The sequence below is a fragment of the Lysobacter sp. cf310 genome (genome assembly GCF_900114355.1).
Taxonomy (GTDB): domain Bacteria; phylum Pseudomonadota; class Gammaproteobacteria; order Xanthomonadales; family Xanthomonadaceae; genus Lysobacter.
This window is the reverse complement of the sequence record NZ_FOSS01000007.1, coordinates 34,316-87,211: the sequence shown is the minus strand read 5'-3', so window position 1 is coordinate 87,211 and position 52,896 is coordinate 34,316. Positions and strand designations below refer to the sequence as shown.

The 52,896-nt window shown below is 69.4% G+C and carries 49 protein-coding genes, 1 tRNA gene and 3 pseudogenes; 27 read left to right on the top strand and 26 right to left on the bottom strand.

What is annotated here, in order from left to right:
* Nucleotides 1–497: 497 nt before the first annotated feature.
* Both BMZ45_RS22215 and BMZ45_RS20180 read right to left on the bottom strand, forming a co-directional pair.
* Nucleotides 498–902 (bottom strand): TfoX/Sxy family protein, encoded by a 405-nt coding sequence (locus tag BMZ45_RS22215; protein WP_056180446.1) that lies wholly within the window; start codon nucleotides 900–902, stop codon nucleotides 498–500.
* Nucleotides 899–1,381: a GAF domain-containing protein gene (locus BMZ45_RS20180; protein WP_056180443.1), complete on the bottom strand. Its 483-nt coding sequence runs from the start codon at nucleotides 1,379–1,381 to the stop codon at nucleotides 899–901. The genes BMZ45_RS22215 and BMZ45_RS20180 overlap by 4 nt, the downstream gene beginning before the upstream one ends.
* Nucleotides 1,382–1,460: 79 nt before the next feature.
* Between BMZ45_RS20180 and BMZ45_RS20175 the strand changes: the two genes are divergently transcribed.
* The 4 genes from BMZ45_RS20175 to BMZ45_RS20160 all read left to right on the top strand — a co-directional run bounded on the left by BMZ45_RS20175 (nucleotide 1,461) and on the right by BMZ45_RS20160 (nucleotide 7,380).
* On the top strand, nucleotides 1,461–2,216 hold the full coding sequence (locus tag BMZ45_RS20175; RefSeq protein WP_175489178.1) for a TMEM175 family protein: 756 nt from the start codon (nucleotides 1,461–1,463) through the stop codon (nucleotides 2,214–2,216).
* Nucleotides 2,213–2,884 carry a dethiobiotin synthase gene (gene bioD, locus BMZ45_RS20170; protein ID WP_091638312.1) on the top strand — a complete coding sequence of 224 codons (672 nt, stop codon included), beginning with the start codon at nucleotides 2,213–2,215 and terminating at the stop codon, nucleotides 2,882–2,884. Before BMZ45_RS20175 ends, bioD begins: the two co-directional genes overlap by 4 nt.
* Nucleotides 2,885–3,010: 126 nt before the next feature.
* Nucleotides 3,011–4,177 carry an efflux RND transporter periplasmic adaptor subunit gene (locus BMZ45_RS20165; RefSeq protein WP_091638311.1) on the top strand — a complete coding sequence of 389 codons (1,167 nt, stop codon included), beginning with the start codon at nucleotides 3,011–3,013 and terminating at the stop codon, nucleotides 4,175–4,177.
* Nucleotides 4,178–4,194: 17 nt separating this feature from the next.
* Entirely contained in the window at nucleotides 4,195–7,380 is a 3,186-nt protein-coding gene (locus BMZ45_RS20160; protein WP_091638310.1) for a multidrug efflux RND transporter permease subunit, read from the top strand.
* 779 nt (nucleotides 7,381–8,159) lie between these two features.
* On the opposite strand, the gene BMZ45_RS20155 is transcribed toward BMZ45_RS20160, so the two are convergent.
* From BMZ45_RS20155 to BMZ45_RS20145, 3 genes are all read right to left on the bottom strand, one after another.
* Nucleotides 8,160–8,561 carry a phasin family protein gene (locus BMZ45_RS20155; protein WP_091638309.1) on the bottom strand — a complete coding sequence of 134 codons (402 nt, stop codon included), beginning with the start codon at nucleotides 8,559–8,561 and terminating at the stop codon, nucleotides 8,160–8,162.
* Between the two features lie 237 nt (nucleotides 8,562–8,798).
* On the bottom strand, nucleotides 8,799–9,152 hold the full coding sequence (queD, locus tag BMZ45_RS20150) for a 6-carboxytetrahydropterin synthase QueD (RefSeq protein ID WP_091638308.1): 354 nt from the start codon (nucleotides 9,150–9,152) through the stop codon (nucleotides 8,799–8,801).
* Nucleotides 9,153–9,278: 126 nt separating this feature from the next.
* A tRNA-Met gene (locus tag BMZ45_RS20145) sits at nucleotides 9,279–9,355 on the bottom strand.
* Nucleotides 9,356–9,470: 115 nt separating this feature from the next.
* Here BMZ45_RS20145 and BMZ45_RS20140 point away from each other — a divergent pair.
* The 3 genes and pseudogenes from BMZ45_RS20140 to bfr all read left to right on the top strand — a co-directional run.
* Nucleotides 9,471–9,950: pseudogene (locus BMZ45_RS20140) on the top strand (RNA pyrophosphohydrolase); the annotation flags it as partial.
* A 211-nt stretch (nucleotides 9,951–10,161) separates the two neighbouring features.
* Nucleotides 10,162–10,365, top strand: coding sequence for a (2Fe-2S)-binding protein (locus BMZ45_RS20135; protein WP_056180423.1), 204 nt, complete (start codon nucleotides 10,162–10,164; stop codon nucleotides 10,363–10,365).
* 143 nt (nucleotides 10,366–10,508) lie between these two features.
* Nucleotides 10,509–10,979 (top strand): bacterioferritin, encoded by a 471-nt coding sequence (gene bfr / locus BMZ45_RS20130; protein ID WP_056180419.1) that lies wholly within the window; start codon nucleotides 10,509–10,511, stop codon nucleotides 10,977–10,979.
* 107 nt (nucleotides 10,980–11,086) lie between these two features.
* Here bfr and BMZ45_RS20125 read toward each other — a convergent pair whose 3' ends face one another.
* On the bottom strand, nucleotides 11,087–11,674 hold the full coding sequence (locus BMZ45_RS20125) for a DUF4126 domain-containing protein (RefSeq protein WP_091638306.1): 588 nt from the start codon (nucleotides 11,672–11,674) through the stop codon (nucleotides 11,087–11,089).
* A gap of 67 nt (nucleotides 11,675–11,741) precedes the next feature.
* Here BMZ45_RS20125 and BMZ45_RS20120 point away from each other — a divergent pair, with 67 nt between their 5' ends.
* From BMZ45_RS20120 to BMZ45_RS20095, 6 genes and pseudogenes are all read left to right on the top strand, one after another.
* Nucleotides 11,742–12,476: a DUF6776 family protein gene (locus tag BMZ45_RS20120; protein ID WP_175489177.1), complete on the top strand. Its 735-nt coding sequence runs from the start codon at nucleotides 11,742–11,744 to the stop codon at nucleotides 12,474–12,476.
* A gap of 2 nt (nucleotides 12,477–12,478) precedes the next feature.
* Nucleotides 12,479–12,850: pseudogene (locus tag BMZ45_RS20115) on the top strand (polymer-forming cytoskeletal protein); the annotation flags it as partial.
* Between the two features lie 93 nt (nucleotides 12,851–12,943).
* Nucleotides 12,944–13,672 carry a DUF6776 family protein gene (locus BMZ45_RS20110; protein WP_254776709.1) on the top strand — a complete coding sequence of 243 codons (729 nt, stop codon included), beginning with the start codon at nucleotides 12,944–12,946 and terminating at the stop codon, nucleotides 13,670–13,672.
* Between the two features lie 316 nt (nucleotides 13,673–13,988).
* On the top strand, nucleotides 13,989–14,366 hold the full coding sequence (erpA, locus tag BMZ45_RS20105) for an iron-sulfur cluster insertion protein ErpA (RefSeq protein ID WP_056180404.1): 378 nt from the start codon (nucleotides 13,989–13,991) through the stop codon (nucleotides 14,364–14,366).
* A gap of 65 nt (nucleotides 14,367–14,431) precedes the next feature.
* Nucleotides 14,432–15,331, top strand: coding sequence for an NAD(+) diphosphatase (gene nudC, locus BMZ45_RS20100; RefSeq protein ID WP_091638342.1), 900 nt, complete (start codon nucleotides 14,432–14,434; stop codon nucleotides 15,329–15,331).
* Nucleotides 15,332–15,437: 106 nt separating this feature from the next.
* Complete coding sequence (locus tag BMZ45_RS20095) at nucleotides 15,438–16,337, top strand: hypothetical protein (protein ID WP_091638304.1); 900 nt, start codon at nucleotides 15,438–15,440, stop codon at nucleotides 16,335–16,337.
* 34 nt (nucleotides 16,338–16,371) lie between these two features.
* On the opposite strand, the gene BMZ45_RS20090 is transcribed toward BMZ45_RS20095, so the two are convergent.
* From BMZ45_RS20090 to BMZ45_RS20075, 4 genes are all read right to left on the bottom strand, one after another.
* Entirely contained in the window at nucleotides 16,372–16,647 is a 276-nt protein-coding gene (locus BMZ45_RS20090) for a CD225/dispanin family protein (protein WP_091638303.1), read from the bottom strand.
* A gap of 61 nt (nucleotides 16,648–16,708) precedes the next feature.
* Nucleotides 16,709–17,131 (bottom strand): DUF2752 domain-containing protein, encoded by a 423-nt coding sequence (locus tag BMZ45_RS20085; RefSeq protein WP_091638302.1) that lies wholly within the window; start codon nucleotides 17,129–17,131, stop codon nucleotides 16,709–16,711.
* Between the two features lies 1 nt (nucleotide 17,132).
* Nucleotides 17,133–17,462 (bottom strand): CD225/dispanin family protein, encoded by a 330-nt coding sequence (locus tag BMZ45_RS20080; RefSeq protein WP_091638301.1) that lies wholly within the window; start codon nucleotides 17,460–17,462, stop codon nucleotides 17,133–17,135.
* Between the two features lie 136 nt (nucleotides 17,463–17,598).
* A complete protein-coding gene (locus BMZ45_RS20075; protein ID WP_091638300.1) occupies nucleotides 17,599–19,482 on the bottom strand; it encodes an MFS transporter in 1,884 nt (627 codons plus the stop codon).
* 288 nt (nucleotides 19,483–19,770) lie between these two features.
* On the opposite strand from BMZ45_RS20075, the gene BMZ45_RS20070 reads away from it, so the two are divergent.
* Nucleotides 19,771–20,640, top strand: coding sequence for a GIY-YIG nuclease family protein (locus BMZ45_RS20070; protein WP_175489176.1), 870 nt, complete (start codon nucleotides 19,771–19,773; stop codon nucleotides 20,638–20,640).
* A gap of 137 nt (nucleotides 20,641–20,777) precedes the next feature.
* Nucleotides 20,778–21,059 (top strand): hypothetical protein, encoded by a 282-nt coding sequence (locus BMZ45_RS20065; protein WP_091638299.1) that lies wholly within the window; start codon nucleotides 20,778–20,780, stop codon nucleotides 21,057–21,059.
* A gap of 126 nt (nucleotides 21,060–21,185) precedes the next feature.
* On the opposite strand, the gene purD is transcribed toward BMZ45_RS20065, so the two are convergent.
* From purD to purH, 3 genes are all read right to left on the bottom strand, one after another.
* Entirely contained in the window at nucleotides 21,186–22,481 is a 1,296-nt protein-coding gene (gene purD / locus BMZ45_RS20060; protein WP_091638298.1) for a phosphoribosylamine--glycine ligase, read from the bottom strand.
* Between the two features lie 87 nt (nucleotides 22,482–22,568).
* Nucleotides 22,569–23,081, bottom strand: coding sequence for a GNAT family N-acetyltransferase (locus BMZ45_RS20055; protein ID WP_091638297.1), 513 nt, complete (start codon nucleotides 23,079–23,081; stop codon nucleotides 22,569–22,571).
* A 2-nt stretch (nucleotides 23,082–23,083) separates the two neighbouring features.
* Nucleotides 23,084–24,658, bottom strand: a complete 1,575-nt coding sequence (gene purH / locus BMZ45_RS20050; protein WP_091638296.1) for a bifunctional phosphoribosylaminoimidazolecarboxamide formyltransferase/IMP cyclohydrolase — start codon at nucleotides 24,656–24,658, stop codon at nucleotides 23,084–23,086.
* A gap of 254 nt (nucleotides 24,659–24,912) precedes the next feature.
* On the opposite strand from purH, the gene BMZ45_RS20045 reads away from it, so the two are divergent.
* The 6 genes from BMZ45_RS20045 to BMZ45_RS20020 are packed head-to-tail and all read left to right on the top strand — an operon-like array spanning nucleotide 24,913 to nucleotide 30,810.
* The gene (locus tag BMZ45_RS20045) at nucleotides 24,913–25,557 is read left to right on the top strand and encodes a CDP-alcohol phosphatidyltransferase family protein (protein WP_091638295.1); all 645 of its coding nucleotides are present in this window, start codon (nucleotides 24,913–24,915) and stop codon (nucleotides 25,555–25,557) included.
* A complete protein-coding gene (locus BMZ45_RS20040) occupies nucleotides 25,554–27,296 on the top strand; it encodes a bifunctional alpha/beta hydrolase/class I SAM-dependent methyltransferase (RefSeq protein WP_091638294.1) in 1,743 nt (580 codons plus the stop codon). Before BMZ45_RS20045 ends, BMZ45_RS20040 begins: the two co-directional genes overlap by 4 nt.
* Nucleotides 27,293–28,636 carry a phosphatase PAP2/dual specificity phosphatase family protein gene (locus BMZ45_RS20035; protein WP_091638293.1) on the top strand — a complete coding sequence of 448 codons (1,344 nt, stop codon included), beginning with the start codon at nucleotides 27,293–27,295 and terminating at the stop codon, nucleotides 28,634–28,636. Before BMZ45_RS20040 ends, BMZ45_RS20035 begins: the two co-directional genes overlap by 4 nt.
* The gene (locus BMZ45_RS20030; RefSeq protein WP_091638292.1) at nucleotides 28,633–29,181 is read left to right on the top strand and encodes a hypothetical protein; all 549 of its coding nucleotides are present in this window, start codon (nucleotides 28,633–28,635) and stop codon (nucleotides 29,179–29,181) included. Before BMZ45_RS20035 ends, BMZ45_RS20030 begins: the two co-directional genes overlap by 4 nt.
* On the top strand, nucleotides 29,174–29,842 hold the full coding sequence (locus tag BMZ45_RS20025) for a lysophospholipid acyltransferase family protein (RefSeq protein ID WP_091638291.1): 669 nt from the start codon (nucleotides 29,174–29,176) through the stop codon (nucleotides 29,840–29,842). The genes BMZ45_RS20030 and BMZ45_RS20025 overlap by 8 nt, the downstream gene beginning before the upstream one ends.
* Complete coding sequence (locus tag BMZ45_RS20020; RefSeq protein WP_175489175.1) at nucleotides 29,839–30,810, top strand: phosphatidate cytidylyltransferase; 972 nt, start codon at nucleotides 29,839–29,841, stop codon at nucleotides 30,808–30,810. The genes BMZ45_RS20025 and BMZ45_RS20020 overlap by 4 nt, the downstream gene beginning before the upstream one ends.
* 921 nt (nucleotides 30,811–31,731) lie before the next feature.
* Here BMZ45_RS20020 and fis read toward each other — a convergent pair.
* The 3 genes from fis to prmA form a co-directional block, all read right to left on the bottom strand.
* A complete protein-coding gene (gene fis / locus BMZ45_RS20015) occupies nucleotides 31,732–32,004 on the bottom strand; it encodes a DNA-binding transcriptional regulator Fis (protein ID WP_055904222.1) in 273 nt (90 codons plus the stop codon).
* A gap of 121 nt (nucleotides 32,005–32,125) precedes the next feature.
* Complete coding sequence (locus BMZ45_RS20010; protein ID WP_091638290.1) at nucleotides 32,126–33,076, bottom strand: DUF3426 domain-containing protein; 951 nt, start codon at nucleotides 33,074–33,076, stop codon at nucleotides 32,126–32,128.
* 46 nt (nucleotides 33,077–33,122) lie between these two features.
* Nucleotides 33,123–34,043 carry a 50S ribosomal protein L11 methyltransferase gene (gene prmA, locus BMZ45_RS20005; protein ID WP_091638289.1) on the bottom strand — a complete coding sequence of 307 codons (921 nt, stop codon included), beginning with the start codon at nucleotides 34,041–34,043 and terminating at the stop codon, nucleotides 33,123–33,125.
* A gap of 339 nt (nucleotides 34,044–34,382) precedes the next feature.
* Between prmA and BMZ45_RS20000 the strand changes: the two genes are divergently transcribed.
* On the top strand, nucleotides 34,383–35,312 hold the full coding sequence (locus BMZ45_RS20000; protein ID WP_254776715.1) for a hypothetical protein: 930 nt from the start codon (nucleotides 34,383–34,385) through the stop codon (nucleotides 35,310–35,312).
* Nucleotides 35,309–35,656: pseudogene (locus BMZ45_RS19995) on the top strand (hypothetical protein); the annotation flags it as partial. The gene BMZ45_RS20000 and the pseudogene BMZ45_RS19995, both read left to right, overlap by 4 nt.
* A 245-nt stretch (nucleotides 35,657–35,901) precedes the next feature.
* Here the strand turns inward: BMZ45_RS19995 and BMZ45_RS19990 are convergent.
* From BMZ45_RS19990 to aroQ, 4 genes are all read right to left on the bottom strand, one after another.
* Nucleotides 35,902–36,600: a hypothetical protein gene (locus BMZ45_RS19990; RefSeq protein WP_091638287.1), complete on the bottom strand. Its 699-nt coding sequence runs from the start codon at nucleotides 36,598–36,600 to the stop codon at nucleotides 35,902–35,904.
* 181 nt (nucleotides 36,601–36,781) lie between these two features.
* A complete protein-coding gene (gene accC, locus BMZ45_RS19985) occupies nucleotides 36,782–38,149 on the bottom strand; it encodes an acetyl-CoA carboxylase biotin carboxylase subunit (protein ID WP_091638286.1) in 1,368 nt (455 codons plus the stop codon).
* A gap of 10 nt (nucleotides 38,150–38,159) precedes the next feature.
* Nucleotides 38,160–38,639: an acetyl-CoA carboxylase biotin carboxyl carrier protein gene (gene accB, locus BMZ45_RS19980; protein WP_091638285.1), complete on the bottom strand. Its 480-nt coding sequence runs from the start codon at nucleotides 38,637–38,639 to the stop codon at nucleotides 38,160–38,162.
* A gap of 41 nt (nucleotides 38,640–38,680) precedes the next feature.
* Nucleotides 38,681–39,127: a type II 3-dehydroquinate dehydratase gene (gene aroQ / locus BMZ45_RS19975; RefSeq protein WP_091638284.1), complete on the bottom strand. Its 447-nt coding sequence runs from the start codon at nucleotides 39,125–39,127 to the stop codon at nucleotides 38,681–38,683.
* 243 nt (nucleotides 39,128–39,370) lie between these two features.
* On the opposite strand from aroQ, the gene BMZ45_RS19970 reads away from it, so the two are divergent.
* Nucleotides 39,371–39,835 carry a hypothetical protein gene (locus tag BMZ45_RS19970; protein ID WP_175489174.1) on the top strand — a complete coding sequence of 155 codons (465 nt, stop codon included), beginning with the start codon at nucleotides 39,371–39,373 and terminating at the stop codon, nucleotides 39,833–39,835.
* Between the two features lie 7 nt (nucleotides 39,836–39,842).
* Here BMZ45_RS19970 and BMZ45_RS19965 read toward each other — a convergent pair whose 3' ends face one another.
* The 4 genes from BMZ45_RS19965 to BMZ45_RS19950 form a co-directional block, all read right to left on the bottom strand.
* The gene (locus BMZ45_RS19965; RefSeq protein ID WP_091638282.1) at nucleotides 39,843–40,445 is read right to left on the bottom strand and encodes a TlpA disulfide reductase family protein; all 603 of its coding nucleotides are present in this window, start codon (nucleotides 40,443–40,445) and stop codon (nucleotides 39,843–39,845) included.
* A gap of 1 nt (nucleotide 40,446) precedes the next feature.
* Nucleotides 40,447–42,900 (bottom strand): protein-disulfide reductase DsbD, encoded by a 2,454-nt coding sequence (dsbD, locus tag BMZ45_RS19960; protein ID WP_175489173.1) that lies wholly within the window; start codon nucleotides 42,898–42,900, stop codon nucleotides 40,447–40,449.
* On the bottom strand, nucleotides 42,893–43,228 hold the full coding sequence (gene cutA / locus BMZ45_RS19955; protein WP_057164145.1) for a divalent-cation tolerance protein CutA: 336 nt from the start codon (nucleotides 43,226–43,228) through the stop codon (nucleotides 42,893–42,895). Before cutA ends, dsbD begins: the two co-directional genes overlap by 8 nt.
* Nucleotides 43,229–43,296: 68 nt before the next feature.
* On the bottom strand, nucleotides 43,297–44,229 hold the full coding sequence (locus BMZ45_RS19950) for a LysR family transcriptional regulator (protein ID WP_091638280.1): 933 nt from the start codon (nucleotides 44,227–44,229) through the stop codon (nucleotides 43,297–43,299).
* Nucleotides 44,230–44,322: 93 nt separating this feature from the next.
* Here BMZ45_RS19950 and BMZ45_RS19945 point away from each other — a divergent pair, with 93 nt between their 5' ends.
* From BMZ45_RS19945 to BMZ45_RS19935, 3 genes are all read left to right on the top strand, one after another.
* Entirely contained in the window at nucleotides 44,323–45,333 is a 1,011-nt protein-coding gene (locus BMZ45_RS19945) for a zinc-dependent alcohol dehydrogenase family protein (protein WP_091638279.1), read from the top strand.
* 891 nt (nucleotides 45,334–46,224) lie between these two features.
* Nucleotides 46,225–47,403 (top strand): hypothetical protein, encoded by a 1,179-nt coding sequence (locus BMZ45_RS19940; RefSeq protein ID WP_139215601.1) that lies wholly within the window; start codon nucleotides 46,225–46,227, stop codon nucleotides 47,401–47,403.
* A complete protein-coding gene (locus tag BMZ45_RS19935; RefSeq protein WP_091638277.1) occupies nucleotides 47,403–49,502 on the top strand; it encodes a WG repeat-containing protein in 2,100 nt (699 codons plus the stop codon). Before BMZ45_RS19940 ends, BMZ45_RS19935 begins: the two co-directional genes overlap by 1 nt.
* 533 nt (nucleotides 49,503–50,035) lie before the next feature.
* Here BMZ45_RS19935 and BMZ45_RS19930 read toward each other — a convergent pair.
* Together BMZ45_RS19930 and BMZ45_RS19925 are read right to left on the bottom strand one after the other, a co-directional pair.
* Entirely contained in the window at nucleotides 50,036–51,814 is a 1,779-nt protein-coding gene (locus BMZ45_RS19930; protein WP_254776708.1) for an endonuclease, read from the bottom strand.
* Nucleotides 51,815–51,899: 85 nt separating this feature from the next.
* Nucleotides 51,900–52,316 carry a helix-turn-helix domain-containing protein gene (locus BMZ45_RS19925; RefSeq protein ID WP_091638275.1) on the bottom strand — a complete coding sequence of 139 codons (417 nt, stop codon included), beginning with the start codon at nucleotides 52,314–52,316 and terminating at the stop codon, nucleotides 51,900–51,902.
* Nucleotides 52,317–52,896 lie beyond the last annotated feature (580 nt).

Below are 52,896 nucleotides of genomic sequence, written 5' to 3'. Positions count from 1 at the left end.
GCGCGCCCTCATCCGCCCTGCGGGCACCTTCTCCCGCAAGCGGGAGAAGGGCAGATCAAGAACCTCTCCCGCAAGCAAGCAGGGGAAGATCAAAAACTAGCGTTGCGAGCCCCTCTCCCGCTCGCGGGAGAGGGCTTGGGGTGAGGGCCCGGCGCGAGCGCGTTGCTTGAACCCCGCCGCGCGCCCTCATCCGCCCTGCGGGCACTTTCTCCGGCAAGCGGGAGAAGGGCAGATCAAGAACCTCACCCGCAAGCGGGCAGGGGAAGATCAAGAACCGGCGTTGTGAGCCCCTCTCCCGCTCGCGGGAGAGGGGTTGGGGTGAGGGCCCGGCGCAGAGCGCGCAGCTCCAACTTCACCCGGCGCTTCATCCGGCCCGCAGCCTGTCCTCAGCCCGCCGAGCGGGGCACCGGCTCCCGCGGTTGGGAGCGGGGAAAGCCAGGTTGGGAGCGTAGCCAAGCGCCGCCAATCCGCGCCGCAAAGGGAAACGCAGGGCCGCCTTACTCCCGCTCTTCGGCCTCGTCGCGGCCTTCGCCCGCGGGCTCGTCGTCGAAGCCGTCGTCGTAGGACGGCGGCATCGCCACCGTGTCCTCGGTCAGCACGGTGGTGCGCACCGGGCCGGCGGCCGGGCGGTTGCGCGGCGCGGGCAGCAGGGCGGTGGCGGCCTCGGCGGCGGCGATCAGTTCGTTGCGGCGCTGGTCGGGGATCTCCTGCCAATGGCAGTCCAGCAGCGCGCCTTCGATCGCGTACAGCAGGTTGAGCGTGGGTTTGAAGCCCGCGCGCTTGACCCGCATGAATGCCTCGACCGTGCCGATCGCGGCGATGTCCTCGTGCGAGCGCAGGCCGACCTGGCGCAGCCAGGCCGCGCTCTTGGGGCCGATGTTGCGCAGCTTGGCCGCGGTCATCGCAGCGACTCCACGAAGGCCTGGGCGATCGCTTCCAGGCCGCGCTGGTCGTCGGCGTCGAAGCGGTCGAGCTTGGGGCTGTCGAGATCGAACACGCCGATCAACTCGCCGTTCAAGGACAAAGGCACCACCAGTTCGGAGTTCGACGCCGAATCGCAGGCGATGTGCCCCGGGAAGCGGTGCACGTCGGCGATGCGCTGCGTCTGGCCGCTGGAGGCCGCCGCGCCGCACACGCCCTTGTCGAGCGGAATGCGGATGCAGGCCGGCAGGCCCTGGAACGGTCCGACCACCAACTCGCGGCCGTCGTAGAAGTAGAAGCCGACCCAGTTGAGGTCCGGCAGGGCGTGATAGACCAGCGCCGACAGGTTGGCGGCGTTGGCGACACGGTCGCGCTCGCCCTCGATCAGGGCGCGTGCCTGGGCCAGGAGCAGGTCGTATTGTTCCGGCTTGCTGCCGGACAGGGGGTTGGCGGCGAACATACCGCGAGTGTAGCAGCGGCACGCCCGGGCATTACCATGGCCGGACCCCGCCCCCCCAAGACCGCCGCCGAGGATGCCGATGACCGAGTCAGGCTCGACCATGCCCGCCTTCCGCGAACGCGGCCACCAGGTGACGCGGCTGGAAAGTTTCGTCGACGCCGCGTTCGCGTTCTCGCTGACGATGCTGGTGATCCTGTTCAACGAACTGCCCGACACCGTCGCCGAACTGCGCGAAGCGCTGCGGCGGGTGCCGACCTTCGTGTTCTGCTTCGTGCTGCTCGCGCTGTTCTGGGGCGCGCACAACCGTTGGAGCCGGCGCTACGGGCTCGACGACGGACGCTCCAACGTGCTCAGCCTGGCGCTGGTGCTGGTGGTGATGATCTACGTCTATCCGCTGCGCATGGTGGTCTCCAGCGCGATGTCGATGTTCACCGGCGGCTGGGTCAAGAGCGAGCTGGGCATCGATCCCGCGCATTGGAACGCCGACCTGCAGACCGCTTTCATGGTCTATGCGGTGGGCTTCGGTCTGCTGTCGTGGATCGTGTGCGAGCTCAACCGGCACGCGCTGCGACGCGCCGACAAGCTGGGTCTGACCGCGGCCGAGCGCTACGAGACCGGCACCGAGATCGGCCTGCACTGGATCCTCACCGGCACCGCGGTGCTGAGCCTGCTGCTGAGCGGCCTGGCACTGGCCTGGCCGGGCGAGAACGCACCGGGCCTGATCGCGGCGCTGCCGGTGTGGGTGTATGCGGGACTGGGCGCGGTCATGCCGGCCTATGCGGTGCGTCGCAATCGGCGCTGGCTGGCCCATCAATCGAAGGCCGCCGCCGCTTGAGCGCGCGCAGCTACTTCGTCACCGGCACCGACACCGGCATTGGCAAGTCGGTGGCCAGCGCCACGCTGCTGCACGCGCTGCGCGCGCAGGGGCTGCGCGCGGTCGGCATGAAGCCGGTCGCCAGCGGCTGCGAGCTCACGCCGCAGGGGCTGCGCAACGAGGACGCGCTGCTGTTGCAGGCCGCCAGTTCGCCCACGCCCGCGTATGCCGACATCAACCCCTATGCCTTGCGCGCTCCGCTGGCGCCGGAACTGGCCGCGGCCGACGACGGCGTCGAGATCGCGCTGCCCACCCTGCTGGCCGCGCACGCGCGCCTGGCCGCGCAGGCCGAGGTGGTGGTGGTCGAAGGCGTGGGCGGCTGGGCGGCGCCGCTGTCGGCGACCCTGGATCAGGCCGAACTGGCGCGCGAACTGGATGCGGCGGTGGTGTTGGTGGTCGGAATGCGGCTAGGCTGCATCAACCATGCGCGCCTGACTGCGCGTGCGATCGAGGCCGACGGCCTGCGTCTGGTCGGCTGGATCGGCAATGAGATGGACCCTCATATGGACCGACGCGATGACAATTTCCGTTTACTGCGTGAGCGCCTGCCGGCGCCCTGCTGGGGCCGCCTGCCGTACGCGCCCGAACCCGACGCCAGCCGTTTCTCGCACTTGCTCAGCGTGGTTTAGCGGCGCTGGCCCCGTGACTTATGGGGGGTGGGGCCAAGTATCAGAATGTTAGACTTTTCAGTATAGGAATTAGAAACAACCACCGAGCGATCGCGCTCAGACAACGATGGAACCGGAGTCTTTCCCATGATCATGATCCCGCGCTGCGCGGCCCTGGCCTTCGCGTTGGCCCTCGCACTTTCCGCTTGCGGAGGTGGAGGCGACGAACAAGCCGGCGGCGCGCCGCCGCCGCCGGAACTGGGCGTGATCAAGGCGCAGCCGGCGAACGTGCCGCTGCAGAAGGATCTGGTCGGCCGCCTGGCCGCCTACCGCAGCGCCGACGTGCGCGCGCGCGTGCCGGGCGTGCTGCAGCGCCGCGTCTACGCCGAGGGCAGCGACGTCAGCGAAGGTCAGGTGCTGTTCCAGATCGATCCCTCGCAGATGCAGGCCGAAGTCGGCCAGGCCCAGGCCTCGCTGGCCTCGGCCGAAGCCAACTACGCCAACGCGCGCGCCGCCGCCGATCGCGCGCGCCGGCTGGCGCCGGAGAAGTTCATTTCGCGCTCCGATCTCGACAACGCGCTGGCCGCCGAACGCAGTGGCTCGGCCGCGGTGAAGCAGGCCGAGGCCGCGCTGGCCAACGCGCGCATCAACCTGGGTTACGCCACCGTGCGCTCGCCGATCAACGGCCGCGCCGGCAAGCAGCAGGTCACCGAGGGCGCGCTGGTCGGGCAGGGCACCGCGACCCTGCTGACCACCGTCGATCAGATCGATCAGCTGTACGTGAACTTCTCGCTCAGCGTGTCCGAGCTCGAGCAGATCCGCCGCGCCCAGGCCGGCCAGACCCAGGGCGAAACCCAGGTCCAGGTGGTGCTGCCCGACGGCACGGTCTACCAGCGTCCCGGCGTGATGGATTTCTCCGGCGACGTGGTCGATCCGGCCACCGGCGCGATCGCGCTGCGCGCGCGCATCCCGAACCCGGACAAGACCCTGCTGCCCGGCACCTACGTGACCCTGAAGGCCACCCTGGGCAACCAGGCCAACGCCTTCCTGGTGCCGCAGGCCGCGCTGCAGCGCGACGCCGGCGGTTCCTATGTGCTGGTGGTGGGCGCCGACGGCAAGGTCGCGCGCAAGGGCGTGACCGCCGACCGCAGCCAGGGCGGCAACTGGGTGATCAGCAGCGGCCTGGCCGCGGGCGATCAGGTCGTGGTCTCCGGCATCCAGCGCGCCGTTCCGGGCGAGGCGGCCAAGGCCACGCCGTGGCAGCCCGAGGGCGCCAAGGGCAAGCCCGAAGCCGCCGCGCCGGCCGCCAAATAAAGGACTGAGCGAACGCCATGTCCAGATTCTTCATCAATCACCCGGTCTTCGCCTGGGTCATCGCGATCCTGATCACGCTGGGCGGCGTGCTCGCGATCTTCAATCTCGGCGTCGAGTCCTATCCCAACATCGCGCCGCCGCAGGTGGGCATCTCGGCCAGCTACCCGGGCGCCAGCGCCGAGACCGCCGAAGGCGCGGTCACCCAGGTGATCGAGCAGCAGCTGACCGGTATCGACAACCTCGATTACTTCAGCTCCTCGTCCAGCGCCTCGGGCGGCTCCTCGATCACCCTGACCTTCGCGCCGGGCACCGATCCCGACATCGCCCAGGTCCAGGTGCAGAACAAGGTCGCCCTGGCGACGCCGCGACTGCCGGAGGAAGTGACCCGGCAGGGCGTGGTGGTGGCCAAGTCGAACTCGAACTTCCTGATGGTGGTCGCGCTGCGCTCGGAAAATCCGGGCGTGGACACCAACGCGCTCAGCGACATGATCGGCTCGCGCGTGCTCGACCAGATCGCGCGCGTGCCCGGCGTGGGCAGCACCCAGCAGTTCGGCAGCGAATACGCCATGAACATCTGGCTCAACCCCGAGCAGCTGCAGGGTTACGGCCTCTCGGCCACCCAGGTGCTGAACTCGGTGCGCGGCCAGAACGTGCAGTTCGCCGCCGGTTCGATCGGCGCCGAGCCCTCGCCGAAGGAACAGGCCTACACCGCCACGGTCTCGGCCGAAGGCCGTTTCAGCACGCCCGAGGAATTCGGCAACATCATCCTGCGCGCCAACGCCGACGGCACCACGGTGCGCCTGAAGGACGTCGCGCGGATCAAGATCGGTGCGCAGTCCTACGGCTTCGAGGCGCGCTGGAACGGCGCCCCGACCGGCGCCTTCGCCGTGCTGCTCAGCCCCGGCGCCAACGCCCTGGGCGTGGCCGAGGCGGTGCGCAAGCGCATGGACGAGCTGCAGACCAGTTTCCCGCAGGGCGTGAAGTGGTTCTCGCCCTACGACACCTCGACCTTCGTGCGGATCTCGGTGGAGGAGGTCGTCAAGACCCTGCTCGAGGCGATCGCGCTGGTGTTCCTGGTGATGCTGATCTTCCTGCAGAACTTCCGCGCCACCCTGATCCCGACCCTGGTGATCCCGATCGCCTTGATGGGCACCTTCCTGGGCATGTACATCCTCGGGTTCACCATCAACCAGCTCAGCCTGTTCGGCATGGTGCTGGCGATCGGCATCGTGGTCGACGACGCGATCGTGGTGATCGAGAACGTCGAACGCATCATGACCGAGGAGGGGCTCAACGCCCGCCAGGCCACGATCAAGGCGATGAGCCAGATCAGCGGCGCGGTCATCGCGATCACGGTGGTGCTGGCGGCGGTGTTCATCCCCAGCGCCTTCCAGGGCGGTTCGGCCGGCGAGATCTACAAGCAGTTCGCCATCACCATCGCCATGGCGATGGGCTTCTCCGCGTTCCTCGCCCTGGGCTTCACCCCGGCGCTGTGCGCGACCATGCTCAAGCCCACCGAACATCACAAATCGAACTTCGTGTTCCGCGGCTTCAACACGGTCTACAACAAGGTCGCCAATACCTACGTCGGTCACATCGGCAGCGCGGTCAAGCACGCGCCGCGCTGGATGGCGGTGTTCGTGGCGCTGGCGGTGCTGTGCGGCTTCCTGTTCACCAAGCTGCCGGGCAGCTTCCTGCCGGAAGAAGACCAGGGCTACGCGCTGGCACTGGTGCAGTTGCCGCCGGGCGCGACCATGCGCCGCACCCAGGCCGTGTTCGACGACATGCGCAAGGCCCTGGAGAAGCAGGAAGGCTACGACGGCATGATGGAAGTGGCCGGCTTCAGCTTCGTCGGCCAGGGCGAGAACATGGGCATGGCCTTCATCCGCCTGAAGCCCTGGGACGAGCGCAAGGTCGACGCAAGCACCTTCATCCAGACCACCTACGGCACCCTGAGCGGCATCCGCGACGCCCAGATCTTCGTGATCAACCTGCCCACCGTCAGCGGCCTGGGTTCGTTCGGCGGTTTCGACATGTACCTGCAGGACCGCGGCGGCAAGGGCCGCGAGGCGCTGACCGAGGCCCGCAACATCCTGCTCGGCAACGCCGGCAAGAACCAGGCGCTGGTCGGCGTGCGTCCGAACACGCAGGAAGATTCGCCGCAGCTCAAGCTCGACGTCGATCGCGTGCAGGCGCAGGCGATGGGCCTGTCGGTGAACGACATCTACAGCTCGATCCAGCTGATGCTGGCGCCGGTGTACGTCAACGACTTCGTCGACAACGGCCGCATCAAGCGCGTGACCATGCAGGCCGATGCGCAGTACCGCACCGGTCCGGAAGCCTTGGCCCGGTTCTACACGCCCAACCCGTCGGCGGCGACCAACGTCGACGGCAGCGCGGCCGACAGCACCACCAACGCGATGATCCCGCTGACCAACGTGGTCCACAGCAAGTGGATCATGGCCTCGCCGTCGCTGACCCGTTACAACGGTTATTCGGCGGTCGAGATCGTGGGTTCGCAGGCGCCGGGGCACAGTTCGGGCGAGGCCATGAACGCGATGCAGGCGATCGTCGACAACGATCTGCCGGAGGGCTTCGGTTACGACTGGACCGGTCAGTCCTATCAGGAAATCCTGTCGGGCAATCAGGCGCCGATGTTGATGGCGCTGTCGATCCTGGTGGTGTTCCTCTGCTTGGCGGCGTTGTACGAGAGCTGGTCGGTGCCGGTGGCGGTGTTGCTGGTGGTGCCGCTGGGCGTGCTCGGTGCGGTGGTGTTCTCGTTGCTGCGCGGTCTGCCCAACGACATCTACTTCAAGATCGGTCTGATCACGGTGATCGGCCTGGCGGCGAAGAACGCGATCCTGATCGTGGAGTTCGCGATCGAGCAGCGTCAGGCCGGAAAGACGCTGCGCGAGGCGACCATCGAGGCCTGCAAGCTGCGTTTCCGCCCGATCCTGATGACGTCCTTCGCTTTCATCATGGGTGTGATCCCGCTGGCGATTTCGTCGGGCGCGGGCGCGAACTCGCGTCACGCGATCGGCACGGGCGTGATCGGCGGCATGATGTTCGCGACCTTCCTGGGCGTGCTGTTGATTCCGGTGTTCTATGTGGTCGTTCGCCGGATTCTTGGCGACAAGCTGGACGAGGCGCCGAAGATCGTGCGTCACGACGATGAGCCGCCGGCGGCCAAGCCCGCGGGCTGATCCGGATCCGCTGTTACCGAAGAGCCCGCCGAACGGCGGGCTTTTCTTTGGGGCGCGCTGCTCTGATCAAACGCTCCCGCCTGCTATGCATATTTTGACTTGTCATCCTCGCGAAGGCGGGGAGCCGCCGTCTTTAGCACTCGCTCGCACGCGCACGCGAGTTTGGCCTTTCGCTCTTAGCTCCCTCCTTTGAAAAAGGAGGGTTGGGGAGGATTTGCTTTTGCTGTTGCTTCGTCGGCTCGGTCCGAAGGTCAAAGGCTTCCGCCTGCTGCGCATGCGGGTCACTTTCTCTTGCTAGCCCAAGAGAAAGTAACCAAAGAGAAGGGCTAGCGGGACCAAACCTCCCCTGCGGGTTCGGTGGTTGCGCCGGGATTTTTCGATAGGACATCCTTGCCCTATCGAAAAACGGCGCGCGTCCTGCGCGCCGCCCTTCGGGTCTACGGTTGTCTGTGTGAGTGCGGTGCTTTTGGACTTCAATGCCGCGGCAACGGCAACGGCAACGGCAACGGCAACGGCAACCGCAACCACGTTATCCCTTTGCTTTCATCCCCGCGAAGGCGGGGATCCGGTGGCTTAAGAGCGCTGCTGGAGCGCTGACGCCGTGGGTCTCGGTCATCGCGTGCGATGAGCCGAAAGCGAACCGCAGCGTCGCGTCTTCGATGCCTTGGATCGCTACTGCTAAACCCGATCCCTAAACCGCGCCCAACAAAAAACCCGGTAGCTGGCGCTACCGGGTTTCGTGTCCGTCGGGGGTACGACGAGGAGAGAGACGTTGCGAATTACTTGGCGGCGACCTTGGTCGCGGCCTTGGCGGCCTTTTCGACGTTGGCCTGGGTGGTCTTGGCGGCCGACTCGATCTGCGACTTGGCCAGCTCGCCGATGGCTTCGTTGGCCTTCAGGGTGCGGCCGAAGACTTCCTGGCCGGTGCTGACGGCGCGCTCGACGTTCTCGCGGGCGACCTGCGCGGCCTTCGGCCACAGGGTCTTGAGGCTGTCGAAGTCGCGGGCTTCGGCGGCTTCGCCGAAGAAAGCGAAGGTGGCGTTGACGCGGTCTTCGATCGCGGCCAGCTGCAGGCCGAACACGGCCTCGGCGTTGTCGAGGGTCAGACGGTTGACCTGAGCGGCCGTGTCAGCGAACTGACGCGTCGCGGCGGCGAACTGCTCGTTGAACTGCTGGTACATGGCGTGCTCCTGAGATTTGGATGGTCCGGGCCGGGGGAATGCCCGGATTGTGCGGTGCAGCATAATCCGGGTTTTGTTGCGTTGCAACATCGAACTGACGAGCGGTTGCGGACCGTTCATGCGGTCTTTGCAATCAAAGGCTTACATCGCCGAAGGCGGTCCGGCGCGGCCCAGAATCGGCCGCCGCGATGACCGGGCGATGACGAAACGGCGGCAGGCGCCGCCGTCCGGACGGGCTCAGCCGCGGTAGCGGCAGCCGGAGGTGCAGGTCTCGTGGACCACGATCTCGCTCAGCAGCGGCAGCGCCGGCTTCAGGCGCTCCCAGATCCAGACCGCCAGGCGTTCGCTGGTCGGGTTGTCCAGGCCGGGGATGTCGTTGAGATAGTGGTGGTCGAGCTGGTCGTACAGCGGCTGGAACGCCTTTTTGACGTCGCCGAAGTCCATCACCCAGCCGCTGTGCTCGCCGAGCTCGCCTTCCAGGTGCACCTCGACCCGGAACGAATGCCCGTGCAGGCGCGCGCACTTATGGCCTTCCGGCACATTCGGCAGCCGATGCGCGGCTTCCAGGGTAAAGACCTTGTAGATGTTCATGGCGTCATTGTGCGGCAAGCCGTCGCGGTCGGCGATCCAGCCTTTGGCGAGGGCGTGGGAGGGCGGCGGATACGAAAAAGCCCGCCGGCGGCGGGCTTGAACTGCGGCGCCAGGCGCCTGAAACGATGGTGGCTATGGGTGGACTCGAACCACCGACCCCAGCATTATGAGTGCTGTGCTCTAACCGGCTGAGCTACATAGCCACGGGGAACCGCGAATTATTCATGCCGGGGCGGGTGCCGTCAATCGTCCCGGGCCGGCTTGTCGTCGGGCGGGGGCCGTGGCAGAGTCGGTCGCAGTGAATTTGGAGTCCGCATCGTGATCGATCCGGACGGCTACAGGCCTAATGTCGGCATCGTGCTGATGCACCCGGACGGCCGCCTGTTCTGGGCCCGACGCGTGCATCGCGACGGCTGGCAGTTCCCGCAAGGCGGGATGAACACCGACGAGACGCCGCTCGAGGCGATGTACCGCGAGCTGCGCGAAGAGACCGGCCTGCTGCCGCAGCACGTCGAAGTGCTGGGCGCGACCCCGGGCTGGCTGCGCTATCGCCTGCCGCAGCGCGCGATCCGGCGCAACGACCGCCTGGTCTGCATCGGCCAGAAACAGGTCTGGTTCCTGCTGCGCCTGACCGGCCAGGAGTCCGACCTGCGCCTGGACCTGACCGACAAGCCCGAGTTCGACCACTGGCGCTGGGTGGACTTCTGGTACCCGGTCGAGCACGTGGTGGTGTTCAAGCGCGGGGTCTATTCCAGCGCCTTGCGCCATCTGGCCCCGTTCGCGCGCAGCATCGCCGGCGCCCAGGCGGTGCCGGCGCCCGGCCCGGACCCGCGCCCGCAGCTAGACCCGCGTGCGGGCGGACCGGGACGCAACCGCCAGCGGCCGCGCGCCCGGCAACCCGGGATGAACGCCCGTGGCGGCCAGGACCCGTCGTCGAATTGACAATCATTCTCATTCCTGGCGAAATGGACCTGCAGCCGATCCGGCTGCCTGCCCGCCCAACACCACCGTGTACGTCTGCATCTGCAACGGAGTCACCGAACGCGACATCCTCCAGGCCGCCGAGGCCGGTTGCCGCAGCGTGCCCGAATTGACCATGCGTACCGGCGCCGGCGCCAATTGCGGCAGCTGCCTGGACATGGCTTCCGAATTGCTCGAGCGCGCCCGCGCGCTGCGCGATCTGCCGCTGCCGGTATTGCAGCAGGCCGCCTGATCGTCTCCCGCGAGCGCGCCGCGCGTTCGCGAACCCCCGATGTTTTGCGCCCTTAGGCGTACGCGAAATGCACTCGATTCGCGTTCCGTCACGCTGCGCGCGAAAGGGCTAGAGTGCCGCCATTGCAAAGTCGGAGCACGGCCATGAAGGGCGACGCCAAGGTCATCGAATTTCTCAACAAGGCGCTCTATAACGAGCTGACCGCGATCAACCAGTACTTCCTGCACGCCAAGATGCTGAAGAACTGGGGCCTGAAGGAACTGGCCGATCACGAGTACCACGAGTCGATCGACGAGATGAAGCATGCCGACAAATTGTCGGAGCGCATCCTGTTCCTCGACGGCCTGCCGAACTTCCAGGCCCTGGGCAAGCTGCGCATCGGCGAGAATCCGCGCGAGCTGCTCAACTGCGATCTCGCGTTGGAACTGGAAGCGCTGCCGGTGCTGCGCGACGGCATCAAGCACGCCGAAGCCGTCGGCGACTACGTCAGCCGCCAGCTGTTCGCCGACATCCTCGACTCCGAGGAAGAACACATCGACTGGATCGAGACCCAGCTCGCGCTGATCGATCGCCTGGGCGAGCAGAACTACCTGCTGACCAAGATCGAAGAGTAAGCCGCCGCGCCTCGCGCGCGGCCACAAGATCCAGCCAGCCATCGAAGCGCGTTACGCGCCTAGTCGCCAGCCAGACATCGAAGCCACCGGTACGCCGGTGGCTTTTTTTATTGCGCGACCGGGGCGACCTTGGGCGCGCGCCGGAAGATCAGGCGCCAGACCCACCACAGCAGCAGGGCGACGACCAGGCTGATCAGGGCGACCAGCGACAGCGCGATCCACGGGTGGGCGAACACCAGGGCCAGGGTGCCGACCACGGCCAGGTCTTCGCCGACCGAGGCGGTCCAGTTGGTCACCGGCTCGGGCGAGGTGTTGAGCAGCACGCGCGAGCCGGCCTTGAGCAGGTGGCTGCTCAGGGCCACGCCGGCGCCGGTGGCTAGGGCGCCGGCGCCGAGCTGGCCGTCCGGGGACAGGGTGGCGGCGGCCAGGAAGGCGCCGACCGGCACCCGCAGCAGGGTGTGCAGCAGGTCCCAGCCCGAGTCCACGCCGGGAATCTTGTCGGCGAAGAATTCGGTGGCGGCGAGCACGCCGGAGACGCCGATTACCCACGGCGACTGGGTCGCCTGCAGGGCCTGCGGCAGGTCCAGCCAGCCCAGGGCACCGGCGATGCCGACCCCGAATACGGTCATGTAGACCCGGACCCCGGCCAGCCAGGCAAGAACTACCCCAATTGCGAACAGGTGCGCATCGGACACGGCGGCAACCCCGCTAGACTTGTCGGCCGAGTATAGAACCACCCGGCGGCCCCCGCCGCTCCGTCGCATGGCCAAGGCACCACCGCCCCGTTTCGTCATCGTCCAGCAGCAACCCGACCGGCGGCCGTTGATCGCGGCCGTGGTGGCGGTGATTTGGCTGGCGTCGCTGGCCGGCGCCTGGGCCTGGGCGACCTGGCGCGCGGCACCGCAACTGCCCAAGGTCAGCGCCGAGCTCGACGCCGTGCGCGCGACCCTGCGCGAGCGCCAGGCCCGTCTGGACCAGCTGGAGCAGCGCGAGGCCACCTTGCAGCGCTCCGATCAGATCAGCCGGGTCGCCAACAAGCAGATCCAGGGCGCGCTGGCTGATCGCGAGGAAGAGATCGCCGATCTGCGCGCCGACGTCGCCTTCTACGAGCGCCTGGTCGGTTCCACCGGCAAGCCGCAGGGCTTGAACGTGCACTCGACCCAGTTCTCGCCCGAGGCCGGCGGCACTTGGCGTTATCTGATCGTCCTGACCCAGAACCTCAACCGCGGCGCGGTCAGCGCCGGCCGGCTGGAGTTCGCGGTCGAGGGCGTGCGCAACGGCAAGCTGACCACGGTCGGCTGGGCCGAGCTGCATCAACGCCCGGCGGCGCCGGCGCAGGACTATTCTTTCCGCTACTTCCAGCAGCTCGACGGCAGCGTGATGCTGCCGGCCGGCTTCACTCCGCAGCGCGTACGCGTGTCGCTGCGAGGCGACGACGCCTCGGTGGAGCAGGCGTTCGACTGGCGCAGCGGCGCTACCGTCACCGGGGAAACCTAAGCATGTTCAAGAACAAACCCACCCAGCTCGCGGCCGGCCAGGTCGACACCATGATCGGCCCGCAGGTGGTGATGCGCGGCGATCTGCAGTTCAGCGGCGGCCTGTACATCGAGGGCCGCATCGTCGGCAAGATCGTGGCCGAACCGGGCCAGCCGGCGGTGCTGACCCTGGCCGAGAACGGCAGCATCGAGGGCGAGGTGCATGCGCCGGTGGTGATCATCAACGGCGAGCTCACCGGCGACGTCTACGCCGCCGAGCGCGTCGAGCTGGCGGCCAAGGCGCGCGTGCTGGGCAACGTCCACTACAAGGTGGTCGAGATGATCGCCGGTTCGATGCTGACCGGCCGCCTGATCCATTCCGACACCGCCGGTGCCCCGCGCGCGGGCGCTGAAGCCCCGGTGACCGCGCACGCCCTGGTCGACTGACGGGAGATTGCGCCGGCCCGCGCCGCGCCCTATTAATGGGGCATGGCCGAATCCGAACCGCGCAGTCCCCAGAACGCGCCCAGGCACTGGCGCTACGCCGCCGGCGTGGCCATGGCCGGCGTGCTCGCGTTCGGCGGCTGGGGCCTGTGGCGGGCCTGGTCGCCCGCTCCGCCGCCGGCTCCGGCCGGCCCCGAAGCGGCCCGCGACGCGCGCGCCCAGCACGCCGAACTCGAGCAGCTGCGCCAGCGCGTGACCACGCTCAGCCGCTCCGACCAGATCAGCCGCGAGGCCAACCGCGACCTCCAGGGCACGCTGTCCGAGCGCGACGAGGAAATCGCCGGCCTGCGCGCCGACGTCGCCTTCTACGAACGCCTGGTCGGTTCCACCGCGCAACGCCGCGGCCTGGCCGTGCACGCGCTGCGGGTGCAGGCCCAGAACGGCGGGGCCTGGCATTTCACCAGCACCCTGACCCAGAACCTCAACCGCGGCGCGGTCAGCGCCGGCCGCCTGACGGTGGCCCTGGAAGGCAGCCGCGGCGGCAAGCTGCAGAAGCTGGCCTGGGACGATCTGCGCCAGCAGCCCAATGCGCCGGGCCTGGCCTATTCGTTCAAGTACTTCCAGCAGATCGAAGGCGACCTGTTCCTGCCCGCGGGCGTGACCCCGGTGCGGGTGATCGTGCGCCTGACCCCGCAGAGCGGCGCGGCGGTGGAGCAGTCCTTCACCTGGGCCGAGGCGACGCGCGAGGGGAGCGGGGCGACGGCGGCGGAGTAGGGGCGGCTACGCGTTTTTTGCGAAATCCCCTCGGACCTCGACGCGGTTGCTCGTCATTCCCGGCCCCGCGGGAATCACCAGCAACAGCGTAGCGCCGTGCGTTCATAGCGGCCCGACTGTCGCTGCATCGCCCCCCGGAGACCCGGCCAACGTCACTGGATGCCCGCTTTCGTGGGCGTGACGGTTTGGAAGGGCGACCGCGGCCGGTGTCGTAAGGCCTCAATCGAAGCCCGCAACGCCGCTACACCCCACCCATCAACCGCAGCGTTCGATCCGCGAGCTTGAATGCGGGCCCTTCGCGCCCCATCCTGACGGGATGGAAACGATCACTGCCCTGCCCACGGCGCCGGACTACCAGTCGCTGGAGCGCCCGCTGGATTTCACCGCCTCGGCGGCGACCAAAGTCCGCGAGTTGATCGCGGAAGAAGGCAATGCCGCGCTCAAGCTGCGCGTCTATATCCAGGGTGGCGGCTGCTCGGGCTTCCAGTACGGCTTCGAGTTCGACGAGCAGCAGGGCGAGGACGACCTCGCCGTGCAGACCGACGGCGTGACCCTGCTGGTGGATCCGTTGAGCCTGCAATACCTGATGGGCGCGGTGGTCGACTACACCGAAAGCCTGCACGGTGCGCAGTTCGTGATCCGCAATCCGAACGCCAAGACCACCTGCGGCTGCGGTTCTTCGTTCGCGGTGTGAGCGATACCGCCGACCAACCCGAGCGCGCGCCCTACGCCTTCGTCGAAGCCGGCAGCGATGCCGCCGTGCGCGCGGCCCTGGACCGCGCCGATCATCTGCGCGACCAGCCCGAGGCGCTGACCGCGCTGTGGCCGCAGGCGCGCGTGATCCTGCTGGACGAATCCGGCCAGGCTCTGGCCGACGACGAAGGCCGCTTGCTCGCGCCCAGTGGCGCCGAACTCAGCGCCGGTCCGGGCGGGGTCGGCGCGGCCGTGTTCCTGGGCCTGGCGCCCGACGGCGGCGGCTGGTTCGCGCTTGAGTCGGCGCTGGCCGCGTTCGAGGCGCCGCGTCGGGTCGATCTGCGCGGCGCCGCCGCGCATTGGCCGGCGCTGCACGCCAGCGTGTTCGCGCAGGCGCGCGCGCTGCAGCATTGGCGCACGCGCAACCGCCACTGCGGCGTCTGCGGCGGCGAAGTCGGGTTCTCGCGCGGCGGCTGGCAAGGCCGCTGCACGCAATGCGGCGCCGAGCACTATCCGCGTACCGATCCGGCGGTGATCGTCGCCGTCAGCGACGGCGAGCGCCTGCTGCTGGGGCGCCAGACCGGCTGGCCGGCGCGCCGTTACTCGGTGCTGGCCGGCTTCGTCGAGCCCGGCGAATCGCTGGAGCAGACGGTCGCGCGCGAAGTGTTCGAAGAGGCCGGCGTGCGCGTGCTGCGCTGCAGCTACCAAGGCTCGCAGCCCTGGCCGTTCCCGGGCGCGCTGATGCTGGGCTTCTTCGCCGAGGCCGGCCCGGACGAGCCGCAGGTCGGCGACGAATTGGAAGAAGCGCGCTGGTTCAGCACGCAGGAAGTCCGCGAGGCCCAGGCCCGCGGCGAGCGCCCGCCGCGCGAAGGCGACGAGGGCCCGCTGCTCTCGCCCAGCATTTCGATCTCGCGCTGGCTGATCGATCGGTGGCTGGCGGCCGCCGAGGCACGTGCGGCGCGTTGAGCCACGGTAGAATCGGGGCCATGGCCGGTTCGGCCATGACGGCGGCAAGCGCCAGGCGCGCCGCCCACGCATTCAACCGATACGCAACGCCGGGAGCCGGGTCGCAATGTCAGAAACGCTGATCGCCGCCGTCGTCGCGCTCGTGCTCGGCCACCTCGCGCAGTCGCTGGCGGCCTCGGTGCGGCATTACGGCTGGTACGCGGACTGGCTGCGCTGGCTGGGCACGCGTTTCCCCGAGGACAGCATCTGGCGCGGCCGCTGGGGCATCGCGCTGGCGCTGCTGCCGCCGCTGCTTGCGGTGGGCCTGTTCCAGCTTGCGCTGGACGAACCGCTGTACGGGCTGGCCGGGCTGGTGTTCGGGATCGCCGTGCTGTTCTACGTGTGGGGCCCGCGCGATCTGGATCTGGACGTGGACGCGATCGTCGCCGCGCCGGACGCGGCCTCGCGCCGCGAAGCCGCGTCGCGGCTGTGGCCGGCGGGCGCGACGCCCTCGCTGGACGGCGGCTCGCTGGTCGAGGCGGTGTTCCGCAATGCGCTGCGGCGCTGGTTCGGCGTGCTGTTCTGGTTCCTGGTGCTGGGCGCGTTCGGCGCGGTGCTGTACCGGCTGACCGAATTGGCGGCCGAGGGCGAAGGTGCGCAGGAGCTGCCCGGCGAAACCGCCGCGGGCGCGCGCACGCTGTTGGCGATCCTGGAGTGGCCGGTGGCGCAGCTGCTGACCCTGGCGATGGCCCTGGTCGGCAATTTCGACACCGTGCTGGGCGCCTGGCGCGAATCCGGCGGCGCCGCGCTGAGCCTGGACAACCGCTTCCTGGGCGCGGTCGCGCGCGCGAGCGTGAAGATCGAGCTGGCCGAAGAGGCCGCCGACTATGCCGAAGACAACGGCGGCGCGAACCTGGTCAGCGCGGAGCTGCCCGAATTGCGCGATGCCATGAGCCTGGTCTGGCGCAGCCTGCTGGTGTGGCTGGCGGTGCTGGCGCTGTTCGTGATCGCCGGCTTCGTCAGCTGATCGCCCGACGGGCGGCCGTCACGCGAGCGTCGGCTCACTGCCCGAGCGCGGCGCCGAGCACGGCGAGTCCGCCGAACAACACGAACCACAGCACGATCGCGACCGGCAGCGCGACCACCGACGCGATCGCCCAATTGACCGCGCTGCGCGAGGCCGCGCGCGCGCCGGCGATGTCGCCCGCGGCGCGTTTGCCGTCGACCTGCGCGGCATACACGATCGAGACCACGCCCAGCGGCAGGCAGCAGAACAGGGTGGACAGGATCGCCCAGACCAGGTGATTGGGGACGTACTCGCCGTGAGGTGCGTTCATGCGGTTCTTCTGTAGATGAGGCGGTGCGCCGCGTTCGCGGCGCCGAGACGGATGATGCGGCTCAGCCCGGAGCGAGCCAGCTGAAGGGCCACCAGGGCAGATTGCGCGCGATCCAGTAGCCGAAGATCAGCGTGAGCCAGAATTTTCCGCTGAGCATCAGATCGATCGCGCGCTTGGGCAGGGGCAGGCGATAGCCCATGCCGTGCGCGATCAGCAACGGCATCGCCGGGATCACCACGAACAGCAGCGGATTCATCGCCAGCGCCTGGCCCAGGTCGCCGTGGACCAGGCCGTGCATGGCGCGGGTGCTGCCGCAGCCCGGGCAGTACAGCCCGGTGAAATGGAAGAACAGACAGCCCGGTAGCGGGCTGTCGGGCGCGTTCGGATCGAAGCGCCGCAACAGCCAGACGCCGGCCCCGGCCGCCGCGAGCGCGGCGGCCGCAGCCGTCGCGTGCCACAGTCGGGGCTGGCGCAACGCGGTCATATCAACGCGCGTTCTGCATCTGCTGCATCATTTCCATGTACTGAGCGGTGCCGCCCATCATGAAGCTGGCGATGTTGAGCAGCAGGCCGACGACGACCAGCGCGGTCGCGACCCAGCACCAGATCTTGGCGTTCTCGGAGGCCTTGCGCGCGCCTTCCAGATCGCCCGCGTTGGACTTGCTGTTGACCTGCGAGCCGTAAACGATGCCGACGATGCCCGGCGCGCAGCCGATGAAGCAGCACAGGCAGAAGCCGAGCACGGTCATGCTGATCGACCAGGCCAGGTAGTTTTGAATCGGCTGCGCAGGCGCGGCCTGAGGCGGCTCGTACATGGGTGTCCCCTATCCTTGTTGTGTTTGTGATCGCCGGCACGCGCCGGCGCCCCCTTGCCCATCCTAGCAGCGGGCTGCGACGGCTGTCAGTCCTGAATGGGCTTTCGCGGCCGTTCCGCCATCCAGGCCGGCGGCCTCACGCGGCGTCGCCGCGCAACGCGCGCACCTGCGCTTCCAGGCTTTCGGCGCTGGCCGCGGCGCCGTCCACCGGCGCGGCGGCGACCACCTCGACCTGGGCGCGGAAACGCCGCGGCACGCGCATGCGCGCCATGCGCGAGTCGCGATGGCTCCACATGCTGGTCCACATGCCGCGCAGCGCCATCGGGATCACCGGCACCGGCTGCTTTTCCAGGATGTGCTCGACGCCGGACTTGAACTTGGCGATCTCGCCGTCCTTGGTCAGGGCGCCCTCGGGGAAGATGCCGACGATCTGGCCGTCGGCGAGCGCGGCCTCGATCTCCTCGAACGCGCGCCGCATGATCTCCGGGTTCTCGCGCGCGCCGGCGATCGGAATCGCCTTGGCGGTGCGGAAGATCCAGCTCATCACCGGAATGTTGAAGATCTTGTAGTACATGACGAAACGCACCGGGCGCGGAATGCTGGCGCTCAGGATCAGGGCGTCCATGTAGCTGACGTGGTTGCACACCACCAGCGCCGCGCCCTCGTCGGGGATCCGCTCGACGCCCTGCACGCGCAGCCGGTAGAGCGCGCGCACGAGCACCCAGCTCATGAAGCGCATCAGGAACTCGGGCACCAGGGTGAAGATCCAGATCGCGACCAGGGCGTTGGCCACGGCCAGGCCCAGGAACACCTGCGGAATGGTCCAGTGCAAGTAGCGCTGTACGACCACGCCCAGCACCGCCGCCGACACGATGAAGGCGGCGTTCTGGATGTTCATGCCGGCGATCACGCGCGACAGCTCGTTCTTGGGCGAGCGGCTCTGGATCAGCGCGAACAGCGGCACCACGAAGAAGCCGGCGAACACGCCGATGCCGACCAGGTCCACCATCACCCGCCAGGCGCCGGGCTGGCCGACGAAGCCGGCCACGTCCAGGCCGGCGACGGTGGCCGCGCCGGTGCGGGCGAAATACAGATCGACCATGAAGGCGGTCATGCCGAACGCGCCCAGCGGCACCAGGCCGATCTCGACCGTGCGCGCCGACAGCCGTTCGCACAGCATCGAGCCCACGCCGGTGCCGATCGAGAACAGCGCCAGCGCGAAGATGTACAGCGTGGGCCCGCCGCCGAGGTTGTCCTCCGCATAGCCCGGCAGCTGCGAGGTCAGCACGGTGCCCACGAACCAGAACCACGACACGCCCAGCACCGCGTTGCGCACCGCCGGCTGGCGCCGGGTCATGCGCATGATCTTCACCGACTCGGGGACGGGGTTCCAATTGATCGCCAGGTCCGGTTCGCCGGCGTCGGCGCGCGGGATCATGCGGCTGACGAGGTTGCCGGTGATCGCCAGCAGCACGATCGCGGTGGCCGCGACCACCGGCCCGTGGGTGCCGGCGAGAGTGAAGATCAGGCCGCCGAAGATCATGCCGGCCAGGATCGAGATCGAGGTGCCCATCTCGACCAGGCCGTTGCCGCCGGTGAGCTCCTCGGGCTTGAGCACCGAGGGCAGGATCGAATACTTGACCGGCCCGAACAGGGTCGATTGCAGGCCGGTGCCGAACAGCGCGACCAGCAGCACCGGCAGGCTCTGGGTCAGGAAGCCGACCGCGGCCAGCGACATGATCGCGATTTCCATCGCGGTCGTGATCCGGATCAGCTTGTGCTTCTCCAGCTTCTCGGCGATCTGGCCGGCGGTGGCCGAGAACAGGAAGTAGGGCAGGATGAACAGCGCCGGCGCCAGGTTGGTGTAGAGGGTGCGCTGCTCGTCGCTGACCCCCAGATAGAACAGCAGGCCGATGATGGCCTGGCGATAGACGTTGTCGTTGAACGCACCGAATGCCTGGGTCAGGAAGAACGGCAGGAAACGTCGCTGCTTGAGCAGCTCGAGCTGGTTGTGCGCCATGCGGCCTGCGGGTCCGGTCAGGTCCGCACGTCGATGTGCGGCTCGCGCGAAGGATTCGCCGGTGGAGCCTAGCAAACCGCCCTGACGGGGTGTAGCGGCTCGCGCGGGGTAGCGGAAAACTAGCCCGGCGATGCAGCCAGGCTAACCCCGGATCAGGACGGCTTCGCTTGGAGGCCTGCGGGTCGTGCCCACGCCGGTGCGGCGCCAGCCGTTAACCTAGCGCCCGACAGCGGGTTGCCGGCGACGGCGACGGACGCATCACCAAGCGAGGCTAGGGGCGCCGGCACGATGATCGAATTGAACGACTTGTTGGCCAAGGCCGATCTCGACCCGAGCCGGGTGCTGGTGATGCGTCATCGCCCCACGGAAAGGGCCCTGCGCGAAGCGCTGCCGACCATGGCGGCCGAACGGCACCCTGTCTACAACGCCTACCAGTGCCAGCACAGCGCCCGAACCGAGAATGCGCTGTCGAAGGCCAGCCATCTGGCCTCGTTCATCGGGCATGAGGCGGGCAAAGCCATGTTCGTGGGCGTGTACGAAGTCGCGGGCTGGACGCGCATCGACCGCGCGCAGTACGAGCGGATACCGGAGATGGAAACCCTGGCTTCGCTGGGTTGCCGCGGCCCGACCTGGGAGCGTTCGCCCATGTGGTTCGACCTGCGCGTGCTGCCGCTGCTGGCCGAGTTCAAAGGGCGGCTCGTGGTGGAGTGGCCGGGCATCGAGCGCGCGTGGTGGCGCTGGGCCGAGCGCAACCGGTTTCTCGTTCGGACCATACACGAGGAGAGCCGGTTGGTCAGGGCGATGCCGGCATGGAACGATCTGGTCCTGGATTGGAGCGAGATCAACCTGCTGCCCGAGAGCTGGCGACGCGCCTTGTCGCAATGGCGCGGCGTGTACTACATCTTCGATACCGTTCGGAAGCTCGGATACGTGGGGTCGGCCAGCGGCGACGAGAACCTGCTGGGTCGCTGGCAGAACTACGCCGCCAGCGGTCACGGCGGCAATCGCCTGCTTAGACAATGCGAGCCCAACCACTTCGTCTTCAGCATCCTGGAGCGGGTGTCGCCGGACATGGACGCCGCGGAAGTAGTCGCCGTCGAAAGCCAGTGGAAGCGACGGTTGCATACGCGCGCGCCGTTCGGACTCAACGACAACTAAGCGCAGTCCCGGCCTGCGCCGTCGCTGGCGGGGCCGGGGGAAGCTGTGAAGACCGCGTGTGCAAGGCGCGATCCGTTTCGCGTCCAGCCAGCTTGGTCTGGCTAACCTGGGGCCCAGCTTGTGCAGAGGAGGTCGCCATGTCCGCCGATACCAAGACGCCGCTGGATCACGTGAATTCGGCGTTGAACCAGCTCAAGGAAATGCGCCATTACTCCAAGAACTATGTGGAGCAGTTGACCGCGCAGTGGCTGCTGTTCGACGGCGAGCTGTCGAAGCTGAAGCTGGCCGCGCATATCGAGGATCTGATGGTGCGTCAGGGCGAGTTGTACGAGGCCCTGGAAAAGGAGATCGCGGAGTTGGAGGAGGTGGCGGCGTCCTTGCAGCCTGCGCCTGAGGAGGCGGCTGGGGCGGCGCACTAGTTGCGGTGGTCGCGCCGGTGCTCGTGTTGGCGCGATCGCGGCTTACGCCGCTCCCACAGAGAGCCTAAAGAAAACGGCCGGGAGCGCCAGGCTCCCGGCCGTTTTTCTGGGTGCGGCGATGTCGGCTCAGGACTGCGTGGCGCGCTCGCGCTCGATCGCGCGCCAGCCGATGTCGTGGCGGTGGAACTCGCCGTGCCAGGAGATGCCGGCCACCGCTTCGTAGGCGCGGTGCTGGGCCTCGGCCACGCTGGCGCCCAGGGCGCACACGCACAGCACGCGGCCGCCCGCGGTCACGACCTGGCCGTCGACCAGCTTGGTGCCGGCGTGGAAGACCTTGCTGTCCTCGGGCATGGGCACGTCCCAGGCGCTGATCGGATCGCCGATGCGCGGCGTCTCCGGATAATGCTCGGCGGCCATCACCACGCCCAGCGAGGGGCGCGGATCCCACTGGGCTTCGGTCTCGCGCAGGCGGCCGTCGATCGCGGCTTCGACCAGGTCCAGCAGATCCGACTGCAGGCGCAACATCACCGGCTGGGTTTCCGGGTCGCCGAAGCGCACGTTGAACTCGATGACCTTGGGCGCGCCGGTCTTGTCGATCATCAGGCCGGCGTAGAGGAAGCCGGTGAAGGGGATGCCGTCGGCGATCATGCCGCGCACGGTCGGCTCGACCACTTCGCGCATCACCCGCGCATGTACCTCGGGGGTGACCACGGGCGCCGGCGAGTAGGCGCCCATGCCGCCGGTGTTGGGGCCGGTGTCGCCGTCGTGCACGCGCTTGTGGTCCTGCGAGGTGGCCATCGGCAGGGCGGTGCGGCCGTCGACCATGGAGATGAAGCTGGCTTCCTCGCCGTCGAGGAATTCCTCGATCACCACGCGCGCGCCGGCGGCGCCGAAGGCGTAGTCGGCCAGCATGTCAGTGATCGCGGCCTCGGCCTCGGCCAGGCTCATCGCCACGATCACGCCCTTGCCGGCGGCCAGGCCGTCGGCCTTGATCACGATGGGCGCGCCCTTCTCGCGGACGTACTCCAACGCTTCCTCGACATGAGTGTGCACGGCGTAGTGCGCGGTCGGGATCTTGTGGCGGTGCAGGAAGTCCTTGGCGTAGGCCTTGCTGCCTTCGAGCTGGGCCGCCGCCGCGGTCGGTCCGAAGATGCGCAGGCCGGCGGCGCGGAAGCGATCGACCACGCCCGCGACCAGCGGCGTCTCGGGGCCGACCACAGTCACCGCCACGCCCTCGGCCGCGACCAGGGCCAGCAGGCCGTCGATGTCGGTGGCGGACACCGCGACGTTGCGGCAGCCATTCTCGGTGGCGGTGCCGGCGTTGCCCGGGGCCACCAGCACCTCGCTCACCCGCGAGGATTGCGCCAGCTTCCACGCCAGCGCGTGTTCGCGTCCGCCGGAACCGATAACGAGGACTTTCATGCGAACTCCTGAAGTGGGGCGATGCGAACCGCGAATTTTACGCGAGCCGGCCGGAGCGGGCGATGAGTGCTAGCGCTGCGACCGCGTTCAGGCCAGCTCGAATGCGGGGTGGTAGGCCACCTCGCCGCGTGCCGGCGCGTCGCTCCAGTGCTGGGCCATGAAGTATTCCGGCGGCAGCCCCGGATAGCGCAGGCCCGGATCGGCGGCGAAACCGTAGCGGCCGTAGTAGGCCGGATCGCCCGCGACCACGCAGCCCGCGGCGCGGCGCGCGCGCAGCCGGGTCAGCCCGGTTTCGATCAGGGCGCGGCCGATGCCGCGCCCCTGTTGCGCCGGCGCCACCGCGACCGGGCCCAGGCCGTACCAGTCCGGGCTGCCGTCGCCGATGCCGACCCGCGAGAATGCGATGTGGCCGAGCACCTTGCCGTCGCGCACCGCCACCAGCGACAGGCTCAGCGCATCGGCGGCGCGCAGGGCGTCGACGATGCGGTGCTCGGTCTGCTGGCTGTGCGGATGCCCGAGAAATGCGGCCGCGACCACATCGCGGATCGCGTCGCGGTCGTCGGCGCGCTCGTCGCGGATGACCAGCGCGCCGGTTTCCATGTTCAGTGGCGGAAGTGGCGCACGCCGGTGAACACCATCGCCAGGCCGTGCTCGTCGGCGGCGGCGATCACTTCGCCGTCGCGCATCGAGCCGCCGGGCTGGATCACCGCACGCACGCCGGCGGCGGCGGCGGCGTCGATGCCGTCGCGGAACGGGAAGAAGGCGTCGGAGGCCATCACCGAGCCCGGCACCGCCAGGCCGGCTTCCTCGGCCTTGAGCGCGGCGATCTTGGCCGAGACCACGCGGCTCATCTGGCCGGCGCCGATGCCGATGCTGCGATGGTCGCGCGCATAGACGATGGCGTTGGACTTGACGAACTTGGCCACGCGCCAGGCGAACAGCAGGTCGGACAGTTCGCTGTCGCTGGGCGCGCGCTGCGAGACCACCTTGAGCTCGTCGCGGCCGACCTCGCGGATGTCGCTGGTCTGCATCAGCAGGCCCGAACCGACGCGCTTGACGTCGAAGTTGTTCCTGCCGTCGCCGTGTGGGATGCGCAGCACGCGCACGTTGGCCTTCTTGGCGCAGTAGGCCAGCGCGGCCTCGTCGTAGTCCGGCGCGATCAGCACTTCGACGAACTGGCGGTCGAGGATGGCCTTGGTGGTGGCCGCGTCCAGGCGGGTGTTGAAGGCGATGATGCCGCCGAAGGCCGAGGTCGGGTCGGTGGCGTAGGCCAGCTCGTAGGCGTCGCCGCAGGCCACGCCCTCGGCCACGCCGCAGGGATTGGCGTGCTTGACGATGACGCAGGCCGGGCGCTCGAACTGGCGCACGCATTCCCAGGCCGCGTCGGCGTCGGCGAGGTTGTTGTAGCTCAGCTCCTTGCCCTGCAGCTGGCTGAAGGTGGCCAGCGTGCCCGGCACCGGGTACAGGTCGCGGTAGAACGCGCCCTGCTGGTGCGGATTTTCGCCGTAGCGCAGGTCCATGACCTTGACGAAGTTGCTGTGCTGCTGGGCCGGGAACTGCTGGCTGCGCACGCCGTCGGCGTCCAGCGAGGACAGGTAGTTGGCGATGCAGGCGTCGTACTGGGCGACGCGGTTGAACGCGGCCACCGACAGCGCGAAGCGGGTCTGCGCCGAGAGCGTGCCGGCGTTGGCCTGCAGTTCCTCGATCAGGCCGGCGTACTGGGCCGGATCGGTCGCGACCGCGACGCGGGCGAAGTTCTTGGCCGCCGAGCGCAGCATCGCCGGGCCGCCGATGTCGATGTTCTCGACGATGTCCTCGAACGAGCTGTCGGCCTTGGCCGAGACCTGCTCGAACGGGTACAGGTTCAACACCAGCAGGTCGATCGCGCCGATGCCGTGTTCGGCCATGACCGCATCGTCGATGCCGGCGCGGCCGAGCAGGCCGCCGTGCACCAGCGGGTGCAGGGTCTTGACCCGGCCGTCCATCATTTCCGGGAAACCGGTGACGTCGGAGACGTCGCGCACGGCCAGGCCGGCGTCGCGGATCGCCTTGGCGGTGCCGCCGGTGGACAGCAGTTCGACGCCATGGGCGGACAGGGCACGGGCGAGGTCGAGCAGGCCGCTCTTGTCGGAAACAGAGAGCAGCGCCCGGCGGACGGGCAGGCGATCGGAGGTCATGCGGGGAGTCGGGCAGCGGAAGGGCGCGGGAATTATAGCGGTGCGGCCGCGTCATCCCGGCCCTGCGCGCGCCGAATCCAGCCGGTGCGCCCGCCCGCGGGGCGTCCGGCGCAGCCGAAGGTGGCGCCGCGCTGGCCCCGGGGGTCAGCAATGCGCTACCCCTGCGATCGAGCCGCGGCAGCGCCGTCATCGCGTGCGCCAGCGGCTAAGCTGATGCCCGATCGCCCGCGAGGGCATGGGGACCGGCTCAGGGAATGGCATCGATCTATGCGTTGAAGGGGCGCTTCCAGGCCTTGTTGCGGCCGCTGGTACGCGCGCTGTTTGCGGCCGGCGTGACCGCCAATCAGGTCACCGTGCTGGCCGGGCTGGGCTCGCTGGCGGTCGCGGCCTGGGTGGCCTGGAACGGCGCCGAGCAGCCCTGGGCGTTCGCGGCCCTGCCGCTGTGGATGTTCCTGCGCATGGCCCTGAACGCGATCGACGGCATGCTGGCGCGCGAGCACGGCCAGCAGTCGCGCCTGGGCGCCTACCTCAACGAACTCTGCGACGTGGTCTCCGACAGCGCGCTGTACCTGGCCTTGTTGGCGGTGCCTGGGGTCGCGCCGTGGACCCTGCTGGCATTCGCGGGGCTGGCGGCGCTGACTGAGTTCGCCGGGATCCTCGCTCCGATGGTCGGCGCGCCGCGCCGCTATGACGGCCCCATGGGCAAGAGCGACCGCGCCTTCGTGGTCGGCGCGCTGGGACTGGCGCTGGCCCTGGGCTGGGCCGGCGCGCGCGCGACCGAACTGGTCGCGATCCTGGCCGCATTGTTGTGTGTGTGGACGGTGCTGCGGCGGGTGACCGCCGGCGTGCGCCACGGCGCGGCATCCGCCGACGCCGCAACGCAAGGGAGTCGCGAATGAGGGAACACCAGGAACGCCACTACGCCAGCTTCGACGGCACCGAGCTGTACTACCGTCATTGGCCGGCGCGCGGCGAGGGCCCGCGGCGCGCGGTGGTGCTGCTGCATCGCGGCCACGAACATTCCGGCCGGGTCGCGCACCTGGTCGACGAGCTGGGTCTGGACGATTGCGATTTCTTCGCCTGGGACGCGCGCGGCAACGGCCGCTCGCCGGGCGAGCGCGGCGACGCGCCGGGCTTCGAGGCGCTGGTGCGCGATCTGGACCGCTTCGTCGCCCACATCGGCGACGTCCACGGGATCGCGGTGGAGGACACCGCGTTGATCGCGCAGAGCGTGGGCGCGGTGGTCGCTGCGACCTGGGCCCACGACTACGCGCCGCGCCTGCGCGCGCTGGTGCTGGCCTCGCCTGCGTTCAAGGTCAAGCTGTACGTGCCGTTCGCACGCGCGGGCCTGGGCCTGATGCAGAAGCTGCGCGGCAATTTCTTCGTCAACAGTTACGTGCAGCCGCAATGGCTGACCCACGACCGCGAGCGCGTCGCCAGCTACCGCAGCGATCCGCTGATCGCGCGGCCGATCTCGGTGCGCGTGCTGCTGGGCCTGTACGAGGCCGCCGACCGCATCGTCGCCGACGCCCAGGCGATCCGGGTGCCGGTGCAGCTGCTGGTCTCGGGCTCGGATTTCGTGGTCCACCGCGCGCCGCAGGACCGCTTCTACGAGCGCCTGGGCTCGAGCATCAAGCAGCGCCACTTCCTGCCCGGTTTCTATCACGACACCTTGGGCGAGAAGGAGCGCGCGCCGGCGCTGGCCAAGATCCGCGACTTCCTGCGCGCGCGCTTCGACGAGCCGCTGCAGCATGCCTCGCTGCTGGACGCGCATCGCCACGGCGACAGTTTCGAGGAGGCCGAGCGCCTGGCCTGGCCGCCGGAACGCAATTCGCTGCAGGACCTGCGTTGGCGCTTCGTGCGTGCCGGCCTGCGCTTCGGCGGCCACCTGTCCGAAGGCATCCGCACCGGCCTGGACACCGGCTTCGACTCCGGCAGCAGCCTGGACTACGTCTACCGCGACCAGGCGCGCGGCGCCGGTCCGCTGGGGCGCATGGTCGATCGCAACTATCTGGACGCGATCGGCTGGCGCGGCATCCGCGTACGCCGCACGCATCTGCACGAACTGCTGGGCGAGGCCATGCGCCGCCTGCGCGCGGCCGGTGCGCGCGTGGACGTGGTCGATATCGCCGCCGGTCACGGCCGCTACGCGCTGGAGGCCCTGGCCGGCGGCGCCGATTCGATCCGCCTGCGCGACTACAGCGATCTCAACGTGCGCCAGGGCCGCGCGCTGATCGCCGAGCTGGGCGCCGGCGGCGTGGCCGAGTTCGAGCAGGGCGACGCCTTCGACCGCGCCGCCCTGGCCGCGCTGGCGCCGCGCCCGACCCTGGCGATCGTGTCCGGCCTGTACGAACTGTTCCCCGACAACGCCCTGGTGCGGCGCTCGCTGGCCGGCCTGGGCGACGCGGTCGCGCCGGGCGGCTATCTGGTCTACACCGGTCAGCCCTGGCACCCGCAGTTGGAGTTCATCGCGCGCGCCCTGACCAGCCACCGCGGCGGCGAGGCCTGGGTGATGCGGCGGCGCTCGCAGGCCGAGATGGACGAGCTGGTGCGCGCGGCCGGTTTCCGCAAGCTCGATCAGCGCATCGACCGCTGGGGCATCTTCACCGTGTCGCTGGCGCAGCGGGTCGAGGAATGAGCGAGACCGCCGTGCGCCGGCCCTGGGGCCGCGCGCTGCTGTGGCTGGCCTTGCTGGGGCCGTTGTTCTTTCTCAGCTACGGCTATGCGAATTCGGTCGCGGCCGCGCGCGTCGGCGTGCCCAGCATCGTCTTCGGCTGGGAGCGGGCGATCCCGTTCTGGGCCTGGACCATACTGCCGTACTGGTCGATCGATCTGTTCTACGGCATCTCGCTGTTCGTGTGCCGCGACCGCCGCGAACTCGACAACCAGGCCCTGCGCCTGCTGAGCGCGCAGTTCATCGCGATCGCCTGCTTCCTGGCGTTCCCGCTGACCTTCAGCTTCGTACGGCCCGAGACCGACGGCGTCTTCGGCTGGATGTTCGACGTGCTGCTGGGTTTCGACAAGCCGTTCAACCAGGCGCCGTCGCTGCATATCGTGCTGCTGATCGTGCTGTGGGTGCGTTTCGCCCAACACCTGAGCGGCGCCTGGCGCTGGCTGCTGCACCTGTGGTTCGGCCTGATCGGCGTGTCGGTGCTGACCACCTATCAGCACCATTTCGTCGACGTGCCGACCGGGCTGCTCGCGGGCTGGCTGTGCGTGTGGCTGTGGCCGGAAGGCGCGCGCTCGCCGTGGCGTGCGGCGGCTTGGGCGCGCGATCCTAAGCGTTGGCGGCTGGCATCGCTGTATCTGGTCGGCGCGGCCTTGTGCGCGGCGCTGGCCTGGATGCTGCGCGGCGCGGCGTGGTGGCTGTTGTGGCCGGCGCTGTCGCTGCTGCTGGTGGCGCTGAACTATGCGCTGCTGGGCGCGGACGGATTCCAGAAGCGCGCCGATGGCCGCCTCGGTCCGGCCGCGCGTTGGCTGTATGCCCCCTACCTGTGGGCGGCATGGATCAATTCGCGGTGGTGGACGCGGCGCGCGCCGCAGCCGGTCGAAGTCGCCGACGGCGTCTGGCTGGGCCGCATGCCCGGTCGCGACGAGGCTGCGCGCTACGCGGCCGCGGTCGATGTCTGCGCCGAGTTGTCGGCGCCGTCGACGCTGCGGCTGGCGGCGGTGCGGCCGATGCTGGACCTGGTGGCACCCGAACCGCAGGCGTTGCGCGCGGCCGCGCAGGACATCGAAGCCGCGCGCGCGGCCGGTGCGGTGCTGGTGTGCTGCGCACTGGGGTATTCGCGCAGCGCGGCGACGGTCGCGGCCTGGTTGCTGATCAGCGGCCGCGCCGATACCGTCGAGACTGCGGTCGCGCAGGTGCGCGCCGCACGGCCGGCGGTGGTCCTGGGCGAAGCGCATCTGCGTGCGCTGGAGCAGGTCCGCGCCGGTGCGATGCCGATCTCCGTACAGTCGGGAGCGCCCGCGACATGACCACCGCTTTCGAGCTGCACACCATGGGCCTGCTGCTGCGCCAGGGGCGGCGCTTGCATGCGTTGTCGCTGGGCTTGCTGGCTTTGACTGGCCTGTGGCTGCTGCTGGCCGGCTTCGGTTTCGGCGCGCTCGTAGGCTGGACCGCCTACGGGCTGGGCCTGAGCGCGATCGCCGGCCTGCTGCAGGTCTATTACGCCGCGCGCGTGGATTTCGACGCCGGCCTGCTGCTGGCCGCCGCGCGCGAACGCGATCCGGCGCACGCGGCGACGGCGGTGGACGCGAGTCTGCAAGCCCTGGGCCTGCAGCCGCCCCAACGCGCCGGCCGCGACTGGTCCGCGCGCTGGCGCGGCGCGCGCGGCCTGCTGCGGCGTCAGGCCGCGTGCCTGATCGCGCAGGCCTTGTTGTTGGCGACGGCCTGGTGGCTGGCGCCGCTGCCGCTGGATCATGAGGCGGGACCGGAAGCGTTCGACGACGCGCCGGTCGCGAGTCTATGGCGGTACGAGCGCGTGCCGTCGACCTATGGGGGAGTGCGTATCGATGCTTAGCGGTTGGATCGCCGACGGTTTCAGTTTCGCGATCCGCGCCCTGACCGGTGCGCGTGCGCTGTGGCGTTGCCCGCCGCTGGGCGATCGCCGGGTCTATTACGGCAACCACGTCAGCCACGGCGACTTCGTGATGATCTGGTCGGCCCTGCCGCGCGCGGTGCGCGACGAGACCCGGCCGGTCGCGGGCGCCGACTATTGGCAGCGCGACGCACTGCGCCGTTACCTGATACGCGAAGTCTTCAATGGCGTGCTGGTGGACCGCGAGCCCAAGCCGCAGGACTGCGGCGATCCCGACCAGCGCCGCCACGAGGCCATGCAGACCCTGTGCGATGCGGTCGACGGCGGCGCTTCGTTGATCCTGTTTCCCGAAGGCACGCGCAACCAGGGCGACGGCCTGCTGCCTTTCAAGAGCGGCCTGTTCCATCTCGCCCGGCTGCGTCCGGAGCTGGAGTTCGTACCGGTGTGGATCGACAACCTGGCGCGGGTGATGCCCAAGGGCAAGCTGCTGCCGCTGCCCCTGCTGTGCACGGCCACCTTCGGCGAACCGCTGCGGCTGCATAGCGACGAGGACAAGCCGGCGTTCCTGGCGCGCGCGCGCGAGGCGCTGCTGGCCTTGTCCGGCGACGGTGCGGGCGCGCGCGGATCGGAGGGCGGCGCATGAGCGCGAATCTCGCGATCCTGATCGAGCGGGTGAAGGTGCTGCCGCATTCGGTGCTGTTGTTCCTGGGCGTGGCGGGGGTGCTGTTGCTGGCCACGGCGATCGCGGAATTCCTGCGCTGGCGCACGCGCGGACGGCCCAGCCCGGTGATCGCCAACCTGACCGCGCGCATCCGCGCCTGGTGGGTGATGGCGGCGGTGGTGGGGGCGTCGTTCCTGATCGGCCGGGTCGGGGTGATCGTGCTGTTCGCGCTGGTGTCGCTGTTCGCGCTGCGCGAGTTCATCACCCTGACGCCGACGCGGCGCAGCGATTACTACGCGCTGGCGGTGGCGTTCTACGCGGCGCTGCCCTTGCAGTATTGGCTGGTCTACACCGACTGGTACGGGTTGTACACGCTGCTGATTCCGGTCTACGCCTTCCTGCTGTTGCCGATCCTGTCCACGGTGGGGGGCGACACCACGCATTATCTGGAGCGCGCGGCCAAGGTGCAGTGGGGGCTGATGATCTGCGTGTTCTGCATTTCGCACGTGCCGGCGTTGTTGAATCTGGACATTCCGGGCTACGAGGGGCGCAATCTGTTGTTGATCGCGTTCCTGGTGATCGTGGTGCAGTCCTCGGACGTGTTGCAGTACGTGTGGGGCAAGTTGTGCGGGCGCCGCTTGATCGCGCCCAAGCTGTCGCCGTCCAAGACGGTGGAGGGTTTCATCGGCGGGGTGGCCTCGGCGACGGCGCTAGGGGCGGCTTTGTGGTGGATCACGCCGTTCACGCCGTTGCAGGCGGCGGCGTTGGCGTTGGTGATCAATCTGATGGGGTTCTACGGTGGTCTGGTGATGTCGGCGATCAAGCGCGATCGCGGGATCAAGGATTGGGGACACATGATCGAGGGGCACGGGGGCATGCTGGATCGTTTGGATTCGGTGTGTTTCGCGGCGCCGGTGTTCTTCCATTTGATCCGGTATTGGTGGGCGTAGCCGACGCGCTTGCGAGCCATTGGCTCGCGCGTCGGCTACGCGCCCGGCCATGGATGGCCGGGCCGGACGATCCGAAGTCCGCGTCTTCTCGCCATGGATGGCAGGGGGCACCCCCAAGAAGCGTCTCGCGCATTGCGCGCAGTCCGGCTACGCGCCCGGCCATGGATGGCCGGGCCGGGCGATCCGAAGTCCGTGTCTTCTCGCCATGGATGGCAGCGGAGCACTCCCAAGAAGCGTCTCGCGCATTGCGCGCAGTCCGGCTACGCGCCCAGCCATGAATGGCCGGGCCGGGCGATCCAAAGTCTGTGCAGGCGGCGCCATGGACGGCAACAACCGCCTTCTTGATGTCGCGCTTTTTAGCTTGCTTGTGCTCCTGGCTCCCTCCTTTGGAAAAGGAGGGTTGGGGAGGATTTGCTCTTGCTGTTGCTTCGTCCGCTTCGGCTCGAAGGTCAAAGGCTTCCGCCTGCTGCGCATGCGGGTTACTTTCTCTTGCTAGCCCAAGAGTCCGTCTGGATTCCCTTCGGTCAAAAGTAACCAAAGAGAAGGGCTAGCGGGACCAAACCTCCCCTGCGGGTTCGGTGCTTGCGCGGGGATTTTTCGAATGGACGTCCCTGTCCATTCGAAAAACGGCGCGCGTCCTGCGCGCCGCCCTTCGGGTCTACGGGTGGTCGTGTGAGTGCGGGGCTTTTGGACTTCAATGCCGTGGCAACGGCAACGGCAACGGCAACGGCAATCGCAGCCGCAGCCGCAACCGCAGCTCCGTGAAAGGCGGTAGTCGTAGGATGCGGTGAGCCGAAGGCGAACCGCATCGTCGCGGCGGTTCGATGTGCGGCGGACCTTGTCGTGTTGGCCTGGAACGGTCGGAACGGCGGGAAAGCCTGGGAAAACGGGGCTTTCGGCTGCTGGCGCAGCGGCGGCGGATTACTCCAGCCCGTACTCGCGCAGCTTCTTGCGCAGGGTGGCGCGGTGGATGCCCAGCATGGAGGCGGCGCGGCTTTGGTTGCCGTCGCAGTGTTGCAGGACTTCGGCGAACAGCGGGATTTCGAGTTCGCGCAGGGCGATCTCGTAGAGGTTCTCGGTGCCGCTGCCGTTGAGGTCGCCCAGGTAGCGCCGGATCGAGGTGGCCACGTGGTCGCGCAGCGGGACGCGCGGTCCGCTGCGGGTGGCTTCGTTGCGATCGGTTGCGGCGTTCAAGCGGTTCCCCTGATGCAGTGTCGTCCCGCCGGGCGGGTGCCTGGCGCTGAGCGCGGCGTACGGGCGGGAGGGGGAGTCTAGCGCGCGACGGTCGCGGCGGACAACGCGACCGTCGCAGTTTTTATTGGAAGTCGAAGGTGAATGCGACGATCCGGGGCGCCGGCTCGACCACGTCCAACTGCACGGTCGCGCTCTGCCCGGGGGCGAGTTCGTCGCCGGGGTCGTGGTCGCGGCGGTAGTCGGAGGGAGCGAAAGCGCGCTGTCCGACTTCCCGGCCATCGACATCGGACAAGGTCAGCAGCAAGGTCGGCCAACGCTGCGGCCAGCGCGCGTCGTTGCGGAAGCTGGCGTTGACGCGCAGCACGCCGGGCGCGCCGGGGCTGGGGCGCACGTTGCGGTTGAGCATGCTGTAGGCGGTGGGCTCGTGCCAGGGCGGCAGGCTGCAGCGCAGGACGCCGCACAGCGCGCCCACCAGTGGGCGCCAGCGCGCGTCGGCGGCGAGCTCCTGGCGTTGCGCTAGGACCAACTGCAAGGCCAGCGCCAGCACCAGCGCGGCGAGCGCGGCCACGGCGCGCCAGTCGCGGCGCGGCGGCGGCGCGGCGGCGGTGCCGCGCACGAAGCTGGGCGCATCGCGCTTGGCGCGCGGCGCGCGCGCGCCGCGGGCCGGGCGGGTGCGGGTGTCGGGCAGGGCGGACGCGGCCACCGCCTCTTCCAGCGAGGGCACCGTGGCGGCGCTGACGGCGACATCCGCTACCGCGCCATCGGCTTCTGCGGTGTCGGCTTCGGCCGCGACCGTGTCGGGGGCCTGCGGCTCGGGCGCCGGGTTCGCGTCCGCGTCCACGGCGGGCTCGCCGTGCGCGCGTTCCAGCGGCGCCTGCGGCGAGGCCGCATCGGCGACGGGCTCCGCGGCGGCGGGCGCGCCGTCGGTGTCCGCGCTCGCGGCATCGGCGGCATCGGCTTGCAAGGGTCGTTCGCAACGCGGGCAGCGTTGCGGCGTTTCGCGCGCGCCACTGCCGCTGGGAGGCAGGATCAGCGCGACCAGGAATCCGCAATGGGGGCAGGCGACGAACATCGGCGTATTCAAGCACGCCGGCTTCGCCGCTGTCCGCCCCCCGGACTCAGCGGCGACGCTTGCCCGTGACGCGCATCCAGTCTTCGAGGCGGTCGGCGCGCAGATCCTCGAAGGTCTCGGCATAGCGCGCCAGTACCTCGTCCTCCTGTCCGGCCAGGATGCCCGACAGCGCGATGCGGCCGCCTGGCGCGACGCGCGCGGCCAGGGTGTCGGCCAGCGCGATCAGCGCCGAGGCGAGGATGTTGGCGACCACGATCGGATAGGTCGCAACCGGTTCGTCCTGCGGCAGGTAGACCTGCATGCGTTCGGCCACACCGTTGCGCTGCGCGTTGTCGGCGGTGGCGAGCAGGGCCTGCGGGTCGTTGTCGACGCCGATCGCGTGGGCGGCGCCGAGCTTGAGCGCGGCCAGGGCGAGGATGCCCGAGCCGCAGCCGAAATCGAGCACGCGCGCTTCGCCCAGCGCGCCGTCGGCGGCCAGGCCGTCCAGCCATTGCAGGCACAGCGCGGTGGTCGGATGGGTGCCGGAGCCGAAGGCCAGGCCCGGGTCGAGCCGGATCACCGCCGCGTCGACGGCGTCGGCGCCCTCGGGCAGGTCGTGGTTCCAGGGCACGATCCAGGTCCGCGCGCCGAAATGCAGGGGCACGTACTGGTCCATCCAGGCGCGTTCCCAGTCCTGGTCCTCGACCGCGCGGAAGCGCGCCTGGGTCCAGTCCAGGCCGGCGTCGAAGGATTCCAGCGCGGCCAGCAGCACCAGTGCGTCGGTCTCGTGCGGGAACAGCGCGCTGAGCACGATCTCGTCCCACAGCGGGGTTTCGCCGACGCCGGGTTCGAGGATGGCGTGCTCGTCGTCGGTGTCGGCATCGGCGTCGAGCATGGTCACGGCCAGCGCGCCGACGTCGTCCAGCGCGGTCTCGTAGCGGGGCTGTTCGGATTCGCGGCAACGCAGGGTCAGTTCGAGGAAGGGCATCGCGGTCGCAGCGGGTAACGGGATCGCATTATCCCACCCTTGGCCGCGGTTCCGGTTCAGGTCGGGGCGCCGCCGCCGTTCGTGCCGCCGCCGGCGCCGGTGGGCCGGCCGTTTCGGCGCCGGCTGGCGGCTTGCTTTACTATTCGTGGTATCAGGGTGCCACCCGCTACCGCGCGCAGGCTGCGCGGCGAGGAAGGGCGGGCCCGCTGGCACCAGGCCGCAGGACCCAGCCCCGCACGCGGCGGAGATCAGGACCGAATGTCCGACTTGCTGACATCCCAGCTCGAGAAGGAGGCGCCGCCCGCGGTTCGGGCTGGCGTGTCCGCTATCGTGCGACCGATGTGGGCGGTGGCTGCCGTAGCTTTGTTGGCCGGCGGCGTGCTGTACGCGCGACGCGGCCAGATCGCGCCGGAGGCCGCGCCCGAGATCGCCGCGACCTCCGCCGAGGCGGTCGCCGCGACGGCCGCGCGCGTCGACCGCGGCGTGGGCGATCTGGATGCCGACGCGCCCCAGCGCACGCGCGCGCTGACGCCCGCGCAACGCCTGCGCGAACGCTTCGAACACAGCGACGATCTGTACGCCTACGCCCAGGAGCTGGGTGCGGCGGTGCGCGCGGGCGAGCCCGAATCGACCTGGATGCTGAGCCGCGTGCTCGACTATTGCGCCGGCTACGCCGCCGCGCCCGCCGACTACGGCCGCGACACCCAGGCCATCGCCGGCATGAACCTGCGCACCTCGGAGGCGATGGTGGCCGCGCGCAATCGCGTCGGCCAACGCTGCGCGCGCTTCACGCCCGCCGACGACCTGTCGTACGCGACCATCCAGCGCACCCGCATCCGCGCGGCCAAGGCCGGCAGCCTGCCCGCGGAAGCCTCGCTGCTGGGCATGGACGAGCCGCTGCAGAACGACGAAGCCTATGTGCGCGACCTGGTCGACCGGGTGCGCAATTCGCTGGACCCGGAGGCCTTCTTCGCGATCTCGCCGAAGATGGGCATCGCCTCCAGCGGACGCAGGAATTTTTACGGGCCGATCGCCGGTACCCAGTTCTCGGAACTGGCCTGGCAGCTGGCTGCTTGCAGACTGGGGCTGGATTGCAGCCCCAACAGCGTGCTGATGACGACTTATTGCGCCAACGGAGGTATCTGCTCGCAGGACCCGAACCAGGACTTCAGCAGTTTCGTATTCGACGCGGCGGTGCCGCGCCAGGGAACGGAAGTGATGAACGACATGGTCAACGGTCTTGTCGGCGGAACGAGGATAACCAAATGAAAGACAAGCGCTTCGTACACAAGGCCAAGCTGTGCTTCTGGGTGCTGCTGTTCGCCGCCTATTCGGTGGGCGCGGCCGGGGTCGTGATCGACGTGCTCGCCGACGACTACAGCGAGCTGTCGCAGGTCGCGGTGACCACGGTGCACTCGCCGGAACAGACCCGGCGCGCGAGCTCGGCGCAGATCGCGGCGATGTATCGCGCCCAGAGCGGCACGCCGTTCTCGTCGTTGCCTCCCGGCAGCACCTTCAAGGTGGTCTGGCCCGACGGCTCCAGCGAGTACGTGATGATCGTCAGCCCGGCCTCCAGCGCCGGCGCGCAGCCCATCCAGGGCACGCAGTCGCGCGCGCAGGGCGGCCCGATCACGGTGCCCGCGCCCGATCTCAACGGCGTCCGGGTCGGCGACCTGGGCGAAGTCGGCGAGGTCACGGTGCCGCGCCAGTTGGATTGAGCGCACGGTGAGACGCCGTGTCGCCCAGGCCGGGCTCCGGATCGAATCCGCATCCGGAGCGGGCCGTCCATCCCAGGCGCGCAGCCGCGCCGGGATGCTGGAACCGCAGGGCCGCCCATCGGGCGGCCTTTTTTTCGCGATCAGCCGCCGATCAGCTGCACCGCGTCGACGTAGCTGTAGCCGTTCTCGACGTTGTTGGCGAAGGTCAGCTTGACGCTCTTGGCCTGGTAGGCGGTGGGTTCGAACTTGCGCACGATCCAGGTGCGGCCGCCGCGCTCGTCGCGCTTGCTGTCGCTCAGGCCGCTCCACACGGTGTGGGCCTGGCCGGCGGTGTCGATCAGTTCGATCTTGGTGATGCCCTTGGCGCCATTGCCGCCTTCCAACGCGACCCGCACTTCGCTGGCGCTGACCGGCTTGTCGTAGCTCAGCTCGATCCAGTCGAAGCCGACGCTCTGGCTGTTGTTGCTCCAGGACTCGTTATTGGCCGCGCCGGTGGCGTGGTAGGGCGAGTAGGACTCCTGCGCGCTCGAATCCTTGCCGTTGGCCGAGCCGTAGGAGGTGCTGGCCTTGGCCGCGCTCGCCCACTGGCCCTTGGGGTCGTTGATATAGCCGTCCTCCATGGTCGCGAAGTCGAGCTTGGCCTGGGCCTGGGCGCGCTCGGCATCCTCGGCGCTGGGCTCGGCCGGGGCGGCCGCGGGGGCGGCGGTTTCGGGCGCGGGCGCGGCGGCGGTGGTCGCGGCGGCGGGCTCGGCCGCGGGTGCGGCGGCCTCCTCGGATTTCTTGCAGGCGCTCAGCGACAGGATCGCGGCGGCGGTCAGTACGAAAATTCCGTGTTTCATACGGGGCGGTACCTGGTTGGGTTTGGGGATCGCCGCCGCCGCTGCGGGGCCGGACCGGGGCACGGGGCGGGCGGGCAAAGAGTACGCAAAAACCGTGGCGCTTGGCGGCCTACGGACACGCGCCAACGAAAAGGGCGGCGCCGGTCGCCCGACGCCGCCCCGCGTGTCACCGCCGTCGCGATCAGACGATCGAGATCGACTTTTCCTTCTGTTCCTTGAGGCGCTTTTCCAGGTAATGGATGTTCATGCCGCCCTGCTGGAAACCGGCGTCGGACAGGATCCGCTGCTGCAGCGGAATGTTGGTCTTGATGCCGTCCACGACCATCTCGCTCAGGGCCACGCGCATGCGCGCGATCGCGGTCTCGCGGTCGGGGCCGTGCACGATCAGCTTGCCGATCATCGAGTCGTAGTTGGCCGGCACGCGGTAGCCCTCGTAGATGTGGCTGTCCACGCGCACGCCCGGGCCGCCCGGGGCGTGGAAGTGCTGGATCAGGCCGGGGCTGGGCAGGAAGCTGTCCGGGTCCTCGGCGTTGATGCGGCATTCGATCGCGTGGCCGGAGAGCACCACGTCGCTTTGCTTGATCGAGAGCTTGTGGCCGGCGGCGATCATCAGCTGCTCGCGCACCAGGTCGATGCCGGTGACCAGCTCGGTGACCGGGTGCTCGACCTGGATGCGGGTGTTCATTTCGATGAAGTAGAAGCGGCCGTTCTCGTACAGGAACTCGAACGTGCCCGCGCCGCGGTAACCGATGCGGATGCAGGCCTCGACGCAGACCTTGCCGATCTCGGCGCGCTGCTCGAGGCTGATGCCCGGCGCCGGCGCTTCCTCGACCACCTTCTGGTGGCGGCGCTGCATCGAGCAGTCGCGTTCGCCCAGATGGATCGCGTTGCCCTGGCCGTCGGCGAGGACCTGGATTTCCACATGGCGCGGGTTCTCGAGGAACTTCTCCATGTAGACCATGTCGTTGCCGAACGCGGCCTTGGCCTCGGACTTGGTGGTCTGGATCGCGGCGTTGAGATGGGCCTCGGTGTGGACCACGCGCATGCCGCGACCGCCGCCGCCGCCGGCGGCCTTGACGATGATCGGGTAGCCGATCTCGCGCGCGATCTTGATGTTGGTGGCGTTGTCGTCGCCGAGCGGGCCGCCGCTGCCGGGCACGCAGGGCACGCCGGCCTCCTTCATGGCGCGGATCGCCTCGACCTTGTCGCCCATCAGGCGGATGGTGTCGGCCTTGGGCCCGATGAAGATGAAGCCCGACTGCTCGACGCGCTCGGCGAAGTCCGCGTTCTCGCTGAGGAAGCCGTAGCCGGGGTGGATCGCCTGGGCGTCGGTGACTTCGGCCGCGGCGATGATCGAGGCCATGTTGAGGTAGCTCTCGGTCGACGGCGCGGGGCCGATGCAGACCGACTCGTCGGCCATGGCGACGTGCTTGAGATTGCGGTCGACGGTGGAATGCACCGCGACCGTGCGGATGCCCAGCGCGTGGCAGGCGCGCAGGATCCGCAACGCGATTTCGCCGCGATTGGCGATGACGACCTTATCCAGCATGGAGGTCGCCTCAGCCGATGACGAAGAGGGGCTGATCGAACTCGATCGGCTGGCCGCTCTCGGCCATCACCTTGAGCACGGTGCCGGACACGTCGGCCTCGATCGGGTTGAACATCTTCATCGCCTCGATGATGCCCAGGGTGTCGCCGGCCTTGACCGCCTGGCCGACGCTGACGAAGGCGGGCTTGTCCGGCGACGGCGAGGTGTAGAAGGTGCCGACCATGGGCGCGCGCACGACGTGGCCGTCGGGCAGGTCGTTGGCGGGCTTGGCGCTGCCGCCGGTGGCCGCTTCGGTGGGCGAGTGCATCGGCATCGCCTGCGGCGCGCGCTCGGCCATCGGCGCGGCCTGCATCATCGGCGCGGCCACGGCGTAGCCGCCCTTGGGCGTGCGCGCCAGGCGCACCGACTCTTCGCCCTCCTTGATCTCGATCTCGGCGAGGTTGGATTCCTCGAGCAGGTCGATGAGTTTCTTGATTTTGCGCAGGTCCATGGACGGGCCTCAGGTAATGCCCCGGCGACGGGGCGGTGGTTTCAGGATTGGGGGTCGAGCCGCTGCAGCGCCGCATCCAGCGCGTAGCGGTAGCTGTCCGCGCCGAAGCCGCAGATCACGCCCAGCGCCAGATCGCTGAAGTAGCTGGTGCGGCGGAAGTCTTCGCGGCGGTGCGGGTTGGACAGGTGGATCTCGATGAAGGGGATCGCGACCGCGGCCAGGGCGTCGCGCAGGGCCACGCTGGTGTGGGTGAACGCGGCCGGATTGATCAGGATCAGGGCGGTGCCGTCTTCGCGCGCGTCCTGGACGCGATCGACCAGGACGTGCTCGGCGTTCGACTGCAGGCTGTCGTAGCGGTGCCCGGCGGCCTCGGCGCGGCTGCGCAGGTCGGCATCGATCTGCGCCAGCGTGGTGCGGCCGTAGACCTCCGGCTCGCGCGTGCCGAGCAGGTTGAGGTTGGGGCCGTGCAGGACCAGAAGCGTCGCCATCGGAACCGGAGCGGTGGCCTTCAAAGGGCGGCAGTGTGCGTGAAGGCCGGTGCCATGTCCAGAAGTTCGCCGCCAAATCGGCGAAGTTGTTACGATTTAAGCAGTTGTTTGAGTGGCGACTCTAAATTTCGCGGCCGTCGGGCACGTTGCCGGCGCGATCGCCGACGATGGCGCGGGCAGGCGGCGCGATGGCGGTTCGGGCAAAGTGGCCTCCGGCGCGGCCGATGTCAAACGGGGGATGCGATGCGCGGTGGGCTGGGTCTGTTGCTATGCCTGTTCATGTCGGTGGCCCTGGCCGCCAAGCCCGTGCCCGCGTCGACGCCGGACGGCCTGGTGCGCGCGTTCCTGGCCGACTACCAGGCCTGGAACGACCGCGCCCAGCGCGCCGTCGAGACCGAAGGGCAGGAGCGCGGCGTCGCCCGGGCCCAGGCCGACTACGACCGCCTGCTGCGCGCGTACTGCCAGCCCGGCTTCCGCGGCGAACCGCTTGCGTTCGGCTCGCGCGCCAATCACAGCCCCGCCGACGAGCGGATCCTGTCGACCGATATCGACGGCGCCCGCGCGGTGGTGCGCACGCGCGACACCCACACCATCGCCGGCACCGTGCTGGAAGCCGACTACGAGTACCGGCTGATCCGCGCCGACGGGCGTTGGTATCTGCAGCAGGTCTACTACGTCGACGACGAGGGCCGATACCCCTCGCTGTGAGCGGCGCTCACTGCGCCGAGCCGACCCAGGCCTCGAGTTCGCCGGGTTCGAACGGCCCGATCTTCTGCTTCAGCAGCCGCCCCTCGGCCGAGACCAGGGCGGTGTAGGGCAGCACGCCCTTGGGGTTGCCCAACTGCACGCCGGCGTCGCGCGGGCCGGCCCGGTCCAGCACGATCGGGTAGCGCACCGGCACCCGGCGCAGGAACTCGCGCACCGCGTCGGCGTCGTCCAGAGCGATTCCGACCACCTGGGTGCCGCTCGCGCCCTGCTGGGCGGCGTAACGGTCCAGTTCGGGCATTTCCTTGATGCAGGGGCCGCACCAGCTGGCCCAGAGATTGATCAGCACCGGCCGGCCCGGGTACGCCGAGGGCAGACGCAGCGGCTTGCCGTCCAGCGTCGGCAGTTCGATCACCGGCACCGGCGCGCCGCGCGAGGCCACAGGCAGGTCCCGCGGCGGTGCGGGCGCGGTCGAGGCGATCACGCCCTGCAGCACGCGCTGTCCGGCCTCGCTGCGCAGCAGCGGGCCGGGACCGTTGAGCCAGATCCCGAGGCCGGCGCCGAGCACGCCGGCGATGCCGGCGACCAGCAGCACCTTCGCGGTCGAACCCATATCAGCGCGCGCGCCGTGCGCGTTCGACGAACTTGGGCGCTTCCTCGAAACCGAACAAGCGCAGCTCGCGACGTTCGGCGCCGCCGCTGTAGTACAGCGTGGCCGGCGGGCCGTGGATGCCCAGGCGCTTCATCAGCGCCGCGTCGAGTTCGTCGTTGGCGGTCACGTCTGCCTTGAGCAGGACGAAGCCGGACAGCGCCTCGTGCACCGTGGGTTCGGTGAAGGTGTACTTCTCCATCTCTTTGCAGGACACGCACCAGTCGGCGTAGAAGTCCAGCATCAGCGGCTGGCCCGCGGCCTGGGCCGCGGCGACCTCGCGGTCGAGGTCGGCCACCGACTTGATGGTGCGGAACGGCAGCTCGCGATGCGCGGCGCCGCCGCCGCGCAGGCCGGCCAGCGGCTGCAGCGGATCGCTGCTGCCGGCCAGCGCGCCGACAATCTGCGCGGCGCCGGTCAGGCCCAGCAGCAGCGCCGCGGTCCAGCCCAGCGCGCGCAGCCCGCCGCTGCCGCCGGCACGGCTCGCGATCAGGCCGATCGCCGCGGCCGCGCCGAACAGCAGCGCGCCCCACAGCGCCAGCACCACCGGGCCAGGCAGGATGCGGGTGAGCATCCACACCGCCAGGCCCAGGAACACGAAGCCGAACGCGCGTTGCACGCCGACCATCCACGGCCCGCTGGTCGGCACGCCCTTGCCGGCGGCCACGCCGAACGCGAGCAGCGGCACGCCCATGCCCAGCGCGAGCAGGAACAAGGCCGCGCCGCCGAACCACTGGTCGCCGCTCTGGCCGATGTAGAGCATCGCCGCGGCCAGCGGCGGCGCCACGCAGGGGCCGACGATCAGCGAGGACAGCGCGCCCATCGCCGCCACGCCCAGCCAGGAGCCGCCACGCTGGCGGTCGCTGAGGCTGCCCAGGCGATTGCGCAGCGCGGCCGGCATCTGCAGTTCGTAGAGGCCGAAGCTGGACAGCGCCAGCAGTACGAACAGCAGCGAGAAGGCGACGATCACCCACGGCGTCTGGAACAGGATCTGCAGATTGGCGCCGACGCTGGCCGCGATCACGCCGGCGATCGCGAACACCACCGCGTTGGCCAGCACGTACACCAGCGACAGCGAGAACGCGCGGCGCACGCCGATGCCCGGGCCGTGGCCGGCGATCAGGCCCGACAGGATCGGGATCATCGGCAGCACGCAGGGCGTGAACGACAGGCCCACGCCCATCGCCAGGAACACCAGCAGGGTGAACCAGCGGTTGGGGCCGGACAGGGCGGCGGCGAGCAGGCTGTCTTCGGCCTGTTCGGGCGCGGCGCTGCGCGCGGCCTGGATCGCGGCTGCGTCGGACCGCGCTGCGCTCCTGTCGACGCCGGCTTGCGCGGTGGCGGTCGATGCAGGGTCCGCCAGCGCCGTCGTTGCCGCGGCATCGGCGGTCGGGGCATCGGTAGCGGCGGCCGGTTGGGCGGCGTCGGTCGCCGCGACCGCTGTTTCGGCCACGATCTTGCCGCGCGGCAGATCGATCGAAACCCGGCGCGTCATCGGCGGATAGCAGATGCCGTCGGTCTGGCAGCCCATGAAGTTCGCGGTCAGCACGAACCGGGCCGCGTCCTCGCGGGTGCGCCGCAGCGGCAGCGGCACGTCGATCTGGTCGAAGAACACGATGACCTGGCCGAAGTGCTCGTCGCGGTGCGCGCTGCCGCGCGGCCATTGCGGCGCGCCCAGCGCGATGCCGGCCTTGCTCGCGGCCGCGTCCAGCTTGAACGAGGTCTTGTCGCGGTACAGGTAGTAGCCGCGCGCCGGGGTGAAGCGCAGCAGCAGGGTGTTGCCGTCGCCGGGGATGGCCTCGAAACCGAAGGCCTGTTCCGGCGGCAGCGGCAGCGCATCGGCGCCGGCCGCGGCGCTGGGCGCGTTGCCGAGCAGGCCGCCGCCCAGCGGCGGCGCGCCGCCTGCGCCGGCGTTGCCGAACGCGACCAGGGGTTCGTCGTTGCCGGCCGCCGCGTTCGCGGCCGCGGGCAGGTTCACGCTGACATTGCGCGTCACCGGCGGGTAGCAGATGCCGGCGTCGGCGCAGCCCTGGTACTTGATCTGCAGATCGACGCGGGTGGCGCCGGCGCGGCCGGGCAGGGTCGCGCTCAGGGCCTTGCGGTAGGTCTCGACCTCGCCGAAGAACTCGTCCTTGTGCTTGTCGCCCTTGGGCAGCTGCAGCGCCTGCGCCGCGAACGCGGGATCGGCCTTGACCGAGATGCGGTGCTTATAAAGGTAGTAACCGTCGGCGATCTTCCAGCGCAGCACGATGCGGTCGGCGGCGGGCGCTTCGGTGCTGAGCACGAAGGCCTGTTCGACCGGCAGCAGATCGGACTCGTCGATCGCCAGGGCCGGACCGGCCAGGGACAGGCCGAACGCGAGCGCAGCGGCGGCGTAACCGGCGCGCGCGCGCCGGAGCAAGGCTTTCAGTTCAGTCATCGTCACGAGTCTGTTCGGCCACCCAGTGCAGGTACTGGGGCAGGCCGCCGCAGGCTTCGACCGCGACAGCCTCCGGCAGTTCATAGGGATGCAGCGCCCGCAGGCGCTCGATCAGGGCGTCCAGGCGGTCGGCGCTGGTCTTGATCAGCAACTGCACCTCGTCCGCGCTTTCCACCTGGCCCTGCCAGCGGTAGGTCGAGCGCAGGCCCGGCAGGCGGCTCACGCAGGCGGCCAGGCGCTCGCCGACCAGGGCCTGCGCGATCGCGTCGGCGCTGGCGGCATCGGGGCAGCTGCTGAAGACCAGGCGGACGGGCGAGGGTGCGGGCATGAGGGGCGCAGTGTAATGCCCGCCTCTGGGCGCGGCGACCGTGGATGCGGCCACGGACTGTTCCGCGCTCAGCCGTGGGGCGGTCCGCCGAGCAGGCGTTCCCAGTGCGCGGGCCGGCCGATCGCTTCCTCCAGGAAGTCGATGAAGACCTCGACCTTGCGCGGCCGGTACTCGCGTCCCGGGTAGACCGCGTAGAGGCCGATCGGGACCAGGCTCCAGTCCGGCAGCACCTCGCACAGGCGGCCGTCGGCGAGTTCCTGGGCGACGGCGAAGGTCGCGGTCTGCAGGATGCCGCCGCCGTGCAGCGCGGCCTCGACCAGGGGCGCGCCGTAGTTCGAACGCAGACGCCCGCGCACCGGCACCCGCAGGGTTTCGCGGCCGCGGTGGAATTCCCAGGTCGCCACGTCGCGGAACAGGGTGTAGTGCAGGCAGTCGTGCCCGACCAGTTCGCCGGGCGCGCGCGGCGCGCCGCGGCGCTGCAGGTAGTCGGGCGAGGCGACCAGGATGCGGCGGGTGTCGGCCAGCCGGCGCGCGACCAGGCGCGAATCGTCGAGCGCGCCGATCCGGATCGCCAGGTCGTAGCCCTCGCCGATCAGATCGACGTAGCGGTCGTCGAACTGCGCATCCAGGGCGATGCCGGGCCAGCGCTGCAGGAATGCGGGCAGGCGCGGCGTCACGTACAGGCGGCCGAAGTTCATCGGCAGCGACACCCGCAGCTCGCCGCGCGGTTCGCCGCCCAGGTCGTGCACGCGCTCGGCCGCCGAGGCGATCTGGGCCAGCGCGGGCGCGATCTGGGCGTAGTAGTCGCGGCCGGATTCGGTGAGGCTGAGGCGGCGGGTCGAGCGGTTCAGCAGCTTGGCGCCCAGCCGGGTCTCCAGCGCATGCAGCCGGCGCGTGATCGCGCCCGTGGTCACGCCCAGTTGGCGCGCGGCGGCGGTGAAGCTGCCCTGGGTGAGGATGGCCTCGAAGGCCTCGAGCTCGGAGTACAGGCCGCCCAACATTATTGATATTCACTCAATGATGAGTTGATGGATTGATCCTATATCCACTTCTGCTTCAACAATAGCCTGTGTCTCCCCGATCCGGAGACACCCATGGACGCTTACCAATTGCAGGGCCACCGCCTGGACAGCCTGCGCCGCGTGCGCCTGCCCGAGCCCGCGCCCGGCCCCGGCGAGGTGCGCATCCGCACCGAGGCCGCCTCGATCAACTACCGCGACTACGCCCTGGCCACCGGCCTCTATCAGCCCGAGCTGGCGCGCCCCTTCGTGCCGCTGTCCGACGGCGTCGGCCGGATCGAGGCGCTGGGTGAGGGCGTGAGCGGCCTGCAGGTCGGCGACCGCGTGCTCGGCCACTACACCACCCCCTGGCTGGACGGTCCCTTCCGCTCCGAGAACCATGCCCACAAGCTCGGCGGCCCGCGCGACGGCTGGCTCGCGCGTTCGATCCTGCTGCCCGCCGCGGCGGTGCTGCCGGCGCCGACCTACCTCAGCGCCGCCCAGGCCGCGACCCTGCCGGTCTCGGGCCTGACCGCCTGGGCGGCCCTGCGCAAACTCGAACTCGCGCCCGGTGCGAGCCTGCTGGTGCAGGGCAGCGGCAGCGTCTCGCTGATGGCGATGCAGCTGGCGGTGGCGCGCGGCGTGCGCGTGATCGCGACCAGCGCCGACCCGGACAAGGCCGAACGCCTGCGCGCGCTGGGCGCCAGCACGGTGATCGACTACCGCCAGCGACCCGACCTCGCCGCAGCGGTGCGCGAACGCAACGAGGGCCGCGGCGTCGACGGCATCGTCGACGTGGTCGGCGGCCCGGGCCTGATCGAATTGCTGGGCGCGGCCGCGGACAACGCGCACATCGCCATCGTCGGTTTTCTCAACGGTTTCGAAGTCGCCGGCAACCTGATCGCGCCGATCATGGCCCACCAGCTCAACATCCACGGCGTCAGCGTCGGCAGCGCGCGCGACTTCGCGGAGTTCCTGGCCGAGCTCGAGCGCCATCGCATCGTACCGGTGGTGGGCGAGGTGTTCGGCTTCGACGCTGCCCCCGCCGCGATCGCCTCGGTCGCGCAACAACGCGCGCTGGGCAAGCCGGTGATCGTGTTCGATTGATCGGGGTTCGCGGCGAAGGCGAAACCAATGTCAGCCCCCCCGCAATGCGCCAACCCCGCCCCTGTAGGAGCGGCGCAAGCCGCGACCGCGCATTAGCCGAGGCCACGCGGTCGCGACTCACGTCGCTCCTACCCCAAAGCCGGCGTCACCAAACACAGCGACCCGCGCATTAGGCATAGAGGCAAAGCCTCCCCCTGTAGGAGCGGCGCAAGCCGCGACCGCGCCGCAGCCGAAGTAGCACGGTCGCGACTCACGTCGCTCCTACCCCAAAGCCCGCGTCACCAAACACAGCGACCTGCGCACTAGGCAGAGGCAAAGCCTCCCCCTGTAGGAGCGGCGCAAGCCGCGACCGCGTCGTAGCCGAAGTGGCACGGTCGCGACTAACGTCGCTCCTACCCCAAAGCCCCGCGGCGATATGTGGAGGAGGCATCGCTACGAACAGGCGACGACGGTTCCCCTGTGGGAGCGGCGTGAGCCGCGATCGCGTCGTAGCCAAAGTCGCGCAATCGCGACTCACGTCGCTCCTGCCCCAAAGCCGGCGTCACCAAACACAGCGACCCGCGCATTAGGCATAGAGGCAAAGCCTCCCCCTGTAGGAGCGGCGCAAGCCGCGACCGCGTCGCAGCCGAAGTAGCACGGTCGCGACTCACGTCGCTCCTACCCCAAGGCCCGCGCGGCGATATGTGGAGAAGGCGTCGCTACGAACAGCCGACGACGGTTCCCCTGTGGGAGCGGCGTGAGCCGCGATCGCGCCGCAGCCGAAGTCGCGCAGTCGCGACTCACGTCGCTCCTACCCCAAAGCCCACGCACATCATCGACACCTGCGATCCGCCACCGGGCCGCGCATCGCGCCGGGTTATCCTGAGCGCCTGACTCGCAACAGGATCGTGCATGGCATCGCATCAAGGACGGTGGGGGTGGTCGCTATGCCTGTTCGCCGCCGCCGCACCCGCGGCAGAGCGCCCGGAATGGCTGCCCTTCATGGGCGGCGAAGCCAGCCAGGCGCATGCGATCCATCTGTCGACGCAGAAGCTGCGTGCGGACGGCCTGCTGGAATCGGCCAGTCGCTATCCGCGCACCTCCGCCGCCGGTTGGACCGCCGAGCAGCACCAGCGCGGCTGGTACGAATATCTGGAACGCCTGATCGATTGCGAAAGCGGCCTCTACGTCGACACCGCGCTGTCCCTGCTCGATCGCGACAACCGCCTGGTCGCGCGCCGCGAAACCCGCCGCGACGACCAGTTGCAGCAGATCGCGCTGACCCGCTCCGACGTGGCCGCGCATCGCTGGCCCAGCCACAGCGAAATCTGGCTCGCCTGCGCGGCCAGCCGCGATCCCGCGGTCGGCGCCGATGCGCGTTCGACGATGAGCGACAACGGCGGGCCCTATGCCTACGACTTCGAGGCGATCGGCGCTTCGCCGCCGCCGGACGGCAACGGCCTGTACGAGCGTCTGCGCGCGCAGTACGACGCCGAGCGTGCGCGCGACTCGATGCCGTCGCCGCGGCCCGCGGGCCCGGCGGCGGGACCCTACAAAGGCGCGCCGTGGCTGACCGTTGGCGACCACGAGGCCGGCGCCTGGCACGTGGCCGGCCTGCGCCATCGCGGCGGCGGCACGATCGAGGTCGCGCAGCGCGCGGGCCACGACCGACAGCCGCCGCCTGCGCTGCCCGACGATGCGGATCTGCGCATCGAGCACAAGATCGACTGCCGCACCGGCCTCATCGTGCCGGTAGCCAAGGCCTACTACGCCGCCGACAGCGAACGCCTGTTGCTGCGGACGTCCACGCCGGTGTTCGACACGTTGCAGACCCTCTCGCGCGACGCCCAATGGGCGAGTGCATGGACGCCGTGGTTGGGCCCGACGCTACCGGGCGACGCGGCCGCGTTGTGCTTTGCCGCCGCCGCGCGCTGCAACGGCGGAAAGGCGCAGGCGCCGGGAACCCTGTTCGAGATCGACCCTGAAGACTTGCCCGCCGCCAGCGGCGCGCCCTTGCTGCTCGCGGCGCGCGCGCGCTGGCTCGCGCATCGCGACGGCTTCGTTCCTGCCTGCCTCATCGGAGTTCCTTGATGCGTATCCGCCCCTTGCTGCTGGCCGCCGCGCTGTCGTTGGCCGCCTTCGCCGCCGCGGCGCAGGAGCCGCCGCTGCAGATCTTCTCGATCAAGAACGAGTTGACGCGCTGGCGCGGCGACGGCCTGCGCGACGCCCAGGGCCGCGTGGTGCTGGCGCCGGCCGGTTTGCTCACCGCGCTCGGCAACGGCGGCTTCATGGCCCAGCGCGACGGCGCCTACTGGTTGTACGACGCACGCGGCGCGCGCATCGGTGGCCCCTACGACAGTCTGGAGGTGGTCGATCCGGCCGTGGATGCCTTGATCGTCGGGGTCGGCGGCAGCCCGGTGCTGGGCGGCGACGGTGGCTTGATCGATGGCCGCGGCCAAACACTGATGGCGCCGGTTCAGAAGGATTTGCGCTACCTGCCGGGTACCCGGTTGTTCTCGTTCGAACAGGCGCGGCGCTGGGGCCTGGCCGACGCGCGCGGCCAGATCGTGGTCAAGCCGATCCTCGACAGCGTCAACGATGCGCCGGGCGCGGTACTGGTCGGCGACGCCGGTCGGCAGGGCCTGATGGATCGCACCGGCCGCTACGTGGTGCCGTTGAGCGAACACCTGGTGTCCTCGCTCAACGACAGCGCTGGCGCCGCCACGGGGTACTTCGCCGTGTGCGATGGCCAAAGATCGAGCTGTCGTGGCGTCGACGGCGCCGGCCGGCCGATTCTGGGCGGACGTACCTTCTCCGAAGCGACGTTTCATCGCGACCTCGCGCGCTGGGTCATCACGCCGGCGCGCGAGCCGGCGACGGCGGTCGCGACCGACGATCCGGTGGTCGCCGCCGTGGCGGTACAGCCGGGCTGGACCCTGGCCGACGAGCAGGGCCGCACCCTGGCCACGTTCGACTGCGGTTACCCGTATCGCGCCGGCGGCCTGTTCCGCGGCGCGCGCGCCAAAAGCGATGCCGGCGACTGCCTCTGGGGCCTGGTCGACCGCGATGGCAAATGGCGCGTGCCGGCGCGTTACGACTCGATCGAGCCGGCCCACAACGCCTGGGGCGTGAACGCAGAGACGCCGGAGGCGAAGGCCGACGAATACGAGGTCGGTATCGAAGGCGAGGACCGCGTGCGCCGTTACGGCATGCTCGCCGCGGATGGCAGCGAAGTGCTGCCGCCGCGCTACGCGCAGATGTACGACCGCTATCCCGAACTCGGCCTGTACGTGGTGCGCCAGGGCGACAAGATCGGTTTGGTCGATCGCCAAGGCCGCTGGCGCGTGGAGCCGCGCTTTAGCGAGACCGCGCCCAACTCCAGCCTGCCGCTGCCTTATCTGATGCTGAGCGAGCGCGACGACGACGGCGATGGCCCGCAGCGCGAGCGCGACGCGCTCATCGACCTGCGCACCGGCAAACCCGTGTTCGCCGGGGACTACGAGTATCTGAGCGTCGGGTACGACTTCCGCTGGGAGAAGCTCGGCCTGCCCTGGGAAGAGTTCGCCGTCGTCGAGGCCAGACGCAACGGCAAGTACGGCGTGCTCGATCTGCAGGGCCGCGTGATCGTGCCGTTCGAGTACGACAGGTTGGAGGGTCTGGACGCCTGGGGCCGGCTGCAGCCGATGCGCGGAGAACGCGAATTGCCCTGGGTGTCCGGATTGGGGCCGCAACGCAGCGCGCGCCTGCACGAGGCGCTGTCGCGCAACCTGCGCACGGAGCCTGCGCCGTACGCCAGCGCGGCGACGCCGTACGCCGGACGCTACGTGCCCGCCGACTACCGCAGCGCCGAGCAGGTGCGCGCGGCGGCCGCCGCGGGTCGTTTGTCGCGCGCGGTCGCGCCGCTGCTGTTGCTGGACGCGGACACGGTGATCTTCGACCTGGACATGATCGCCAGCAAGAAGCGCCCGGATTTCGAATTCCTGGAGTACTACTGCGCGCGCGACGACGGTTTCGACATTCCCTTGCCGGCGGCGGCGACGTTCGAGAACGCCTGCGAGGACCCGGCCGCACCGAAACTCGAATTCCGCACGCGCGCCGACCAGGCCTGGGACTGCGCGAACTGCGCGCGCCAGGGCCTGCCCACGCAATGGGTGCGCACCGATCCCGCGCCGAATGAGGCGATGCCCTAGGCGGCGCGCCCGGCGTTCCCGCATGTCCATGATGGAAAGAGGCACGCGCCGCCTCGACGGCGCGAGGGCCCCCTGTAGGAGCGGCGCAAGCCGCGACCGCGTGGCGGCCGAAGTCGCGCGGTCGCGACTCACGTCGCTCCTACCCCAAAGCACGCGCGGCGATATGTGGAGGTGACGTTGCTGCGAACCGGCGACGACAGTTCCCCTGTGGGAGCGGCGTAAGCCGCGATCGCGTCGTAGCCAAAGTCGCGCAATCGCGACTCACGTCGCTCCTACCCCAAAGCCGACGTCACCAAACACAACGACCGACGCATTAGGCAGAGAGGCAAAGCCTCCCCCTGTAGGAGCGGCGCAAGCCGCGGCCGCGTCGTAGCCGAAGCGGCGTCATCGCGGCTCACGCCGCTCCCACAGAAAGCGGCAGGCCATCGCAGCGAGTAGGCACCTGCAGTTGGAGAGTGCCCGGCTGGTTTTGCCTTCCCAAAAAACGAGCGCCCGCATAGCGCGGGCGTTCGTCATAGCGGCAGTGGCCGCGATTACGGAATCAACACGCAGCTAGCCGGCTTGCTCGAAGTGAACAACGCATTGCTCGCCCATTCCGGATGATCGATGAAGGGGTTGCGGTTGCCCTGGAAGCTGAAGATCACTTCGTTGCGCGCCTGCTCGGCGGCATCCGGCGGATCCTGGGTGTGCCAGGCCAGCAGCGTGCTCAGCAGGCCCATGTAAGCCGGCGACGACGAGGTGATCACGATCTGGCTGCGGTTGTCGGTGAGCTCCAGATCCGGCTCGCCCTGGCCGGTGACCGGATGGCTGTCGCCTTCGTAGCGGATCGCCATGTACATCACCGCGCGCGCCATGTTGCCCTTCATGTGGTTCCAGACCTGGAACGAACCGGCGTTGCCGTCGGGCGTCTTGACCCAGTTGGAATTGCCCGGGTACACGCCGCTGCCTCCGCCGTAGCCGGCGTTGGCCTCGGTGATGCGCTCGCCGCAGCCGCTGGCCAGGGTGCAGTCCGCGTACGGCTTGTTGCCGCGGTCGGCGTTCCAGGTCGCGTCGGTCAGGTACAGCATGTGGGTGTCGGTGTAGGGCGCGTGGGGCAGGCCGAGGTTGCCGGTGGTGCTGCCGAAGCCCAGCGAGTTCGGCCAGGTGTGTTCGCGGTTGTACTTCAGGCCGCTGCCGCTGCCCGCGCGATCGGTGACCTTGAGGTAGCTGCGGTTGCGATAGGCATCGAGGATGCGGCCGGCGTTGTTCGGATCCTCGTCGGCGATCTCCAGGATGGTCCAGGTGTTGGTGGTGCCGCCGCTGTAGGGATAGACCGTGTGGCCCTTGATGGTCTCGTGCAGCGAGCAACGCAGCTGGCTGGCGCTGCTGGTGTTGACGTGGGCGTAGTAACCGCCGCCGCCACCGCCGCTGGCCACGCTGAAGTTGACCACGGTGTTGGCGGCCGGATGCGCGCCGCCGCTGTCGGTGACCTGCGCGGCGACCACGGTGTAGGTGCAGCTCTCGCCCGCGACCAGCGCGGTGCCGGTGGAGGCGGTGAAGCTGGTGCCGCTGGACGGATAGGTCAGCGCGACCGTGCCCGAGCTCGCGCACTGCAGCGTGAGCGCGCCGCTGCCCAGGGTCACCGCTTCGCTGAAGCTCACCGCCAGATCGCCGGCGGCCGGGAAGCTGTTGCTGCCGTTGGCCGGTGTGGTCGACGTCACGGTCGGCGCCGGGTTCGGCGTCGAGAAGGTCTGGCCGGCGTTGCAGGCGCCGAAGCTCTGCGTGGCGGAGGCCTGCCAAGTGAAGTTGGCGTAAGTGCTGCCGCTGCCCGACAGGCGCAGCGAGGTGCCGGCCGGCGTCGAGCCGCTTTCCGAGACCGGCAGGTTGGTGCTGGTCATGCCCGCGGCCGGGCCGCTGGAAGCGGTGATCGCGCCCTCGTAGCTGAGGAACTGGACCACGTTGCCGCTGCCGTCGACCAGCGCGAAGCCGTCGTTGCTGCCGTTCTGGATGCCGTTGGTGGGATAGCTCAGCACGCCGATGCGCACGCTGCCGCCGCAGGACACCAGGCTGCCGGCGGGCAGCAGGTCGTTGTCGTAACTGGTGGCGGCCGACGGCGTCGAGCCGTTGTACAGATAGATGCGGTAGTTGCTGAGGGTTTCGCCGGCGGTGGCGACGACCTCGATCTTCTCGCCGACGTCGCCCGCGGAGGTGGCGTCGTCGTAGTGGAATTCGTTGATGAAGACGGCGGCCGGTGCGGCGGTAGGCAGCGCGGCGGCCATCAGCAGGCTCAGGCAGGACAGGCTCAGACAGGAACGACGTAATGACAACGACATCGGGCGACTCCCTTTCCCCAGGTAGTCGCCGGAGTCTAGTCGGCCTTTGTGACATCGTCTGCCGCAGCGCAGCAGGCGGCGCGGCTCACAAGACCACGCGTGTGCCCTTGGTGAGGGTGGCGCGTGGACGGCCGGTGCGTAGCTCGGCCAGTTGCTCGGCGATTTCCACCAGCGGCGCCTTGGACTTGGTCGGGGTGTCGCGGAAGGCCACGATCAGGCGCAGTTCCAGCGGGTCGTCGACCAGCAGGGCCTCGGCCGCGGCCACCGAATCCATTTCGGTGTCGGCCGACAGGTTCATCTTGCCGCGCCCGGTCGCCAGCCATTCGAACTGCACGCCGGTGATCAGCGCGACCTCGCGCAGATGGGCGACGCTGGGAAACTTGCCCTGCGCGCTTTCCCAGTGGCCGACCGCGCTACGCTGCACGCCGACCGCCGAACCCAGCGCCGCTTGCGACATGCCGGCGTGGCGCCGGGCCAATCGAATCCGTTGTTGAGGCGTCATCCTTGCGCTCCTAGCGGGGTTGGATGGGGGTTTTTGCCTACAAAATAGCCATTTGCTACCAAAAGTCACTAGGCGACCAATAGAGAGAAGACCTTGTGTGCTTTCGGTAGCAATATGAGCTTACTGGGTGGTCGTAAGTCAATGGTGACGGCATTCGTGCTTTCCGGGTGCCACCAGGAGTCGGCAGGTTTCGCGACCAGGCATCTAGAAAATGTGACGGGGAGTGAACACCATCCACTCACGCCAACAAGGATGTCGGCAAACGACACGAGGTCGGTTCGGGGGAAGGGGCGCAGGATCGCGCCATGCTGAGGACGGCCGTCTCCGCACCAAAGAGCGCGTTCCACGGGACGCGCTCTTTTCTTTTGGGCGATCGGAATGCGCGCGGTGCGATGCGCGGCGCGCGCGAACGACAGGCAGCGCGATACGCATCGCAAGCCAGCTTCCACTCGATCCTTCGATTGCGCCTGCTTTGGGGTAGGAGCGGCGTGAGTCGCGAGTGCGCCGCCGTGGTGACGGCGCGATCGCGGCTTACGCCGCTCCCACACGGACAGATGCGTATGCGGGCGACGCATTCGAC

Coding starts and splice junctions, on each gene's coding strand:
- BMZ45_RS22215 (WP_056180446.1), bottom strand. CDS start 902: ATGACCGCGGCCAAGCTGCGCAACATCGGCCCCAAGAGCGCGGCCTGG.
- BMZ45_RS20180 (WP_056180443.1), bottom strand. CDS start 1,381: ATGTTCGCCGCCAACCCCCTGTCCGGCAGCAAGCCGGAACAATACGAC.
- BMZ45_RS20175 (WP_175489178.1), top strand. CDS start 1,461: ATGACCGAGTCAGGCTCGACCATGCCCGCCTTCCGCGAACGCGGCCAC.
- BMZ45_RS20165 (WP_091638311.1), top strand. CDS start 3,011: ATGATCATGATCCCGCGCTGCGCGGCCCTGGCCTTCGCGTTGGCCCTC.
- BMZ45_RS20160 (WP_091638310.1), top strand. CDS start 4,195: ATGTCCAGATTCTTCATCAATCACCCGGTCTTCGCCTGGGTCATCGCG.
- BMZ45_RS20155 (WP_091638309.1), bottom strand. CDS start 8,561: ATGTACCAGCAGTTCAACGAGCAGTTCGCCGCCGCGACGCGTCAGTTC.
- queD (WP_091638308.1), bottom strand. CDS start 9,152: ATGAACATCTACAAGGTCTTTACCCTGGAAGCCGCGCATCGGCTGCCG.
- bfr (WP_056180419.1), top strand. CDS start 10,509: ATGAAGGGCGACGCCAAGGTCATCGAATTTCTCAACAAGGCGCTCTAT.
- BMZ45_RS20120 (WP_175489177.1), top strand. CDS start 11,742: ATGGCCAAGGCACCACCGCCCCGTTTCGTCATCGTCCAGCAGCAACCC.
- BMZ45_RS20110 (WP_254776709.1), top strand. CDS start 12,944: ATGGCCGAATCCGAACCGCGCAGTCCCCAGAACGCGCCCAGGCACTGG.
- erpA (WP_056180404.1), top strand. CDS start 13,989: ATGGAAACGATCACTGCCCTGCCCACGGCGCCGGACTACCAGTCGCTG.
- BMZ45_RS20095 (WP_091638304.1), top strand. CDS start 15,438: ATGTCAGAAACGCTGATCGCCGCCGTCGTCGCGCTCGTGCTCGGCCAC.
- BMZ45_RS20090 (WP_091638303.1), bottom strand. CDS start 16,647: ATGAACGCACCTCACGGCGAGTACGTCCCCAATCACCTGGTCTGGGCG.
- BMZ45_RS20085 (WP_091638302.1), bottom strand. CDS start 17,131: ATGACCGCGTTGCGCCAGCCCCGACTGTGGCACGCGACGGCTGCGGCC.
- BMZ45_RS20080 (WP_091638301.1), bottom strand. CDS start 17,462: ATGTACGAGCCGCCTCAGGCCGCGCCTGCGCAGCCGATTCAAAACTAC.
- BMZ45_RS20075 (WP_091638300.1), bottom strand. CDS start 19,482: ATGGCGCACAACCAGCTCGAGCTGCTCAAGCAGCGACGTTTCCTGCCG.
- BMZ45_RS20070 (WP_175489176.1), top strand. CDS start 19,771: ATGATCGAATTGAACGACTTGTTGGCCAAGGCCGATCTCGACCCGAGC.
- BMZ45_RS20065 (WP_091638299.1), top strand. CDS start 20,778: ATGTCCGCCGATACCAAGACGCCGCTGGATCACGTGAATTCGGCGTTG.
- purD (WP_091638298.1), bottom strand. CDS start 22,481: ATGAAAGTCCTCGTTATCGGTTCCGGCGGACGCGAACACGCGCTGGCG.
- BMZ45_RS20055 (WP_091638297.1), bottom strand. CDS start 23,081: ATGGAAACCGGCGCGCTGGTCATCCGCGACGAGCGCGCCGACGACCGC.
- purH (WP_091638296.1), bottom strand. CDS start 24,658: ATGACCTCCGATCGCCTGCCCGTCCGCCGGGCGCTGCTCTCTGTTTCC.
- BMZ45_RS20045 (WP_091638295.1), top strand. CDS start 24,913: ATGGCATCGATCTATGCGTTGAAGGGGCGCTTCCAGGCCTTGTTGCGG.
- BMZ45_RS20040 (WP_091638294.1), top strand. CDS start 25,554: ATGAGGGAACACCAGGAACGCCACTACGCCAGCTTCGACGGCACCGAG.
- BMZ45_RS20035 (WP_091638293.1), top strand. CDS start 27,293: ATGAGCGAGACCGCCGTGCGCCGGCCCTGGGGCCGCGCGCTGCTGTGG.
- BMZ45_RS20030 (WP_091638292.1), top strand. CDS start 28,633: ATGACCACCGCTTTCGAGCTGCACACCATGGGCCTGCTGCTGCGCCAG.
- BMZ45_RS20025 (WP_091638291.1), top strand. CDS start 29,174: ATGCTTAGCGGTTGGATCGCCGACGGTTTCAGTTTCGCGATCCGCGCC.
- BMZ45_RS20020 (WP_175489175.1), top strand. CDS start 29,839: ATGAGCGCGAATCTCGCGATCCTGATCGAGCGGGTGAAGGTGCTGCCG.
- BMZ45_RS20010 (WP_091638290.1), bottom strand. CDS start 33,076: ATGTTCGTCGCCTGCCCCCATTGCGGATTCCTGGTCGCGCTGATCCTG.
- prmA (WP_091638289.1), bottom strand. CDS start 34,043: ATGCCCTTCCTCGAACTGACCCTGCGTTGCCGCGAATCCGAACAGCCC.
- BMZ45_RS20000 (WP_254776715.1), top strand. CDS start 34,383: ATGTGGGCGGTGGCTGCCGTAGCTTTGTTGGCCGGCGGCGTGCTGTAC.
- BMZ45_RS19990 (WP_091638287.1), bottom strand. CDS start 36,600: ATGAAACACGGAATTTTCGTACTGACCGCCGCCGCGATCCTGTCGCTG.
- accC (WP_091638286.1), bottom strand. CDS start 38,149: ATGCTGGATAAGGTCGTCATCGCCAATCGCGGCGAAATCGCGTTGCGG.
- accB (WP_091638285.1), bottom strand. CDS start 38,639: ATGGACCTGCGCAAAATCAAGAAACTCATCGACCTGCTCGAGGAATCC.
- aroQ (WP_091638284.1), bottom strand. CDS start 39,127: ATGGCGACGCTTCTGGTCCTGCACGGCCCCAACCTCAACCTGCTCGGC.
- BMZ45_RS19970 (WP_175489174.1), top strand. CDS start 39,371: ATGCGCGGTGGGCTGGGTCTGTTGCTATGCCTGTTCATGTCGGTGGCC.
- BMZ45_RS19965 (WP_091638282.1), bottom strand. CDS start 40,445: ATGGGTTCGACCGCGAAGGTGCTGCTGGTCGCCGGCATCGCCGGCGTG.
- dsbD (WP_175489173.1), bottom strand. CDS start 42,900: ATGACTGAACTGAAAGCCTTGCTCCGGCGCGCGCGCGCCGGTTACGCC.
- cutA (WP_057164145.1), bottom strand. CDS start 43,228: ATGCCCGCACCCTCGCCCGTCCGCCTGGTCTTCAGCAGCTGCCCCGAT.
- BMZ45_RS19950 (WP_091638280.1), bottom strand. CDS start 44,229: ATGTTGGGCGGCCTGTACTCCGAGCTCGAGGCCTTCGAGGCCATCCTC.
- BMZ45_RS19945 (WP_091638279.1), top strand. CDS start 44,323: ATGGACGCTTACCAATTGCAGGGCCACCGCCTGGACAGCCTGCGCCGC.
- BMZ45_RS19940 (WP_139215601.1), top strand. CDS start 46,225: ATGGCATCGCATCAAGGACGGTGGGGGTGGTCGCTATGCCTGTTCGCC.
- BMZ45_RS19935 (WP_091638277.1), top strand. CDS start 47,403: ATGCGTATCCGCCCCTTGCTGCTGGCCGCCGCGCTGTCGTTGGCCGCC.
- BMZ45_RS19930 (WP_254776708.1), bottom strand. CDS start 51,814: ATGTCGTTGTCATTACGTCGTTCCTGTCTGAGCCTGTCCTGCCTGAGC.
- BMZ45_RS19925 (WP_091638275.1), bottom strand. CDS start 52,316: ATGACGCCTCAACAACGGATTCGATTGGCCCGGCGCCACGCCGGCATG.